Annotated in this window: 52 protein-coding genes (1 of these 52 only partly in view); 34 read left to right on the forward strand and 18 right to left on the reverse strand. The window is 59.8% G+C overall.

The window, feature by feature from the left end:
• Positions 1–36: 36 nt before the first annotated feature.
• From repA to PhaeoP97_RS20470, 6 genes are all read left to right on the forward strand, one after another.
• Positions 37–1,182 (forward strand): plasmid partitioning protein RepA, encoded by a 1,146-nt coding sequence (repA, locus tag PhaeoP97_RS19180; RefSeq protein ID WP_157729110.1) that lies wholly within the window; start codon positions 37–39, stop codon positions 1,180–1,182.
• Positions 1,172–2,095, forward strand: coding sequence for a ParB/RepB/Spo0J family partition protein (locus PhaeoP97_RS19185; protein WP_072506852.1), 924 nt, complete (start codon positions 1,172–1,174; stop codon positions 2,093–2,095). Before repA ends, PhaeoP97_RS19185 begins: the two co-directional genes overlap by 11 nt.
• A gap of 202 nt (positions 2,096–2,297) precedes the next feature.
• The gene (locus PhaeoP97_RS19190) at positions 2,298–3,431 is read left to right on the forward strand and encodes a helix-turn-helix domain-containing protein (protein ID WP_072506853.1); all 1,134 of its coding nucleotides are present in this window, start codon (positions 2,298–2,300) and stop codon (positions 3,429–3,431) included.
• Positions 3,432–3,544: 113 nt separating this feature from the next.
• A complete protein-coding gene (locus PhaeoP97_RS19195; RefSeq protein WP_072506854.1) occupies positions 3,545–5,728 on the forward strand; it encodes a ParB/RepB/Spo0J family partition protein in 2,184 nt (727 codons plus the stop codon).
• 100 nt (positions 5,729–5,828) lie between these two features.
• On the forward strand, positions 5,829–6,302 hold the full coding sequence (locus PhaeoP97_RS19200; protein WP_072506855.1) for a hypothetical protein: 474 nt from the start codon (positions 5,829–5,831) through the stop codon (positions 6,300–6,302).
• Between the two features lie 386 nt (positions 6,303–6,688).
• Positions 6,689–6,853, forward strand: coding sequence for a hypothetical protein (locus PhaeoP97_RS20470; RefSeq protein WP_165375273.1), 165 nt, complete (start codon positions 6,689–6,691; stop codon positions 6,851–6,853).
• A 284-nt stretch (positions 6,854–7,137) separates the two neighbouring features.
• Here the strand turns inward: PhaeoP97_RS20470 and PhaeoP97_RS20380 are convergent, their stop codons facing one another.
• Positions 7,138–7,605 carry a hypothetical protein gene (locus PhaeoP97_RS20380; RefSeq protein WP_157891280.1) on the reverse strand — a complete coding sequence of 156 codons (468 nt, stop codon included), beginning with the start codon at positions 7,603–7,605 and terminating at the stop codon, positions 7,138–7,140.
• A 422-nt stretch (positions 7,606–8,027) separates the two neighbouring features.
• Between PhaeoP97_RS20380 and PhaeoP97_RS19210 the strand changes: the two genes are divergently transcribed.
• Entirely contained in the window at positions 8,028–11,030 is a 3,003-nt protein-coding gene (locus PhaeoP97_RS19210; RefSeq protein ID WP_072506857.1) for a TrlF family AAA-like ATPase, read from the forward strand.
• A 469-nt stretch (positions 11,031–11,499) separates the two neighbouring features.
• On the opposite strand, the gene PhaeoP97_RS19215 is transcribed toward PhaeoP97_RS19210, so the two are convergent.
• Positions 11,500–11,820, reverse strand: coding sequence for an H-NS histone family protein (locus PhaeoP97_RS19215; RefSeq protein WP_072506858.1), 321 nt, complete (start codon positions 11,818–11,820; stop codon positions 11,500–11,502).
• Positions 11,821–12,244: 424 nt separating this feature from the next.
• Here PhaeoP97_RS19215 and PhaeoP97_RS19220 point away from each other — a divergent pair, with 424 nt between their 5' ends.
• Positions 12,245–12,649, forward strand: coding sequence for a single-stranded DNA-binding protein (locus tag PhaeoP97_RS19220; RefSeq protein ID WP_072506859.1), 405 nt, complete (start codon positions 12,245–12,247; stop codon positions 12,647–12,649).
• A 218-nt stretch (positions 12,650–12,867) separates the two neighbouring features.
• Here the strand turns inward: PhaeoP97_RS19220 and PhaeoP97_RS19225 are convergent, their stop codons facing one another.
• A complete protein-coding gene (locus PhaeoP97_RS19225) occupies positions 12,868–13,737 on the reverse strand; it encodes a metallophosphoesterase (RefSeq protein ID WP_072506860.1) in 870 nt (289 codons plus the stop codon).
• Between the two features lie 262 nt (positions 13,738–13,999).
• Between PhaeoP97_RS19225 and PhaeoP97_RS19230 the strand changes: the two genes are divergently transcribed.
• From PhaeoP97_RS19230 to PhaeoP97_RS19275, 10 genes are all read left to right on the forward strand, one after another.
• On the forward strand, positions 14,000–15,199 hold the full coding sequence (locus tag PhaeoP97_RS19230; RefSeq protein ID WP_072506861.1) for a DUF932 domain-containing protein: 1,200 nt from the start codon (positions 14,000–14,002) through the stop codon (positions 15,197–15,199).
• 127 nt (positions 15,200–15,326) lie between these two features.
• Positions 15,327–15,767, forward strand: coding sequence for a JAB domain-containing protein (locus tag PhaeoP97_RS19235; protein WP_072506862.1), 441 nt, complete (start codon positions 15,327–15,329; stop codon positions 15,765–15,767).
• Positions 15,768–15,873: 106 nt separating this feature from the next.
• Positions 15,874–16,392 (forward strand): DNA repair protein RadC, encoded by a 519-nt coding sequence (locus PhaeoP97_RS19240; RefSeq protein ID WP_072506863.1) that lies wholly within the window; start codon positions 15,874–15,876, stop codon positions 16,390–16,392.
• A 103-nt stretch (positions 16,393–16,495) separates the two neighbouring features.
• Complete coding sequence (locus PhaeoP97_RS19245; protein WP_072506864.1) at positions 16,496–16,987, forward strand: DUF6878 family protein; 492 nt, start codon at positions 16,496–16,498, stop codon at positions 16,985–16,987.
• A gap of 10 nt (positions 16,988–16,997) precedes the next feature.
• Positions 16,998–17,375, forward strand: coding sequence for a DUF6915 family protein (locus PhaeoP97_RS19250; protein ID WP_072506865.1), 378 nt, complete (start codon positions 16,998–17,000; stop codon positions 17,373–17,375).
• Between the two features lies 1 nt (position 17,376).
• Entirely contained in the window at positions 17,377–17,574 is a 198-nt protein-coding gene (locus tag PhaeoP97_RS19255; protein WP_072506866.1) for a hypothetical protein, read from the forward strand.
• A gap of 75 nt (positions 17,575–17,649) precedes the next feature.
• Positions 17,650–18,069 carry a hypothetical protein gene (locus PhaeoP97_RS19260; RefSeq protein ID WP_072506867.1) on the forward strand — a complete coding sequence of 140 codons (420 nt, stop codon included), beginning with the start codon at positions 17,650–17,652 and terminating at the stop codon, positions 18,067–18,069.
• Positions 18,062–18,706: an antitoxin of toxin-antitoxin stability system gene (locus PhaeoP97_RS19265; RefSeq protein ID WP_072506868.1), complete on the forward strand. Its 645-nt coding sequence runs from the start codon at positions 18,062–18,064 to the stop codon at positions 18,704–18,706. Before PhaeoP97_RS19260 ends, PhaeoP97_RS19265 begins: the two co-directional genes overlap by 8 nt.
• A 58-nt stretch (positions 18,707–18,764) precedes the next feature.
• Positions 18,765–19,166, forward strand: coding sequence for an MbcA/ParS/Xre antitoxin family protein (locus PhaeoP97_RS19270; RefSeq protein ID WP_072506869.1), 402 nt, complete (start codon positions 18,765–18,767; stop codon positions 19,164–19,166).
• Positions 19,163–19,864, forward strand: a complete 702-nt coding sequence (locus tag PhaeoP97_RS19275; protein ID WP_067297288.1) for an RES family NAD+ phosphorylase — start codon at positions 19,163–19,165, stop codon at positions 19,862–19,864. The genes PhaeoP97_RS19270 and PhaeoP97_RS19275 overlap by 4 nt, the downstream gene beginning before the upstream one ends.
• A gap of 524 nt (positions 19,865–20,388) precedes the next feature.
• On the opposite strand, the gene PhaeoP97_RS19280 is transcribed toward PhaeoP97_RS19275, so the two are convergent.
• On the reverse strand, positions 20,389–20,685 hold the full coding sequence (locus tag PhaeoP97_RS19280) for a hypothetical protein (RefSeq protein WP_009827198.1): 297 nt from the start codon (positions 20,683–20,685) through the stop codon (positions 20,389–20,391).
• Between the two features lie 175 nt (positions 20,686–20,860).
• Between PhaeoP97_RS19280 and PhaeoP97_RS19285 the strand changes: the two genes are divergently transcribed.
• The 6 genes from PhaeoP97_RS19285 to PhaeoP97_RS20725 all read left to right on the forward strand — a co-directional run bounded on the left by PhaeoP97_RS19285 (position 20,861) and on the right by PhaeoP97_RS20725 (position 29,032).
• Positions 20,861–25,243, forward strand: coding sequence for a bifunctional class I SAM-dependent methyltransferase/DEAD/DEAH box helicase (locus PhaeoP97_RS19285; protein WP_072506870.1), 4,383 nt, complete (start codon positions 20,861–20,863; stop codon positions 25,241–25,243).
• A 3-nt stretch (positions 25,244–25,246) separates the two neighbouring features.
• Positions 25,247–26,278 carry a DUF7146 domain-containing protein gene (locus tag PhaeoP97_RS19290; protein WP_072506871.1) on the forward strand — a complete coding sequence of 344 codons (1,032 nt, stop codon included), beginning with the start codon at positions 25,247–25,249 and terminating at the stop codon, positions 26,276–26,278.
• A 373-nt stretch (positions 26,279–26,651) separates the two neighbouring features.
• Positions 26,652–27,584: a DUF2493 domain-containing protein gene (locus PhaeoP97_RS19295; protein WP_072506872.1), complete on the forward strand. Its 933-nt coding sequence runs from the start codon at positions 26,652–26,654 to the stop codon at positions 27,582–27,584.
• A gap of 85 nt (positions 27,585–27,669) precedes the next feature.
• Positions 27,670–27,927, forward strand: a complete 258-nt coding sequence (locus PhaeoP97_RS19300; RefSeq protein WP_067296573.1) for a WGR domain-containing protein — start codon at positions 27,670–27,672, stop codon at positions 27,925–27,927.
• A 50-nt stretch (positions 27,928–27,977) separates the two neighbouring features.
• A complete protein-coding gene (locus PhaeoP97_RS19305; protein ID WP_072506918.1) occupies positions 27,978–28,208 on the forward strand; it encodes a DUF6429 family protein in 231 nt (76 codons plus the stop codon).
• Positions 28,209–28,624: 416 nt separating this feature from the next.
• Entirely contained in the window at positions 28,625–29,032 is a 408-nt protein-coding gene (locus PhaeoP97_RS20725; RefSeq protein WP_237029061.1) for a hypothetical protein, read from the forward strand.
• Between the two features lie 19 nt (positions 29,033–29,051).
• Here PhaeoP97_RS20725 and PhaeoP97_RS20730 read toward each other — a convergent pair whose 3' ends face one another.
• The 7 genes from PhaeoP97_RS20730 to PhaeoP97_RS19335 form a co-directional block, all read right to left on the reverse strand.
• On the reverse strand, positions 29,052–29,222 hold the full coding sequence (locus PhaeoP97_RS20730) for a hypothetical protein (RefSeq protein ID WP_237029062.1): 171 nt from the start codon (positions 29,220–29,222) through the stop codon (positions 29,052–29,054).
• 8 nt (positions 29,223–29,230) lie between these two features.
• Positions 29,231–29,368 (reverse strand): hypothetical protein, encoded by a 138-nt coding sequence (locus PhaeoP97_RS20735; protein WP_237029063.1) that lies wholly within the window; start codon positions 29,366–29,368, stop codon positions 29,231–29,233.
• Complete coding sequence (locus PhaeoP97_RS19315; RefSeq protein ID WP_072506873.1) at positions 29,365–30,192, reverse strand: metallophosphoesterase; 828 nt, start codon at positions 30,190–30,192, stop codon at positions 29,365–29,367. The genes PhaeoP97_RS20735 and PhaeoP97_RS19315 overlap by 4 nt, the downstream gene beginning before the upstream one ends.
• 59 nt (positions 30,193–30,251) lie before the next feature.
• Positions 30,252–31,499, reverse strand: coding sequence for an ABC transporter substrate-binding protein (locus PhaeoP97_RS19320; protein WP_072506874.1), 1,248 nt, complete (start codon positions 31,497–31,499; stop codon positions 30,252–30,254).
• A gap of 121 nt (positions 31,500–31,620) precedes the next feature.
• Positions 31,621–32,583, reverse strand: a complete 963-nt coding sequence (locus PhaeoP97_RS19325) for a carbohydrate ABC transporter permease (RefSeq protein ID WP_072506875.1) — start codon at positions 32,581–32,583, stop codon at positions 31,621–31,623.
• Positions 32,583–33,551, reverse strand: a complete 969-nt coding sequence (locus PhaeoP97_RS19330) for a carbohydrate ABC transporter permease (protein WP_072506876.1) — start codon at positions 33,549–33,551, stop codon at positions 32,583–32,585. Before PhaeoP97_RS19330 ends, PhaeoP97_RS19325 begins: the two co-directional genes overlap by 1 nt.
• A 1-nt stretch (position 33,552) precedes the next feature.
• Positions 33,553–34,707: an ABC transporter ATP-binding protein gene (locus PhaeoP97_RS19335; protein WP_072506877.1), complete on the reverse strand. Its 1,155-nt coding sequence runs from the start codon at positions 34,705–34,707 to the stop codon at positions 33,553–33,555.
• Between the two features lie 107 nt (positions 34,708–34,814).
• Here PhaeoP97_RS19335 and PhaeoP97_RS19340 point away from each other — a divergent pair, with 107 nt between their 5' ends.
• The gene (locus tag PhaeoP97_RS19340; RefSeq protein ID WP_072506878.1) at positions 34,815–35,678 is read left to right on the forward strand and encodes a LysR family transcriptional regulator; all 864 of its coding nucleotides are present in this window, start codon (positions 34,815–34,817) and stop codon (positions 35,676–35,678) included.
• A 447-nt stretch (positions 35,679–36,125) separates the two neighbouring features.
• Here the strand turns inward: PhaeoP97_RS19340 and PhaeoP97_RS19345 are convergent, their stop codons facing one another.
• Both PhaeoP97_RS19345 and PhaeoP97_RS19350 read right to left on the reverse strand, forming a co-directional pair.
• A complete protein-coding gene (locus PhaeoP97_RS19345) occupies positions 36,126–36,395 on the reverse strand; it encodes a hypothetical protein (RefSeq protein ID WP_072506879.1) in 270 nt (89 codons plus the stop codon).
• Between the two features lie 162 nt (positions 36,396–36,557).
• The gene (locus PhaeoP97_RS19350) at positions 36,558–36,737 is read right to left on the reverse strand and encodes a hypothetical protein (RefSeq protein ID WP_072506880.1); all 180 of its coding nucleotides are present in this window, start codon (positions 36,735–36,737) and stop codon (positions 36,558–36,560) included.
• A gap of 181 nt (positions 36,738–36,918) precedes the next feature.
• On the opposite strand from PhaeoP97_RS19350, the gene PhaeoP97_RS19355 reads away from it, so the two are divergent.
• Positions 36,919–37,260, forward strand: coding sequence for a hypothetical protein (locus tag PhaeoP97_RS19355; RefSeq protein ID WP_157891281.1), 342 nt, complete (start codon positions 36,919–36,921; stop codon positions 37,258–37,260).
• Here the strand turns inward: PhaeoP97_RS19355 and PhaeoP97_RS19360 are convergent.
• Both PhaeoP97_RS19360 and PhaeoP97_RS19365 read right to left on the reverse strand, forming a co-directional pair.
• Positions 37,217–37,906 carry a hypothetical protein gene (locus PhaeoP97_RS19360; RefSeq protein WP_072506882.1) on the reverse strand — a complete coding sequence of 230 codons (690 nt, stop codon included), beginning with the start codon at positions 37,904–37,906 and terminating at the stop codon, positions 37,217–37,219. The two genes, PhaeoP97_RS19355 and PhaeoP97_RS19360, sit on opposite strands and share 44 nt — an antisense overlap.
• Positions 37,899–38,690 (reverse strand): nucleotide-binding protein, encoded by a 792-nt coding sequence (locus PhaeoP97_RS19365; protein WP_072506883.1) that lies wholly within the window; start codon positions 38,688–38,690, stop codon positions 37,899–37,901. Before PhaeoP97_RS19365 ends, PhaeoP97_RS19360 begins: the two co-directional genes overlap by 8 nt.
• A 677-nt stretch (positions 38,691–39,367) precedes the next feature.
• Here PhaeoP97_RS19365 and PhaeoP97_RS20385 point away from each other — a divergent pair.
• The 8 genes from PhaeoP97_RS20385 to PhaeoP97_RS19405 all read left to right on the forward strand — a co-directional run bounded on the left by PhaeoP97_RS20385 (position 39,368) and on the right by PhaeoP97_RS19405 (position 54,642).
• The gene (locus PhaeoP97_RS20385) at positions 39,368–39,916 is read left to right on the forward strand and encodes a plasmid mobilization protein (protein ID WP_072506884.1); all 549 of its coding nucleotides are present in this window, start codon (positions 39,368–39,370) and stop codon (positions 39,914–39,916) included.
• Positions 39,909–41,783 (forward strand): relaxase/mobilization nuclease domain-containing protein, encoded by a 1,875-nt coding sequence (locus PhaeoP97_RS19375; RefSeq protein WP_072506885.1) that lies wholly within the window; start codon positions 39,909–39,911, stop codon positions 41,781–41,783. The genes PhaeoP97_RS20385 and PhaeoP97_RS19375 overlap by 8 nt, the downstream gene beginning before the upstream one ends.
• A 12-nt stretch (positions 41,784–41,795) precedes the next feature.
• Complete coding sequence (locus PhaeoP97_RS19380) at positions 41,796–43,733, forward strand: type IV secretory system conjugative DNA transfer family protein (RefSeq protein WP_072506886.1); 1,938 nt, start codon at positions 41,796–41,798, stop codon at positions 43,731–43,733.
• A 265-nt stretch (positions 43,734–43,998) separates the two neighbouring features.
• Positions 43,999–47,259, forward strand: a complete 3,261-nt coding sequence (locus PhaeoP97_RS19385; protein WP_072506919.1) for a helicase-related protein — start codon at positions 43,999–44,001, stop codon at positions 47,257–47,259.
• Entirely contained in the window at positions 47,256–47,945 is a 690-nt protein-coding gene (locus PhaeoP97_RS19390) for a DUF4391 domain-containing protein (RefSeq protein WP_072506887.1), read from the forward strand. Before PhaeoP97_RS19385 ends, PhaeoP97_RS19390 begins: the two co-directional genes overlap by 4 nt.
• 277 nt (positions 47,946–48,222) lie before the next feature.
• Positions 48,223–49,842 carry a site-specific DNA-methyltransferase gene (locus PhaeoP97_RS19395; RefSeq protein ID WP_338048699.1) on the forward strand — a complete coding sequence of 540 codons (1,620 nt, stop codon included), beginning with the start codon at positions 48,223–48,225 and terminating at the stop codon, positions 49,840–49,842.
• Positions 49,842–51,497 carry an RNA-binding domain-containing protein gene (locus PhaeoP97_RS19400; protein ID WP_072506888.1) on the forward strand — a complete coding sequence of 552 codons (1,656 nt, stop codon included), beginning with the start codon at positions 49,842–49,844 and terminating at the stop codon, positions 51,495–51,497. Before PhaeoP97_RS19395 ends, PhaeoP97_RS19400 begins: the two co-directional genes overlap by 1 nt.
• Positions 51,498–51,558: 61 nt before the next feature.
• Complete coding sequence (locus PhaeoP97_RS19405; protein WP_072506889.1) at positions 51,559–54,642, forward strand: type III restriction-modification system endonuclease; 3,084 nt, start codon at positions 51,559–51,561, stop codon at positions 54,640–54,642.
• Between the two features lie 128 nt (positions 54,643–54,770).
• Here PhaeoP97_RS19405 and virB11 read toward each other — a convergent pair whose 3' ends face one another.
• From virB11 to PhaeoP97_RS19420, 3 genes are all read right to left on the reverse strand, one after another.
• On the reverse strand, positions 54,771–55,769 hold the full coding sequence (gene virB11, locus PhaeoP97_RS19410) for a P-type DNA transfer ATPase VirB11 (protein ID WP_083570465.1): 999 nt from the start codon (positions 55,767–55,769) through the stop codon (positions 54,771–54,773).
• Between the two features lie 110 nt (positions 55,770–55,879).
• Positions 55,880–57,337 (reverse strand): TraB/TrbI/VirB10 family type IV secretion system protein, encoded by a 1,458-nt coding sequence (locus tag PhaeoP97_RS19415; RefSeq protein WP_072506890.1) that lies wholly within the window; start codon positions 57,335–57,337, stop codon positions 55,880–55,882.
• Between the two features lie 2 nt (positions 57,338–57,339).
• Positions 57,340–57,357, reverse strand: partial view of a TrbG/VirB9 family P-type conjugative transfer protein gene (locus PhaeoP97_RS19420; RefSeq protein WP_072506891.1) — the 3' portion only. It continues 714 nt past the right edge of the window; the window shows 18 of its 732 coding nt (coding positions 715–732); its start codon lies off the right edge, out of view — the gene reads right to left on this strand; the stop codon is at positions 57,340–57,342.

Below are 57,357 nucleotides of genomic sequence, written 5' to 3' on the forward strand. Positions count from 1 at the left end.
ATGAACGGGATACGGGCCTCCCAGAGATTTGAAGTCATGTCCAAGCGGCTTGGTAGTCGGTTGCGTGAACATGCGCAGGAAACCTTCCCACCGGACGCTCAGAAGGGTCTCCGACGCTTCGCCATGCGGGAAGCGGCTGAACTGCTTCGCATTAATCAGAATACCTTTCGCCATCATGTGTCAAACCTCGAAGGCTTTCCCGAAGGTGTCCTGGAGGGCGGCAACCGCCGTAGCTTCTCTGCAGAGGAGATGGTCGAGGCACAACGCGTACTTCTCGAGACTGGAAGGATCAAGCCAGAAGAACACCCGCACAGAAGACCGGGAGAGGCTTGTCAGGTCTTGACGATCTTCAACCTGAAGGGTGGTTCGGCAAAGACGTCATCTGTTGCCCATGTAGGACAACTACTGGGTCTGCGCGGCTACCGGGTCTTGCTGATCGACCTAGACAGCCAGGCAAGTCTGACAAACCTGTTCGGGGTTACTCCCGAGCTCGATCCGGATATGCCGACTTCATACGATCTTATCCGATCCGACGATCCATTGCCCGCAGCAGATATCATTCGCAAAACGAACTTCCCGACTGTGGATCTGATTCCAGCATCCATGGACATCATGGAGTACGAGTTCGAGGTCGCCTTGAGCTTCAGGCACGGCGCCACCACGTTCCATAGCCGCATCCGGGAAGCGCTTGAGCCCGTCCTCAACCGATATGATGTGGTGATATTTGACACCCCACCGCAGCTGAACTTCTCTGTGATCTCTGCACTCTTTGCATCAACTGGGGTCCTGATCCCGCTCAACGCGTCGATGCTCGATGTCATGTCGCTGGCGAGCTTTCTGGGCATGGCGAGCAACCTGATGGGCGTCGTCGAGGCACACGCCCCGGAACATGGACTGAACTTCGTGCGCGTTCTGATCACCCGCTACGAAAATACGGATGGTCCGCAGGTGCAGATCTCGTCTCTGCTTCGGACAGTCCTCGGGGATGCCGTGCTGTCTGCCGAGTTCCTGAAATCAACAGCCGTGGGTGATGCTGCGAACACCCAGCAGAGCATCTTCGAGGTCGAACCTCGCGACGTGAATCGCAGAACTTACGAGCGCGCGATCGAGTCCGTCTCGCGCGTGACCGACGAAGTCGAACGCGAAATCCTGAAAGCATGGGGGCGTAGCCATGGCGCGTAAGGTCTTCGGGGACTCACTCAAGAACGCGATGGGCAAAACGCCGCCTTCGGACGAGGATCTGGATGTGAAGCGAACGAGCCCAACTGTAGCTCGCGCACAAGCATCCGTGCTCGAAGAAGATAAACACGCCACGCGGCTGATCGACCCGACCGCCATACGGATGTCCGCGGTCATGGACCGCATCGATCCAAGCGATGGTCTGGATGAGCTTGTCTCGTCGATCCGCGAGCACGGTCAAAAGGTTCCAGTGCTGGTTCGCCGAACCCAGGACGGTGCGCTTGAGATCGTCTATGGACGCCGTCGGCTTCTCGCTTGTCGCCAACTTGGTCAGAAAGTGCGCGCCACGGTCATGGAGATGACCGACGAGGAAGCTCTCATTGCCCAAGGCGTGGAGAATAATGCGCGTCAAGACCCATCGTTCATCGAAAGGGCTCTGTTTGTCGCCGGGATCATTCGAGAACTTGGGAAAACCGACGAAACGCGCAAGAACGCTCAAACGATCGCGTATCGGGCACTTCAGATCGATGAATCGCTCGTCTCGCGGATGAACCGTATCGCTACGGGCATCCCGATGGAACTGATCCAGGCTATCGGACCTGCACACGGCGTTGGTCGACGGGTTTGGGAAAAGCTTTTCAGGCTGTGCGAGAAAGACGGCGCGAGAGCCCGAGAAGTTGCCGGCAAAATCCCTCGCAACGTACCGGGCCCCGACCGTCTCGAAGCGGCGGTTACCTTGCTGACAGCCACCAAACCGTCGACGCAGAAGACACATCCCAGTGAGCGCGTGAAGATCGGCCGAAAGGGCAACCGCATCACCATCGATGTGGACGCTGATCTTGTCCCTCGTGTTGAGGAGGCAGTCCGGAAACTGGTCATGGAGCTTCTTGACCGCGGTCAAGACGGGCCAAAGTGACGACCCCGTGTCTTGACCGCGGTCAAGACATCAAAAGCAACGAGCAGAAACGAAAGGAGGACCGGCTAGAAAAAGAAAGACCCCCCGAAAGCGATGCTTCCGAAGGGCCTCAATCAGTCTCGACACCTGATTGATACCCCCAAAACGAATCGATTTCAACACCGCTCGCGGTGAACGGGGATGCTTTTTCTTCCGAAACACCATGAGACATGCAACTGAAACAACAACCGCCCTGGCGGAACGGATATCTCTGCCCTGCCCTAACCCCTATGAGCTTCTGGGCCCAGTTCGCGTACTGAGGAAGGAGCTCGGTCTCACAGCCAATGACCTCGCCGTTCTGACCGCGCTCATTAGCTTCCTACCCCGCAAAGAACGTGAGATTCAGGACAGCCAGCGACTTACGCTCACTGTCGTGTTCCCATCGAACGCTTCTCTGTCAGAGCGCGCCAATGGACTCGATGAGAGAACACTTCGACGCAGCCTGGGACGCCTCTCAGCTGCTGAACTGATCGAACGCAAGAACTCAGCAAATGGCAAACGCTTTCCGCTGCGGTATGGAGGCGTTATCAGAGATGCCTTCGGCATCGACCTGATGCCCTTGATCCAGAGGTACGGATCGCTCTCGACGCAAGCCTTGCAACTCACCGAAGAACGCGAGCGCTTGCGCTCACTGAAGGCTGAGGCGTTGGCCCTACGTGCTTCGCTACTCCAACAGACACGCTTCGATGAAGCAAAGCTCTCTACCCTCAACATGATCAGAAATGTCCTGCGTCGAGCAACACTAACCGTTGATGCAGTCCTGAGCGTTATCTCGGAACTTAGAGCCCTCGGAGCCGATACCGACGCAAGCTACGGTGAACACCATGCCGCAGCAAAAGCTAGTTCCGAAGATAATTTACAAGCTATCGAACACCAACCTTATGCACCAGAATCCAACGATCTGCCCGCCACAAACGGACAAAATGTCCGGCACATAGAGTCTTTAAAAAAAGATATTAAAAAGATTGCTCCCTCTACGGTCAATCGCGGTGAACAAACCGCAAAAACCAAACCGACGATGAACCGAGACCCAGCACGCATGGCATGGGAAGATTTCACCCATGTTGCGGGATTTTTCCCAGAACCGCCGCGGACAGGAGAAGCCCTCACCCGCATTCTATACGACCTCGGTCGATTGCTTAGAATAAGCCAAGACGAACTGCGGCATGGGATCCAGAAAGCTGGCGCGGGAAAACTGCTTCTCGTCTTCGACTACCTGATAGCAAGAGCAGACACGATCAAACACCCTGACGCCTATTTCGAAAGGATCCTACGCACACAACTTGCTCCCACATGAACTTCTTGACCGCGGTCAAGAACAACCGCGAGAGGAAAAGGAGTGTTGGTTTGAGGGTGACGGGAAGTGAGATCGGGAGAGTGGCTTCCGGCGCCCGTTGTGGAGAAGATTTGATGACCAAAGCTGTCCAGAAAATCACCCTGTCCCCATCCCGGGATATCCCTTTCGACAAGCTGGTGCTGAGCCAGTCCAACGTGCGGCGCATCAAGGCTGGCGTGTCCGTCGAGGAACTGGCCGAAGACATCGCCCGCCGCGGTCTCTTGCAAAGCCTGAGCGTGCGGCCCGTGTTGGCTGCCGATGGGACCGAGACCGGCAAGTTCGAGATCCCGGCCGGTGGACGGCGGTTCCAAGCGCTGTCCCTGCTGGTGAAGCAAAAGCGTTTGGCAAAGACCACGCCCATTCCCTGCATCGTCCGCGATGCTGCGTCCGACATCCTGGCCGAGGACGATTCCTTGGCCGAGAACATGCAGCGCGTTGCCCTGCACCCTCTCGATCAGTTCCGTGCGTTTGTGGCGCTGCGGGACAAGGGTCAGAGCGATGCAGAGATTGCTGCGGCCTTCTTCGTGGCGCCGCAGGTCGTGAAGCAGCGCCTGAAACTCGCTTCCGTCGCCCCTACCCTGCTTGAGATCTACGCCGAGGATGGCATGACGCTGGAGCAGCTTATGGCCTTCACCGTGAACCCCGATCACGCGCGTCAGGTTCAGGTCTGGGATGTGATCCATTCATCCTGGAACAAGGAGCCATTCCAAATCCGGCGCATGCTGACCGAGACCTCGGTCCGGGCGTCTGACCGACGCGCAGTCTTTGTGGGTGTTGATGCCTATGAAGCGGCGGGCGGCACGATGCTGCATGACCTGTTCCAAGGCGATGATGGAGGTTGGCTCGAAGACCCTGCCCTGCTTGATCGGCTGGTGACGGAAAAACTCCAGGCCGAGGCAGAGACGGTTGCAGTTGAGGGCTGGAAGTGGATCGAGGTCGCACTCGACCTGCCCTACGGCTACAGCCACGGCCTGCGGTCCCTGTCCGGCGATCCGGCACCGATGACGGATGACGAAGGCGCGGCCCATGCCAAGCTGCTCGCCGAGTATCGAGCGCTCGAGGAGGAATACGAAGGGCAGGATGACATCCCCGATGAGATCGACACGCGGCTTGGCGTGTTGGAAACGGAGATGGAAAAGATCGAGACCCGGCCATTGATCTTCGATCCCTTGGAAATCGGACAGGCAGGGGCGTTCGTCACGCTCGACCGCTACGGTGCGCTGGCAGTCTATCGCGGGTATGTGCGCCCAGAGGATGAGCCCGTTGAGGAGACCGCGGTCCAGGATGGTACTGATCCGGCGGTGGCGGGGCAGGGGGATGATCGTGATCTCACCGATGGCCATGGCAGTGCCGCTCATGGCGGAACCGTCATCATGTCGGGTGGCCAGCCGATCGGAGCTGACTTGCCGGATGATGAGGATGACGGAGCGCTGAAGCCACTGCCCGAGCGGTTGGTCATGGAGTTGACGGCCCACCGGACGCTGGCGCTGCGTGAAGCGATCGGGCGCTCGCCAGATGTGGCGCTGACGCTGCTGCTCCTGAAGCTTGTTACCGACACCTTCCGCACCTCCTCTGCTTCGGGCAGCTGTCTCGAGGCATCCGTGCGTCAGGTCTATATGTCGGCGCAGGCGCCCGATCTGAAGGACAGCGTGGTGGCAAAGCTGGTCGACGAGCGTCACGCGGAATGGGAAGCCGATCTGCCGCTTGGCGATGATGCAGCACTCTGGGACTATCTGACGGTCCTCGACCAGGGCAGTCGGCTGGCCTTGCTGGCGCATTGCCTCAGCTTCGGCGTCAATGCGCTGCATGAGAAGGTGAACCCATACGGGGCAGGCATCTCCGCAGGCGGACTGACCCGTCGTATGGCGCATGCCGATCTCGTGGCGCGCGCGACAGGTCTCGATATGGTGGAGGCGGGATGGGAGCCGACGGTGGACACCTATCTTAACCGCGTGCCCAAGGCCCGCATCCTCGAGGCCGTGCGCGAGGCGAAAGGGGAGGGGACTGCCCAACTCCTCGATCACCTGAAGAAAGGCGAGATGGCCAGTGAGGCCGAGCGCTTGCTGAAGGGCAGCGGCTGGTTGCCCGAGGTCCTGCGCCGGAACGATCTCGTGGCGCTGGACGGTGAGGGCCATGCCGAAGGGCAGGGGGCGGATGTCGATGCCGAAGTGGCCGACAGCGTCAGTGAGGCTGACCTTCCTGCATTCCTGACGGATGACCTGCCTGCTGAAGGCGCGTCGATGCTGGCCGCAGAGTAACGTGTTCCAGCAGGGGGGCGGGCATTCCGCCCCCAATCACCCTATAACATAACAATATCAATAAGATGAGTGCGATTACTCGCATTCGGAATGAGGAATCATGTCTGCAACAACCATCATCGACACAGCCCCCCTCGGGGCGCTCATTCGCTACACCGACGGCAGCCCCAAGCCACCGGCACGCTTCACCAAGAAGCTGGCGGCCTGGGAGCGCTCGAACGGTGTAGGCCGTCTCGTGAAGAAGGAGCCGTCCCGGGCCTATCCGACCTGGACGGCTCCCGCGTCGTTCACGCTGCATGAGGGCAACTTCTCCTCGGACGGGGTGATCCTCGTGACCATCATGCGCAGCCATTCTGTTGACAGCGCCCTCGTCTTCGAGGTGGCCGAGGACCCGAAGCCCGGGCAGGTGCGCGTGCTTCTCGACTTCGGCGGCAACACGGAGCTGCTGCATCTGGCGGAATCCATGACTGCGGCCGAGCTTTGGATCGCCAAGGAAGGATACCGCAATGCGCGACTTGAAATCGTCGCCGATGAAGAGGGCGAAAGGGCAGGGGGCGCGGACCTGGCCGCCTGAGCCCAACTGAAACCGAGGGGCCCGCCCAAGCGCGGGCCTCTCAACCATCACAACCTTGTCCTTTCAGTTCGCGGGGCACCAAAGGATCCATCCCCAAAGAAGAAGTCTTCAACCAAGGGCGTGGCCGGGAGGCTGGCGGCGTTCCAAGCATCAGCGGGACAACCGGCTCCTGACGTTGGGGGACCATCCCCCGCTCGCCATTCCCTTCCTTGGCCCGAATCCCGGGCTCAAAATCAACCCACGAGGGGTCGGACTACGGGCAAGCCCGTGCCGCCGGATGGATTCGGGCAAGCCGAACGCACCCGGTGATGTCAGCCAGTATTCGGGCCTGCGGGGTCCTGTCGCGCGGGGGATGGTCCCCCGCCTCCAAGACAGGAGCCAAACAGATGTCCCGCAAAGATGCACACGCCTTCGCAGCCTCCCTCGCCGCCACGCTCATGGTTTCGATCGTCGTCTTCCAGGCTGGGGATGGAACCTTCGGCGCCGTCCCCGCCGATGAAATCGACGGAGACGAGGTTCAGGTGTTGGTCGAGATTGACCCGTGGGCTTAGGCCCCCCACGGTTTCACAAAAGGCACACGCGGAGGCGCAGACGCGCCTCCTGCCGCAATGCCGCCCTCGCGCGCGCCACCCGCGAGGCCTTCGCACAGCGGACCGTAGATAGTGCATCGCCAGACGGCCCGAGGCCGCGGATGCGCCAGTCGCAATGCGACCACCACAACGTCAGGATAATCGACGTGTTCGGCCCAAAGCCGACATTGGATTTACCGAATGCCGCTGCGGCGCAGCATGTTCAAAGCGGACATGCGTCCTTTGGCATTTAAGAACGGCAACGTCTAACCGAAGGCTCCGAATTGCTCGTTTATCAGTGGATCGAGGGTTTCGAACCCGAATGTGCCGCCTAACGGGTTGATGAGATACGGTTCAGCAGTCGCAGTCGTCTTCTTCAGATCGATCCGGTTGCTCCGTCCATCAGCCCATTTCATCGTGTATTGAGTGTTCGACTTCTGGTGGCGACCGAGCCCGATCACCAGAATCATGTCTTGAGCCAACCGCCGAAAGAAGACAGTAAAGTTTCGTTTGGGTTGCGTTCGATGCATGCAGTTCAATCTCCGAGCGGACGCACCAGTCCCCACCTTAACATCCCGAATAGGAAGGTCAGAGCCGGGGCCCACCTGTGCGACCGATTTAATCCACATCCAATCGGGTCTGTCGAATTTGGCTGGAAGCCAAATATCAGGAATAATGACTTCGTTATTGTAGGCTCTGGCCAGTGAAGCACGGGTATGAATTTTTGGCGACACACTTCACCTCTTTTTAACGCAGGTAGTCTCGGGAATATAACCCGATTGAATGAAGTAATACGATGGGGTAGCAAGATCCAAGCCAACAAAACTGGCAAAGGGGTGGGTTCGGGCAGAATCCATGCAATCGACGATCTTGGACGGCCCAAAGCCGCCGTCCGTCAAGGATGCGGGATTCCGCGTCGCGGCCAGTCGAAGGAGACATTCTCTGCGTCTACAAGATTACGGGTTCGACCAACGACCCTGATATAATCATTAGCGGATGCGACGAAGGAGCGGTTTCTTTCAAAAAAGTCACGCCTGTCTGAGCTCAGTAAATCGAACCGTTTCGCCCTCTTTTCTGCCTTCCAAATTTTTGGTTAATAGGTTCCAAATCCTGCCAAAACACTCCTATATTCAGTTTTGATCCAAAGAGACCCCACATGACCGCGCAAGCTCCCGCCCTGACCCTTGGATCGATCTGGAGGCGATGGGACCCGCATATCCACGCGCCCGGCACAATATTGAACGACCAATTTGGTAGCGCCAATCCCTGGGACACCTATCTGTCTGCCGTTGAAGCCAGCGATCCTAAGATTGAGGCGCTCGGTGTAACCGATTACTACCTTCTCGACACGTATCGCGCAGTGCTTCAGCATAAAGCGAAGACGCAGTTGGCAGACGTTACCACAATCTTTCCGAACATCGAGTTGCGCCTGACAACACGAGCGGCCAATGGTTTCGTCAACATCCATCTCCTCATCGACCCCACCGAAGACGATCACATCGAACAAACGGAACGCTTCCTTGAGAGGCTGGAAATAGACGCTCATGGGGACACATTCAAATGCTCTCGCGCCGATCTTATCCGACTGGGCCGTAAAACGCTCGGTGACGAGGCCTCGGAAAAGGCGCTTGTCGCCGAAGGCGCAAATCAGTTCAAAGTAGAGTTCGCACAGCTCAAGAATACCTACCGGAGATCCGATTGGGCGAAGAAAAACATTTTGATCGCAGTTGCCGGTGGGAAAGATGACGGCACATCCGGATTGCGCCAAGCCTCTGATGCAACCCTGCGCGCCGAAATCGAAAAGTTTGCCCACATCATCTTTGCAAGCAGCATTGCCCAACGTGAATTCTGGACAGGCAAACGCCCGGCTATTTCCGTCCAGGGTCTCAAGGATCGCTATGACGGCTGCAAGCCTTGCCTTCACGGCTCTGATGCCCATCGACCCGATGAGGTCGGCCAGCCAGATCAGGATCGTTACTCCTGGGTGAAGGGCGCGGCAACATTTGATGCCTTGCGCCAAGCCTGCATCGATCCCGAACACCGCGCCATTGTTGCAGATGCGCCCCCTACTGGTGCCCTCCCTTCGCAGGTGATCAGCTCGATCACCATTTCCGGTGCCGATTGGGCAAGAACACCCACCGTTCCATTGAATCCGGGGCTCGTGACCGTCATCGGTGCCCGGGGGTCAGGCAAGACCGCCCTTGCCGATATCATTGCCGCCGCCTGTGATGCCGTCCCACCTACCATCTGGTCTGACAGCGACGACGCCCTGCGAACGCCTTCTTTTCTTGCGCGCGCCAGACCGCTGATTGGGTCCGCGCACGCGAGGCTCGTCTGGGGGAGTGGCGAGAGCGTTGACCGCGCCCTTGATGGATCGGACGCTGGGCAACTGTCTGCCTATCCCCGTGCGCGCTATCTCTCCCAACAATTTGTAGAGGATCTCTGCTCTTCGACCGGGATTTCAGACGGCCTGGTCCACGAGATTGAACGCGTCGTCTACCAGGCACATGATCCAAACAGCACTGATGGCGCCACCAATTTCACCGAGCTTCGAGACCAGAATTCGCACCGTTTCCGGCAATCGCGGTATCGAGACGAAGCTGCCATTGCAGACCTCTCCGATCACATCGCCACAGAGTTGGAAAATGAGGCGAAAGTCGCCGGTTTGAGACAGCAGATCACTCAAAAGACCAAGTTGATCGCGGATCAGACCGCCGACAAAGGTAAACTCAAACTCACGGGCAAACCCGAATTCATCGCGCGGCATGAAGCGCTGGTGATGGTCGAGGCCAATCTGCGCCGGACAATCAATGCTCTGTCTGAAAAGCACCGCACCTACACCGCACTTCAGGACGAAGTGGCGAGTGTCAGAGCCACGACCGCGCCCGAGATGTTGCGACAGACCAAGGAAACGCATCTCAAAGGCAGCATGTCTGACAGCCAATGGGAAAAATTCCTCTTGGTTTATAACGGCGATGTCGATGCAACTTTGCGCGATGTGATTGCAGTTACCGAATTAGAAATTCAGCGTCTCACTGGCGATGCCGTCGTTGCTCAGGATCAGAACACTCCGCTGATCGCGTCCGATCAAGACCTTCAGGCCGTGACCCTTAACACCCTTACGGCCGAGATCGCCCGGCTCTCGACGTTCATCACTACCGACCAGCATGTCCGGAAGCAGTTGCAAACGGCTACTGCGACCATCGCGCGGGAAACGGCAGCGCTCCAAAAACTACAAACGGCACTGACCTCTGCCGAAGGCGCAGAAGCGCGCCGGAAGAAGTTGCAGGGCCAGCGCATCGATTGCTATGAGCGGATTTTTCAGGCCATCATCAATGAACAAGCCGCGTTGCAGGAGCTTTATCAGCCTCTGTTGAAGCGGCTCGCAGCTACGTCCGGCACGCTGAGTAAACTGCAATTTTCGGTCACACGCGTTGTGGATGTAGAAAAATGGGGTCGCTTCGGTGAGGAGAACCTCTTCGACAAGCGCCGCAAAGGCGCAACCAAAGGTGTCGGGTCCCTCACAGCCCTTGCCACCGAGCAGCTCGCACCCGCTTGGAGATCCGGGTCGGCTTCTGATGTGCGAGCGGCTATGGAAGCTTTCATGGCGGCCCATGCGGCACAACTTTTGTCACACGCGCCCTTTGAGAAGACCGAAAAGGCCGAATTGCGGAACTGGATGAACCAGTTTGCCCATTGGCTGTTCGCCACGGATCACATCACCGTCCGCTACGAGATTGGCTATGACGGTGTCGATATTCGCAAGCTGTCCCCGGGCACACGCGGTATCGTGCTTCTGCTCCTGTATCTGGCGCTCGATGACCAGGACGAACGCCCGCTCATAATCGACCAACCTGAAGAGAACCTGGACCCAAAATCAGTGAACGACGAGTTGGTGCCACTGTTTATCGAAGCCAAGAAACGCCGTCAGGTCATCATGGTGACTCACAACGCGAACCTTGTTGTCAATACGGACGCAGATCAGATCATAATCGCTGAGGCAGGGCCCCATGCTTTGGGTGGGTTGCCGCCCATTACATACCGTGGAGCCGGCTTGGACGACCGCGCTACCCGGGTTGAAGTTTGCAAGATTTTGGAAGGGGGCGAGCCCGCCTTTCAGGACCGCGCGCGCAGGTTGCGGGTTAGAATGGAGCGGTAGAAGATATTGGGGCGTCGCCTCTGCTGTTTAGCCTTCGTCGTTGTGACCGGAGCCCAACGTCCCCGCCCACATTCGCTACCGATAGGAAGCATTCCGTCGCGAAGGCAAGGACAATCAGAAAGTTCTAATGGATGTGTAAGTCCAAGTTTATTTCAGTTAATTGCTATCAAGGCCCTATACTTGATGGACATTCTTGGAATGCAGAAAACGTCAGCTTTCCTGAAGAACGACCACCGATCAGAACAGGCGTCAGATCAAGCCAACGGAAGTCCGCTTAGCCAGCATCTCAACATTCGTTTTGCGAAGCAGCGAAGGTCGGCTTTCCGCCGTCTGTGACGGTCGCTCGAAGGGAACAGCCACACTGACTGCCCAGAAGAGACCGCTCCTGTCCTGCGCTGGCACCAGGCTCAAATGAACGGGTCGGGCACCGCGCAGCCTCGGGTTCTTTAGCCGCAGGGTTGGTGATCGTTCAGCGGATTTCCAGATCACCAGCAGTTGTGCCAGTAGCCAGCGCGTCCACGAACCACTTCGGTTTACGCCCACGACCGGACCAGGTGACTGCTGGGTTCTCAGGGTGCCGGTATTTTGGTGCGACTGGGGCGCGCTTGGCCTTGCTGTCTGTCCCGACCAGTTCCGCCAGGGAGTAGCCCATTTCTCTGGCCACAGCTTCGACCTTGGTGCGGGCTTCCGCCTTCTGTCGATCCTCAAAGGTGGAGATTGCCTTGGCGATGTCCTTCTGCATTTTCTTCAGCTCGGGAAGCGACAACGCCTCGAGATCGTAATCAGCCATACTATGCCTTGTGTCCTGAATGTTCCGGTATCGATAGCCCGTCGGGGCATGGCCCCGCAACTCCCGCCAGGCAAGGCAAGGGGTGGCGGGAGCCGGTGATCGTCATTTTCGCCGCCAGTGGGGTGCTGGGCTTGGGTTCAGGCAGTCCCGATTGGCAGGATGACAGGGTCTGGCATGGGCTCCCCGCGCCTCTCTGGCTTCTGGTCCATCCCTTCGACTGACAATCCCCTAATCCCGTTCGCTTGCCTGCGCGCAACCCCGCGTCAGTCCGGGCCGTGTTGCCCCTTTGGGGCTGCCCGCTCCACCCCGGTCCTCTGGGGGTTTCCGGCGTCCGTTCCGTCCACCGTGCACGCGTCACCCGACGGGCTTTTTCCGGGTCTTGTCGAAGGGACGGTCCCGAAGACAGGACACACAGGAGCTAATCATGCAAAACATCGTCATCCTCGCCGGCAACATCGGTCAGACCCCCGAAACCCGCACCACCCAGGGCGGCACCAAGATCACCAACTTCAGCCTTGCCACTTCCCGCCCCCGCCTCTCGGAAGGTCGCGTCCTGCGCGACGAGAACGGCTACCGGATCATGGACACGGAATGGCACCGCATCACCTGCTTCAACGGTCTCGGCAAGACGGTCGCGGAGCATTGCGAAAAGGGCATGAAGGTCCTCGTCCATGGCCGCATCCACTATACCAAGTGGATCGACAGCATGGGGAACGACCGCTACGGCTGCGAGATCATCGCCGAGAAGGTCGACTTCCTGAGCCGCCCGAAGTCGGCCGAGAACGAAAACCCCGAGCTAGTCGACCGCGACGACGAGATCCCGTTCTGAACGGGGTCTCCCCCTAGGACCCGGCGGGGCAACCCGCCGGGTTCGCAACTTAAAGGGAATGCGGCTTTGAGCCCAGAATGACACATGTTGCGAAGTGCACGAATGGCGGCTTGCAACGACGCATCTGCTTCACCGGAGCGGATGAAAGCCGAGGCCGATTCCCTAAAGCCGTGCCCTTCTGTGCTTCGCGACGACTGCCGTTAGTAGACCTTGGATCATCAAAGCTCTTCGAACCGCTGGTCAACCTTCTTCGGAAAAAGCGCGCCATCCATCGGTTCGGCCTCACCAACGTAGCTCTCGAAGTGCACCGCACAATCAGAACCGTTGGATACGATGACACCATACTGCGCCGGGCCCTCGTAGCACTCTTGCCGCCCGTTCCTGCCGCGCAGAAAGGGTTCGACGCGGTGATGGTTTCCCGCAAGCGTTGCGCATGGCAATCCACCCCAACTACCCGCCGAGGAAATGTGGCAGTGCCCCGCGACGACTTGAAGAATGTCGGCACCACTGTCTTTCAACACGGCGAGTAGCTCGCCCGGCGCGGCAAGGCGATAAGTATCGACCGGCATTTGAAGTGCGGCTGGGTTGTGATGAAGGATGACAATGGCCTTCAGGCCGAGGCGGCGCGCGTCCGCCAATTGGCTTGCCACCCATGCCAGCTTGAGCGGCGGGAACCCTCCGCGCTCTTCTCCGGGTTCGGAGCTGTCCAGAACGAGCACACAGTGGCCCTTGATGTCACGCCGCCATTGCACATGACCATTCGAGTCGGTTTCAGCGTCTTGACTGCAAGAAAGGTAGACATTTCGGTCGTCGTGGTTTCCAAGCGTGACGCATTGCGGGACCGGAAAGCCCGCGCGCATCCGATCGAACATCTGGTAGGCATCAGGTTCGGCTTGATCGGTAATGTCCCCGGCGAATACACACAGGTCCGCATCGCCATGCCGTTCGCTGGCGTTCCTCAGGGCTGCCTCGAAGCGGGCAGTTGTATCCATCCTCGGGGCTGCGGTGCCCGGCGCAACCAGATGCAGATCATTCATCACAACGATCTTGAGAAGCCTGGCATTTTTTGCATTTTCTGAGGTTTTCATTTTCCAGGGCCTACCCTCGTTCGAGCACTTTTCGCTTGGGTAGATGGTCGATTTGCAAAGCAAAATGGGTATCTCTGCGCTAACGTGTGCAGCTCTGGCATGAAAGCTTAAGCCTACTTTGGCGCATCCACAGCCAATGACCGCTCGGTCCGCATTGCGTCCGATCATGCCAAGCTTTCGAGAGTGAGAGGAGTGCCGGTTTCCCGGTGACGGGTTGAGGGTTGGGAGAGTGGCTCCCGGCGCCTGTCACGGGAGATAGCCGATGGGCGTTGTAGAAGTTTTGGATCCGGTGCAGCCGACGCGTGCTGGTGGCTGGAAAGTCGACGTGAGCCGGGGTGAGCGGAACGGGCGGGTATCGTCCGAATGGTTCAACCGGCCGGATGACGAGCGGTATCTGTCGCTCGATGATCTGTGGGCTAATGTGAAGGGCCGGTCGGAGCGCAGCCGCAACCGCGTGGTGCAGACGGCGGATATCCGGGTCGAGGCCGCGCGCGACGGCGCCGAGCGGTTGCACCTGATGCTGCCGAAAGCGCATGAACCGGTCGCGCCCACACATTGGGCGTTCGGCCAACTCGCCAGCATCGTCGGCGCGCCGGCGTCCTACCTGCGCCAGTTGCCCGCGCCGTTGGCGGGGATCAACCTGCAATACGGTCTGACCAACCACCGTGCCGAGCAGGTGAAGACTTTCGAGACGGAAGACGGCCGCACGGAACTGCGCGCCGTGACCGGCCCGGACTATGGCCGCATCCATGACCACGAGTTGGTCGAGGCGGTGCAGCGCATCGCGGGCAATGGCACGGGCGACACGCGCTGGAAGGTGCCGGGTGTGCTGGACTGGTCGACCGGGGTCTACAACCCCGATGTCGAGATCAGCCGCGACACGACCACGCTCTATGCCTCGGACCGCGACGTCTTCCTGTTCCTGGTCGACGATCGCAACCCGATCGAGGCGGGTAAGCTGCCCGACGGCTCCCCCGATCTCTACTTCCGGGGCTTCTACTGCTGGAACTCCGAGGTGGGTGCGAAGACCCTCGGCATGGCGAGTTTTTACCTGCGGGCCGTGTGCCAGAACCGCAACCTCTGGGGCGTCGAGGATTTCCAGGAGATCAAGATCCGCCACTCGAAATACGCGGCCTCGCGCTTTGCCCATGAGGCAGCCCCGGCGCTGACGCGCTTTGCCAATTCCTCGCCGCAGGGGTTCGTGAATGGCATCAAGGCCGCGCGGCAGCAGATCGTGGCGCGCAGCGATGAAGATCGCGCGGATTTCCTGCGCAAGCGGGGCTTCTCGAAGGCGGAGTCCGGCAAGATCATCGAGAAAGTGCTGATGGAAGAGAGCCGCCCGCCCGAGAGTATCTTCGACTTCGTGCAGGGCATCACGCGGCTTGCGCGCGACAAGACCCAGCAGGATGCGCGCCTCGAAATGGAAGGGCGCGCGAAGAAGCTCCTCGATCGGGTCGGCTGACAGAGCCCCCACGCAGCGATCGTCCGACACCGGGGCGGTCGCTGTGACCTTTTTCTCAACATGCATGCCGCTGGCCATGCCCCGAAAGGGCAGGGGGCTTCGGTGTGCGGATTTCAGCGAGACACGCATGACTCCCCAGGAAGAAACCGTCATTCTCGAGGCCCGCGATATCCTCGGCCGCTACCTCAGCCAGAACCCGGTCATCGGCAGCTGGCAGGCGCTGCTAGACTACTGCGCGCTGACCGTCCGCGGCCCGGTCGAGCGATTCCATGTCCTCTATCTCGACCGCAAGAACCGCATCATCGCCGATGAGCTTTTGTCGACCCGCACAGTCGATCATGTCCCTGTCTATCCGCGCGAGGTGATCAAGCGCGCCCTGATGCTGAACGCCAGCGCCCTGATTCTGATCCACAATCACCCTTCGGGTGATCCCACGCCGTCCGAGGCCGATCTCAGCATGACCAAGGAGATCCAGAAGGGCTGCAAGTATCTCGGCCTGACGCTGCATGACCACATCATCGTGGGTGCCGGAACGGAGCTGAGCCTGCGAGCCCTCGGCAAGCTCTGATGGTGCCAGCAGACCTCCCGCCGCCCCTTCGAGGAAGAGGGCGGCGGTTTGGTCTTTGACGGATGAGGCGGGGAGAGTGGCTTCCCGTGCCGTTGGAGATATTGCCATGTTTGATCTTCACCTGCCGCTCCAACCGAGCCCGCGCCCGATGGGGCTCGTTTCAAATGGCGCAACTGTCGCTCCTGATCCCAGCCTGCCTATCGCGCTGACGCGGATGCATCGGACGCCGGCAGCCCTGATGTCGGGCACCGCTGCCCCCGTGGTCGTTGAGCGTTTTGCGACGCTGGCCGATGCCATGCAGGGGGCCTTTGAACTTGCCGAGGACAACGGCCCCGATGCAGCGCCGCAGTTTCTGGCCGTCCTTGATTGCGACCAGCGCCTGGTTCTTGCCGGGGCCGCCAGTTATGGCGCTGTGGCTTGGTGCCACCCTGTCGCCAATGCTCTTGAGGCGCGGGCCGTTGTGACCGAGGCGGTTCAACTTCGCGCCCAGGCTGGCCGTGCCATTGATTGGCACGAGCCTGAATTGGCGCAGCGGCTTCGTCACCGTGCTGATCTGCTGGATGCGCGTCTGGTCGATCCGCTGTGGCGCGCTTTTGCCGCCCGGGCGCTGCAGATCGCGGCGTGACGCCAAAGAGACAGAGGAGGGCTGGGAAGGGTTTGAGCCTTCGGGGGCCAGAAGAGTGCGCCACCCGGGGGGTCTGACCTGTCCTCACCGAACGGAGTTATCCATGACCCAGACTGAACCCGCTCTGGCCGCCCCGCTGCGGCCTTCCACCGTCGATTTCGGGGCGATCCTTGCCGCGCATGCCGAACGCACCGCCCGGACCCTCGCCCTGCGCCCCGGCAACAAGGACCGCCTGTTCGATGGCCTCATGGCCGCCGGCATCACTCATGTCACCGTGATTTTCGACGGGGCCGGTGACAGCGGCCAGATCGAAAGCATTGGCGCCTGGGCGGGCGAGACGGCTGTCGATTTTCCCGCGACTGAAATCCCCTATGCCGCGCTGACCTGGGATGACCCCGAGGTCGAAATACGGCAGCTCCCGCTGGAGGATGTCGTCGAGCAGCTCACCTACGACTTCCTCTCTGATACCCATGGCGGTTGGGAGAACAACGACGGCGCCTGGGGCGAGTTCTGCTTCGACGCCGCCGCCCGCTGCATCCATCTCGAGTTCAACGAGCGATTCACCTCGTCCGAACTTTACACGCACGATTTCTGAGGGGGCGGCGATGGCACATCCCTACCACCACGCGCTTTCCTCGGTGAAGAAATGGGGCGGCACGGTCGACAATTTTATGGCGGTGCATGCCTGGTTCGATCAAAGCAAGGAAATCACTGCGGATTTTCGCCACCGGGCCCTGCGGCACCATGCCGAGGGCATCTTCATGGCCGAGACGATCTTCGGGCCGACGCTCACCCTCTCGACCGGGCGCATCATCCCGACCCGATGGGTCGGCGAGCAGCATGTGAAGGAAGACCTCGGCTTCATCCCGAGTTTCGCCGACTGGGTGAAGGCCATCCGGCCCGAGCCTTGGATGGGCCGGGCCGAGCGTATCGAAGCGCTGGTCGATCCGCATCTTACCTCTCCCGTGGTCGAGGTCACCTGAGATGACTGATCCGGCTTATCAGCGCCTGGGCCTGCCAGTGACGGCGTCGCCCTACACCGTCCTGCGCGCGGCGGTTCGGGCGCTTCATCCCGACACCCGGGCTGTTCGCGGCTTCCGGACGGCGCGCAAGCGCTTCTACCTGCAGATGCTTTGCGCGCATGCCGCGCGACAGGCGGGGGGCGACGATCCCGCCGGCTGATCGCCCCCAACCACCCCTTCATTCCAACACAACGCCCGGCCGCCCGGCCGGGTTTTTCCCATTCAGGAGGTCCCCATGGCGGATTACTTCACCCATTTCTCATGTCTGATCGACGTCGGCAGCCCCGAAAAAGCCGCCCGCGCACTCGCGCTGTTTCATGACCTGCGTGCCGCGGATCAGGACGCCGATGATCCGGTGGTCTCGGGTTTCACCCTCGTGCATCAGGACGCCTCCGAGGGCAGCACCCTCTGGATCCATGACGACGAGCATGGCGATGTCGAGGCGGTTATCCGCTTCGTGCTGCGCCTGGCCGAAGACCTCGACCTCACCGGCCTCTGGGGGTTTCAGTACGGTCTGACCTGTTCCCGCCCGCGCCTCGACGCCTTCGGCGGCGGCGCGCATGTCATCGATCTCGGTGCCCGCAAATCCATCGGTTGTACGAGCAGCCAGGAATGGCTGGCCGCCGCGCTTAACGGGGAGGACCCCCATGCCTGAGATCATCTGCACCACCGTCTACCAGTTCCCCGAACTCTCGGATGCGGCCAAGGAAAAGGCGCGCAGCTGGTATCGCGAGCTTGGGCCTCACGACGATTGGTGGGACGCGGTCTACGAGGATTTCGAGCGCATCTGCGATATTCTCGGAATCCGCCTGAAGACCACGCCCGTGCGCCTGATGGGCGGCGGGACGCGGGCCAAACCCTGCATCTGGTTTTCCGGCTTCTGGAGCCAGGGCGACGGCGCTTGCTTCGAAGGCTATTGGTCCCACGCCAAGGGGGCGACCGCGCGCATCCGGGACTACGCGCCCACGGACGCGACGCTGCATGGTATGGCGGATCGGTTGCAGGCCATCCAGCGGCGGAACTTCTACCAGCTCGCCGCCGAGGTCAGCCATCGCGGGCGCTACTACCACGAATACACCATGTCGGTGGACGTCACCCGCGACAGCCCGACCTGGCAGCCGCCGACCGAGGACGCCGAGGAGATCGTGACCGAGGCGCTGCGCGACCTTGCCCGCTGGCTCTACCGCCAGCTTCAGAGTGAATACGACCACCTGACCTCGGACGAGGCCATCGAGGAGGGGATCATCGTGAACGAGTACACCTTCACGGAAGGAGGGCGGCGGTTCGGGTGAGAGCGCGGGAAGTTCATTTGATCTTTACAATGAGGCCATATGATCTATATTCAGGCCGATGGAGGACGCCATGTACGTCGCAGAGAAAATCCGAGAACCCGCACAGATCAACGCCGTCGCGTTGAAGGCCTATGCGCGCGTGGTCGATGCCTGGGGCCTTAACCTGAACGAAGCGGCTGGCCTTGCCGATATGACGGTGAGCACGTGGAAGCGTGCCAAGAAGCCGGATTTCACGGGGGAACTGACCAAGGATCAACTGCTGCGGCTCAGTGCGGTGATCGGCATCTACAAATCGCTCGAACTCTATTTCTCCGAGCCGCTCGCGCGAAGCTGGTTCACCCGGCCGAACACGGGGCCGCTCTTTGGGGGCAGCCGTCCGGTTGACACGGCGATCGACGGCGGCTTGCCGCAAATTCTCGCGGTTCGGACATATCTGGATGCGCTGCGTGGTGGGGCATGAAGCAGACCGAGATTTCCGATCGCGGTCTCGTTCGTCTACTGCCCGCCACCTACCACAAGCCGCCATCCCTGCGCGGTCTCGTCGATACCGATGACGAGATGGAGATCCTCGCAGAGATCGAGGGCCTGACCAGCGGCCGCCTTCTTGCCGAACGTGGCCGCAATCCCCATCTGGACCCGCGCGAGCTTGCCTGGCAGCGGCGCAGCCGCGATCTGCGCATTTACGGCGACAGTCATGTCAACGCCGCCTTCACCTATACCCGCGCCGGCGGGAACCGCTTCAACACCGAAGATCGTGGCGCCTGGTACTGCGCGTGGGAGGTGATGGTTTCTGTCAGCGAAGTGGCCTGGCACCGCACCCGTGAACTCGGCTTTACCGGGAGCTTCCATGACAGCGCTCGCTATGTGGAATTGTTGGCGGATTTCATCGGAATCTTCGATGATCTGACCGATGAGCCGGAACACCCAGCGCTGCATCCCGATCCGGCTGTCGGATATCCCGAGGGCCAAAGCCTGGCCCAACATCTTCGCCGGGCTGGATCGCGGGGCCTGATCTACCCCTCAGTTCGGGCTCCCGCGCCGGGCGGGAATTGCCTCGTCTGCTTCGAGCCCCACGCCATCCAGAACGTCCGGCCGGGCGCGTCTTGGGATCTTGTTTGGGATGGGACACCGCACTACTCGCTTACGGCCGTCGGCTGACGCTTTGCGGCGCAAGCGCTTTTTTGGCGGGGTCCGAAGACATGAAACCGGCAAACGGCAACAGGCTGGACGCCACGCACTTGAAGTCATGTGACCATCAGTTGTTCTTTGAGGCTTTGGACTGAGTCCGCCGGTCTTCTGGGCTTCCTATAGACGCGCTGAGGAAGGCGACGTCTCTGCCCCAAGAGACCACTATAGTTTTCTTCGATGAGGTTGCTTTTCCAGCGTTATGGACGCTCCAATATCACCATTTCCAAAGAATTGATGGACTAGCCCCACGTGAAGGGAGATCTGAAGACGCCGGGTCGAAAGACGGCAACGACTTGCAGTGGTTGCCGAAGGTCTCAGCGGTGTACCTCCCAGTCTGCCGCCGCGACCAGACCTTGGTCCTTCGGACAGGAGCTTGACCGAGGCTGATGTCCCGAAGGGCAAATCTGCCAATCTATAGGTTGGCAACTACGCTCGGTTTGCCAAGCCACGGTATGGCAGAAGCTCCGGAAGGCCGGAGCTAGCCGGTGCCGTGCTCACTTGTTCCCGTCGATCCACTTCGACATCAGCCCCTTGTCGCGGAAACACTCATCCGGCACGGCGCGGCGTTTGATCCGGGCGAGACGCTCGGCGAAGGCGACCTGTTTGGACGAGGGCAGGCTGTCCAGCGCAGTCGCGGGTGTGAGCTTGGCCTGCGCGTCGATCCAGGCGCTCAAGGAGCGCCGATCTTGCTGAACCTCCCACGGCAGAAGCGTCTGGTTGCGCAGGGCCAGAGCGCGCGCATAGGCGATCTGCTTTGGCGTCGCGGGCAGGACGTAAGTGGTGCTTTCCATCGGAGATCTCCCTTCTTAGCTTGGTTTCAGTATAGAACATAACAGGAACAAAAGCAAGCCGCCTGCGGAAATCATGGGGTTTGAGAGGAAGAGGAGGGCCGGGGAAGGTCAGGCCTGAGGATGCCCGAAAGAGGGTGTCCGGGCCTGATCCTATTCCTCATTCCGGAGTTCCCCGATGACCCATCTCGCCCATTTTGCGACCGAGCGCGCACTTGCGTCTGTTGCCCCCATCCCCTCCCCCGATACTTCGGCTGCGATCTTGAGCGTGGCCGAGGCGCTGCAGCCTGACCTGGCGCAAGGTTTCCAGATCGACGCGCTGCGCCTGCGCCTTGAGATGGAGCGCGCCTTTGGCGGCTCTGACGCGACCGGCGCCTGGGACTGGAAGCTGGCCTATGAAGCAGGCGAGGCAGCGCTGGTCTTGTTCCTGCGGAAGTTTGGCCGCGCGCTGTTGGCGCGGGCGGGCTCGCCCGCAGCGCTGCTGCCGATCCTTGCCAAGGTGTCCGGCCTTTTGCCGACCCATACGCGGCGGTCCGAGGAGATGGAGCGGTTCCAGCAGTTCTCGACGCCGCTGCCCATGGGGCTGGCCGCAATGGCTGCAGCACAGATCACCGCGCGCGATTTGGTGCTGGAGCCATCGGCTGGGACGGGCCTTCTGGCGATCCTCGCGGAAATCGCGGGCGGCAGCCTCGTGCTGAACGAGCTTGCCGACACCCGCGCTGATCTCCTCCGTCGCCTGTTTCCGGGCCGGCCTGTCACGGGCTTTGACGCCGCCCAGATCGACGATCATCTCGACGCGGGGCTGCGCCCGAGCGTCATCCTGATGAACCCACCCTTCTCGGCGGTGGCCAATGTCGACGCCCGCACCACCGAGGCGACAGCCCGGCATCTGCGCTCGGCGCTCGCGCGTCTGGCCCCCGGCGGGCGGTTGGTCGCCATCACCGGTGCGGGCTTCGCGCCCGATGCGCCCGCCTGGGCTGAGACCTTCGGGCGCCCGACCGAGACCGCGCATCTGGTCTTTACGGGTGCGGTGTCCGGTGCCGCCTTCGCCAAGCACGGCACCAGCTTCGAGACGCGGATTTCGGTCTTCGACAAATGCCGCGGTGGCGAGGTGGGCGGCATCACCGCCGATCTGGCGCGCCCGATATCGCCTGATGTCGCCAGCCTTCTCTCGCTGATCACTACCCATGTCCCCCCGCGCCTCGCGCTGGCGCAGGTCGCACCAGCCGGGCAGGGCCTCACTTCCCCCTTTCCGGGAAATCCTACCCGCGCCACGCGCGCTGCCATCAGCACATCGCGCATCACGTCACCAACACCAGCCACCAACGCCGCTCCACAGATCGAGGCCGCAAACCTCGCCTATACCCTGCGCGATGCAACCGAGGACGGGGCCAGCACGCGCCTGTCGGATGCCATTTATGAGACCTTCCGGCTGCAGGCGATCGACATTCCCGGCGCCACACCGCACCCGACCAAGCTGGTGCAATCGGCGGCCATGGCTTCGGTCGCTCCTCCGAAACCCAGCTACCGGCCCAAGCTTCCAGCCGCCATCCTGCGCGATGGCCTTCTGTCCGACGCGCAGCTTGAAACCGTGATCTACGCGGGCGCGGCGCATGGTGCGTATCTCGCGGGGTCTTGGACTGTCGATGAAACCGGCGACTTGGTCTCGGCCGCGCCGGACGATGCCGCTGACGCCGTCCGTTTCCGCCGCGGCTTCTTCCTTGGCGACGGCACCGGGGCGGGCAAGGGCCGCCAGTCGGCCGGGATTGTGCTCGACAATTGGTGCCAAGGCCGGCGCAAGGCGCTCTGGATATCGAAGAGCGACAAGCTTCTCGAGGACGCGCAGCGCGACTGGTCTGCCCTTGGCCAGGAGCGGCTGCTGGTCACGCCGCTGTCGCGTTTTGCACAAGGCCGCGACATCCCGCTCTCCGAGGGCATCCTCTTCACCACCTATGCCACGCTGCGCTCCGAGGAGCGGGGTGCAAAAAAGTCCCGCGTTGACCAGATCGTCGACTGGCTCGGGGCTGATTTCGACGGGGTGATCCTGTTCGATGAAAGCCATGCCATGGCCAACGCCGCAGGAAGCAAGGGCGAGCGCGGCGATGTTACGGCCTCGCAGCAGGGCAGGGCGGGTCTGCGGCTGCAGCACAAGCTGCCGAATGCCCGCGTGGTCTATGTTTCGGCCACGGGGGCAACCTCGGTGCACAACCTTGCCTATGCGCAGCGCCTCGGTCTGTGGGGCGGGGAAGACTTTCCGTTTTCGACGCGGGCGGAATTTGTGCAAGCTATCGAAGCTGGCGGCGTTGCCGCGATGGAGGTCCTGGCCCGCGATCTGCGGTCGCTTGGCCTCTACACGGCGCGCTCGCTGTCCTATGACGGCGTCGAATACGAGATGCTGGAACATGCGCTGACGCCGGAGCAGCGCGGCATCTATGATGCATATGCGCTCGCCTTCGGAGTCATACATCGGAACCTGTCCGCGGCGCTGGAAGCGGCCAACATTACTGGCGAATCCGGCGGTACGCTGAACCGCCAGGCCAAGTCCGCCGCCCGCTCGGCTTTCGAGTCCGCCAAGCAACGGTTCTTCGGCCATCTGCTGACCTCGATGAAAACTCCCACGCTGATCGCCGCCATCGACGCCGATCTCGCCGCAGGCCACGCGGCCGTCATCCAGATTGTCTCGACGGGCGAGGCGCTGATGGAGCGCCGCCTGTCGGACATCCCCACGGACGAGTGGAACGATGTGCGGGTGGACATCACGCCAAGAGAGGCTTGCCTGGATTATCTGCAGCATTCCTTTCCGGTGCAGCTCTACGAGCCCTTCACCGATAGCGAAGGCAACCTCTCCTCGCGGCCTGTCACGCGCGACGGCCAGCCGGTGGAATGCCGCGAGGCGGTGCGCCGCCGCGATGCGCTGATCGAGCATCTGGCAAGCCTGCCGCCTGTGCCCGGCGCGCTGGACCAGATCGTCCAGCGCTTCGGCACCGACCTGGTGGCCGAGGTCACGGGCCGCTCGCGCCGTATCGTGCGGAAGGGCGAGGGCGCTGCAGCCCGCCTCGTCGTGGAAAGCCGGGCGGGGTCTGCCAACCTCGCGGAAACCGCCGCCTTCATGGATGACCAGAAGCGCATCCTGATCTTCTCGGATGCGGGCGGCACGGGGCGCAGCTATCACGCCGATCTCGGGGCGAAGAACCAGCGCCTGCGGGTCCACTACCTCCTGGAACCGGGCTGGAAGGCCGATGCGGCCATTCAGGGACTGGGCCGCACCAACCGCACCAACCAGGCGCAACCACCGCTGTTCCGGCCCGTCGCGACCGATGTAAAGGCAGAAAAGCGGTTCCTCTCGACCATCGCGCGTCGCCTCGACACGCTTGGTGCGATAACGCGCGGCCAGCGCCAGACCGGCGGGCAGGGTCTGTTCCGGCCGGAGGACAATCTGGAGTCCCCCTATGCCCGCGATGCCCTGCGCCAGCTTTACCGCCGCATCTATCGCGGCGATGTGGCGGGTTGCTCGCTGATGGCGTTTGAGGATGCGACCGGCCTCAGCCTGACTGATGACAACGGTCTGAAGGATGACCTGCCGCCGATCACGACCTTCCTCAATCGCCTGCTGGCGCTGACGATCGACATGCAGGCCGTGCTCTTCTCGGCCTTCGAGGAACTCCTCGATCAGCGGATCGAAGGGGCCATCGCCGCTGGGGTCTATGACCTTGGTCTCGAGACGCTACGTGCCGAGAGCTTCCGCGTCACGGATGCGCGGGTGATCTACACGCATCCCGGCTCCGGCGCGGAAACCCAGCTCCTCACCATCGCGGAGAAGCGGCGCAACACGCCGACCTCCCTTGTCGATGCACTCGACTGGCTCGACGACCCGAAGGCGCGGCTTCTGGTCAACAGCCGCTCGGGCCGGGCGGCGGTGCAGGTGCCAGCCACCAGCCTTATGCTGGATGACGGCACCATCGAACCGCGGCTGAGGCTGATCCGGCCAACGGAGGCCAGCACGGTTCCGGCCCGGATGATGGAGGACACCCACTGGCTCGAAGCCGACCGCGCAGTCTTCGCCGCCGCCTGGACCGCGGAACTGGCCGAGGTGCCGGAGTTCTCGGAAACCACCCTGCATATCGTGGCGGGCCTCTTGCTGCCGATCTGGAAGCAGCTCCCCCAGGATGAAACCCGCATCTACCGGCTGCAAACCGACGATGGGCAGCGCATCATCGGTCGCCGCGTCTCGCCGTCTTGGGTCGCGACCACGCTGGCCGCTGACGCGCCGCAGCTGACAGCCGCACAGGTTCATGCCCTCGTTCTGGAGGGCAAGACCGTGGTGCGGCTGGCCGAGGGGATGGAGTTGCACAGGTCCCGCGTCATGGGGGTGAACCGGATAGAACTGTCGGGCTTTTTGGGTGCCGCCAAGGACCGGCTCAAGGCAGATGGGTTCTTCTCGGAGATCATCGCCTGGAAGCTGCGGCTCTTCTGCCCAGCAGACTCCAGCGGCATCGCAGTACTTGATCGTCTGCTTGCACGTTGTCCCGTGACAGGACTACATGCGCGTGGAGGGTGCTGAGCCATGTATTCCGAGACCGAAGATGTGATCCGCGCTCTCGCGGAGAATGCTGAAGGCGTGTGTCGCCATTACCTTCCCGCCGGACGGCGGGAAGGGTCCTACTGGATCGTCGGCGATTTGCAGAACAATCCCGGCCGGTCGCTCTTCGTGCGGCTGAACGGGCCTGCGTCGGGGCCGGGCGCGGCCGGCAAGTTTACCGATGGCGCCACGGGCGAGCATGGCGATCTTCTGGACATCATCCGCGAGCGGACTGGGATCTCCCGCTTTCCCGATCTTCTCACTGAGGCCCGAGCGCATCTTGGCCGTCCGCAGCCGGTCCTCCCGGATGCGCCAGTGCCGAAGAAGGCCAAAGCCCCCGGTGGCACGCCAGCGGCGCCGGCGCGATTGTTTGCAGCCTCGGTGCCGGTCGCAGGCACGCTTGCCGACACCTACCTTCGGGCCCGGGGCCTGACCCAAGGCGGCACGATGAGCGCGCTGCGCTTCCACCCGAAGTGCTGGCATCGAGATGAGGGCCAGACCCGGAGCATCCCCAGACCGGCGCTGATCGCCGCGGTCACCGATGGGGCAGGGGCTTTGCAGGGTGTGCATCGCACCTGGCTGGCTCTTGACGGTCAGGGGAAAGCGGATGTCGAGACGCAGCGGCGTGCCATGGGTCACCTCCTCGGCAATGCCGTCAGGCTGACCCCGCATGAAGACATCCTCGTGGTCGGCGAAGGCATCGAGACCATGCTGTCCCTGTCCGAGGCGGCCTCCGGCCTTCCCGTCTGGGCGGCTCTCTCGTCGGGTCACCTCGGGGCGGTCCAGTTGCCGGAGGGGCTGCAGCGCCTCTACATCGCGATCGACCGCGATCCGGCCGGGCAACGCGCGGCAGAGAGGTTGATCGCCAGAGCCACAGAGGTCGGGATTGGGTGCCATGTGCTCGAGCCACAACTCGGGGATTTCAACGATGATCTCCGGGCGACCGGCAAAGAGGCGCTGCGCCAGCATCTGGCAGGGCAGATCGGGCTTGAGGATCGGCAGCGCCTGTCAGGCTGAGCAGCATCGCGCAGGGGGCGGTCAGGGGCAGAGGGGGGGTAGGGGTCCTGCAGTCCTGTCGCGGGTGTGGATCATCACCTTTGCCTCTTCCCGGGTAAATCTCATCCACCCGACACCCGAGCGGCCTTCAAGAGATGGGCAGGCGGCCGTCAAAGGGGACGCCCCATCAAGGGCGGCAGGCAAGCTATTTCCGCCGCGGGGGACGAGCCCCCGCTTTGCATCGCGAAACAAATAGCTTGCCTGCCGCCCTCCTCCACATGCGTTCCGGCCCCGAAAGGCGGGGTGAAGGGGCGTCCCCCATGACGGCTTTCGCAGCCCACGAAGGCCGCGCGGGTTGTCGCGCGGATGAGACAGGCCCGGAGGCAAGAAACTGATGACGATCCACACTCACGACGACACGTATGAACCCGCCCACACCGCATCCCAGACCGCCCATGCGCTCGACGAGTTGCAGCTTTATGGCTACCGCCCCTTTGATGAGCCCGATCCGCGCCCAATGCCCGATGGGCAGCGCCTTGCGGTCGCCGTCGCAGACATTTTCGATGCCCTCGTCGCGACCCTGGAAGACACCCGCATGGAACCCGACCTCGAAGAGGTGCTCTGGGGCCAGGTCAACCTCTTTCACCGCGCCACGGCGAGGATTGAGCGGTCGCTCGACGAGAACGAGCAGGTGCAGCGCCGCCTCCAGCGGGAGCAGGACGGCTCCGAGGTGAAATCCACCGAACTTGAGCGCCTAACGGCCGAAGGCCTGACGCTGATCGAACGGCGCAACTGCATGGATATGATGCGCGATCACGCCGCCACCGAGTTTGTCCATCACACAGGCTCGGCCTGGCGGCCCCGCACTGGCTCGATGGTGAACCGCCAGCACATGACAGCAGCGCTCATCGACAGCCGCGACTTCCTTGCCGCCAAGCGCCGCGCAGAAACCGAGGTGATGTTGCCCGCAGGCCCCAAGGTCGCCCTCACCGGCGGGACCGACTTCAACGATCACCGCCTGATCTGGGGCAAGCTCGATCAGGTCCGCACCAAGTATCCCGATATGGTGCTCTTGCACGGTGGTAGCCCGAAGGGCGCAGAGCTCATCGCCGCCAAATGGGCCGAAGCCCAGGGCGTTACACAGGTGGCCTTCAAGCCCGACTGGAGCAAGCATGCCAAAGCCGCCCCCTTCAAGCGCAATGACGCGATGCTGGACGTGCTTCCCGTGGGTGTTCTGGTGTTCCCCGGCACGGGTATCCAGGAGAACCTTGCCGACAAGGCTAAAAAGCAGGGCATCCCGGTCATGAAGTTCGAGAAGGGGGCATGAGCCCCCTTTTCCTCTCGCGGGGAAATCGAGGTGGAAGAGCAGGCTTCCACCTGATATTTTGGAAGAAAGCCTGCTGGATCACGATATGTCTCACTCTGTCGCTCAACTTGAGGTGTTCCCGACCGACCTGCAGATGCGGCGGATCGATCCAGCCTGCAACATGCGGCGGTTTTACCGCATGAGCATTCAGCCCGATCTCTTTGGGGGCGCCAGCTTGGTGCGCGAATGGGGCCGCATTGGCGCGCGCGGGCAGATGATGATTGAGCAGCATCCAGATGAAGGGCGCGCCGTAACCGCGCTGATGAAACTTGCGGCGATAAAGAAGCGGCGGGGTTATGCATGATGCGCGGCCGCGGTTCGAAAAGCGGGCAGACACAGGAAAACGAGGGGGAGATGGCACTCGACACTGACAAGATCGATGATGCGGCTCTCGCGATCCTTAGCCTGACGCTGCATTACGGCGATCAGGTCTGGAAGGGAATCGATTGGGCCATCACCAACCGGCTTTTCGAGAAAGGCCTGATTTTTGATCCCAAAAACAAGGCGAAACCGCTGAGCCTGACCCCAGAAGGGGTCGCGCATGCGCGGGAAATTCTCGCGCGGGAGTTCAGCAAGGCCGAGTGACGGGCGGCTTTGCGGGACCTTACAGTCGTTCGCTGCATCTGCGCGCAATTTGCTCGCTTCCGCATCCGCATCTGCAGCATCAGCAACGCGCAGGGCGGATTCCGGTCATTGGCTGCGGTTTGCGTGGAGGTCTGGAATGCGGACATTGCTGCCTTTCGCTGCAGGTGCGCCAATGTCCGGTATCTGACCGGTTCACATTTGCTCGATGACGGCGAAAGGGACAAAACGCCAATCATCCGAGATGAAATCATAGTATGTAACTCAAAAGCGCTTGGCTTATGAGACATTGAATGGGTGCAAACGGTCGGCCAGCACGTTGTATTCCGGTACTCCGGTGTGTGGCGTTTAGTCTCGCGCAGCCCATAGGGCCGCTTCACAAAAAAGAACCGCTCTGAACGATCAGCAAAATCGTGCAAATGAAACGTGACCTGATCGTCGCTGAGCGCCACCACACCGTAGGCCGGAGCTTCGCAATTTTCCGTAATATGATCGACGGCCCCGTTCAGCTCCAAGGCGACCTGATGGTTCATGCCGCGCATGCAGGAATAGCTGATGCCGCGCCAATTGCCAAAAATCGCACGATGCACATGACCAAAGAACAGATGCCGGATGCGCGCCTTGTGGGGGGCGACGACATCATAGAATGTCTCCGAGTCCTGCAACATAATCCGGTCCATGGAAGCGATGCCTGTTTTGAACGGCGGATGGTGCATGAACAGGACGATTGGGCAGTCGGTTTGATCCAGTTCATGATCCAACCAAGCTTGGCGCGCGGGGCAAAAAGCGCCCGCGTGAGTTTCTGTGTCCTTCGTGTCCAGCAATAAAAACCGCCCGAACGGAGTGTCAAAACCGCTTTGGACAAAACCGTTTTCGTTGCGGGGTGTTTCTGGGAAAGCCTCGCCAAAAAGCTGTTGTATCGTCGTGATTGCCCACCATCAGATGCACGGGCATGGTGAGCTCTTCGATTTCGCGCAGAAACCGCGCATAGGCCGCTGCGTCGCCCCAGTGGATCATGTCACCTGTCAGGGCGACAAAAAACCAGCGTCGCCATGTTCGGCATTGATGGAGGCCACAGCGGCACGCAGCCGCGCGGCGGGAACTGGTCCATAAAGCATCCCATCGCCAATGACATGCGTGTCGGTGAGATGGATGAACTTCATTCTGCGGCAACCGGTTTTGCCCAGTCTTCCCACGCGGTACCTGCGCTGAACACGGGCCCATCCCACGTAAAGGGAATGTCATGGATGATTGTGCCACTGTCACTTGCAAGGATCACTGCATAGGACGGGGCCATGGGAGCACCTTGTAACAGCTCCTGCTCGGTCAGATCAGGCAGGGACTGATTGCCGGTGGAGCGAACGCTGGCAAACGGAACGCCGCACCACATCCCGTGCAAGGGTGCATGGACATGGCCAAAATGGAGATACTCGATGCGGTCGCAATAGGTGCTGAATAGCTCCGCCAGCGGTGCGCGGTCTTCGGGGACAAGAGCGATCTTGTCTTCGGCAGGCAGCCCAAGCGGCATGGCATTGTGATGCATGAACACGCGCGCGCGCGTGCAGTCTTTCAACTCACTTTCCAGCCAATCGCGCCGCGCGGCGCAGAAGTGGCCAGCGTGGGTGCGCGGAGCGGTTGTGTCGAGGTAGATAAGACGCGTGCCGTCGACTGTTTCTGCGTGGTTGATGAACCCGGATGGGTCTTTGGGATGGTCCGGAAAAGCGCCGAGAAACGCGGTGCGGTCATCGTGGTTTCCAATCAACAGGCGCACTGGGCAAGGCACATCGGTCAGCGCATCGACAAGGGTCGCGTAGGCCGCAGGCTCGCCCCAGTGGGTCAAATCGCCTGTGATGATAATCCGAGCGGCATCGCCGTGTTGGGCTCGCACATGGTCGAGCGCTTGGGCAAAACGTCTGTGGGGGTTCAAACCGCCCATACGTTCGCCGGGGACTGTCAGGTGAATGTCGGAAATGTGCACAAGTTTCATGGACCTGAGCCTTTCTAAAAATAGGTCCGGCCGCCCCCGAAAGGGCGACCGGTATTGGTTTAGCCGTTTGGCAGAAGGTCGGCGATTTCTTCGACCAGTTCTTCTTGCAGCTCTTTCATATCGGTTGCGTCGCCGGTAACGATGCGTTCGATCCCGTCATAGATCACCTGCGTGATCGCCAAGCCGTTGTCGCCGGGATAGGCCAGCCAGTCGCGCAGCAGCGGAAGCTGGTCCACAGCGGTCTGCTTGTTGGGGTTCTGCTCGTAGAAATCAGCCAGAATGATTTCGTTGGCCGCCTTGTTGGGGGGCATGTAGCCAGTTGTCATGGCCACCTGGGCCGCGCCTTCACCGGAGGTGATGAACTTCAACCATGTCCAAGCTGCTTCACGCACGGCAGGGTCATCGGAGGTCGAGGTCAGCATCGCGGCGTTGCCGCCAGCGGGCAGTCCCATCGGCGCGCCGTCAAGGCCCGGGAACGGGCCGGTCACGAGTTCAAAATCACCTTGGCTGCGCTCAACCGCGCCGAGGGCCGACGTCGACCAGAACATCATGCCCACATCCCCGGCGGAGAAAGACGACAAAGCAGCCTTCCATTCGAGGTTCTGCATTTCACACTCGGTAAAGATTTCCTGCATCTGTTCGAGCGCGATCAGCGCTTCGGGGCTGTCCATGGTCACTTGGCCATTCTCGACGATGGCTTTGTCCTGGCTCCACAACAGGGCCTGCACGAACCAGTTGCCGGTGATGTTCCAGCCCCAGAAGATCGGGTTGTCGATGCCGTTGGCCTTCATGGTCTTGCAGGCTGCAATCACCTCGTCCCATGTCGTCGGCAGCTCTTCGATGCCGCCTTCGCGCAAGATATCCATGTTGTAATAGCCAACTGGTAGCGAGATCGAGAACGGCAGGCCGTAGACTTGGTCGTCGAAAGTCGACAAAGACAGCATCGCTTCGTGGTAGCCTTCTGTTTCGAAATCGGCCTCAGCGGCAATGAACGGGGCCAGTGACTGTGCGATGCCTTTGTTGACCAGTGGCGCTTGGCGGTTCAGGCCCTGCATGGAAACGTCCGGCAGGTTACCAGCAACGGCTTCGCGCAGGACGGTGTTGGTAGCGTCCTCGTAGGACTCATATGTGGCGCGGAACTTAACCTCGATATCGGGATGTGCCGCTTGGAAGGCAGGCATCATCGCTTCATAGGTGACATCAAAGAGGTGGCTATAAGGATAGGCGAACTCGATTGTCACCTTGTCCTCGGCGTAAACGGCGGTGGCAGACAGGGCCAAAGCCATTGCAGTTAGGGTATGTTTCATTACATTTACTCCAGTTGTCGGGGCTGACGGTTTGGCGATTGGCAGACCCCAATGATGTTCCCCGTGTGGGGAGGCGATTATCCCCTTGCGGCGTTATGGGTAGGGCGGGCCAAGGCGCGCCCTACTTCATTCCAGACAGTGTGATCCCCTCGATAAAGCGGCGTTGGGCCAGTAAAAACGCGACGATCAGCGGTGTGACGATGACGGTGGCCGTGGCCATCATCGGGCCAAAGAACGACCCGTCCCCGTCGCCCTTGAATTCGCGCAGACCCAGCGGCGGGGTGAACAGATCGCGGTTTCCGGTCACGACGATGCGCGGCCAGAAATAATCGTTCCAATGTGCGACCACAGAAAAGATCGCGAAGGCCAAGAGCGCGGGGACCGCCGTGGGCAACATGACCCGCCAAACGATGGCCAACTCGGACATCCCGTCCATCCTCGCCGCGTCGATCAGATCGTCGGGCACGGTCATAAAGAACTGTCGCATCAGGAAAATCCCAAAGACCGAGATCGTCCAAGGCACGACAAGAGCCGCGTAGGTATTGGTCAGCCCCAGCTTCGCTAGCCCGATATAAAGCGGCAGGGCAATGGCATGGACGGGGATCAACAGGCAAAACAGGACCAGCCCGAAGACCGCATCACGCCCCCAAAATTTCAGCTTTGCCAGCGCATAGGCGGCAGGCAGGGCCACAACAACCTGGATTAGAAAAATCGATACAGTGACGATGACGCCATTAAGCAGATAGCGGACCAGCGGCGCTTCGGTGAAAGCCTTGGAATAGTTGAACACCACAGGGCGCATGGAACAGGACGCTTCGGTCTCGGCCAGCAAGGCCGCCTGCACGTTGGCGTCGTCTTGGCCCGCAAACCGCGCGCGGGCGGCTTCGATATCGGCGCGGTCTGGCTGGCGCAGGGCGACGCAGCGCGGGTCGATCATCATTTCCTGACGGCCAAAGAACCCGCCTTCGCCCCGGTCGATTTCGCCCGGACTTTTGAACGAATAGCTGACCATCATATAGAACGGCGCCAGCACGATGATCGTGCCAAGAATCAGCACCATATGTTTCCACCAATCACGTGTCATCAATAGTGCACCTTGCGTTCGACCAACCAGCGCTGGATCAGGGTCAGAAACATGACGAACAGCAGGAACAACATGGTGATGGCCGAGCCGATCCCGATCAGGTTCTGCTGAATGCCTTTTTCGAAGATCGCAAACATCATCACATAAGCGGACTTGTTCGGCCCACCGCCCTGCGGCCAGAAGGCCTCGATGGTGTCAAAGACTTGAAAGGCGCGGATGCAGGAAATGGTCACGACGAAGACCGTGGTTGGCCCAAGGGCGGGCCATGTGACCAGTCGAAACCGCTCCCAAGCGGAGCGGGCCCCATCCATTTCGGCCGCGTGGTAGAGCTCGCGGTGCACCGACGTCAGACCAGCCAAAAACAGCACCATGTTGAAGCCAAACCCCTGCCAGATGCCGATGAAACAGACCACCCAGATCGCGTAATCGCGATCACCCAACCACAGTGGAAACCCCTCGGCGCAACCATTGGCAAAGAAGGGCAACGCCTCAAACCACGTCCCGCAGGTCAATTCCAGCGTACGGTTCACCATGCCAATGGTCGGGTGCAGCATGAATTCCCAGGCGATGGCCATGGCCAGCAACGTGGCCATCACAGGCAGGAAATAGATCGTCTTGTAGACCTCCCCGATCCGACCCAGCGAATGGACCAGCAAGGCCGCCCCAAGGCCGAGACCCACGGAAATGGGCACCACGGTGACCACATAGGTAAAGGTAGCGATAAACATCTTTTCGTAAGACGAACGGGTGAACAGGCGCTCGTAGTTTTGTACTCCGACCCAATCGAAGCCGGGATTGCCCAATGAATAGTTGGTGAAAGACAGGACACACGCCACGATGATCGGCACCAGCAGGATTAAAGCCATCAGCGTCAAGGCAGGCGCGACCAACCCCCAGCCCGCGCGCGCGCGCCTGTTGTCAGGTTTGGCTTTGACAATGCTTGCGACGCTGGGGTCCACGACAGCCATGTTAGGCCACCTCAGGTGTGCGGTTGGCGGCAAGTTCGGCGCGGCGCAATCGCACGCCCTCAGCGTCGAATATCATGGCCGCGTTTAAATCAAAGGTCAGGCCGACCTGAGCCCCCAGACCCAAACTCTGCCGCTGCGTCGGCATGGCCCGCAAGGTCACACGCGACCCATTGCTGTCCAAGGCAATTTGGGCAAAGATCTCGGACCCAAGGTTTTCGAAATGCACGACCCGTCCGGTCAGACGTGGCGAGGACTGAGTCAATCGCAGGGCTTCGGGGCGTAGACCCAATTGCATGACTTTTGGGCTGTCGATGGAGAAACGAGAGGTCAAAACCTGATCAAAAACGGTCAGCTCCGTGCCGTTGCGCTCGACCGGCAAGATATTGATCTTGGGCGAGCCGATGAATTCGGCCACCCGAATGTCGTCAGGGTCTTCATAGATCTCATCGGGGGCCGCACATTGCAGGATCTCACCGTCCATCATCACCGCAATACGGTCGGACATGGTCATGGCTTCGACCTGATCATGGGTGACGTAAATGAAGGTGGCCTTCAGGCGGCGGTGCAGCTCGGCGATTTCAGCGCGGGTCTGTACACGCAGCTTGGCATCAAGGTTTGACAGCGGTTCATCCAACAAGAATGCGGCCGGATCGCGCACCAAGGCGCGGCCCAGTGCTACGCGCTGCCGCTGTCCGCCCGACAATTGTCCAGGCTTGCGGTCCAGAAGTGCTGCGATTTCCAGCATCTCAGCCGCTTGCCGAACCGCTTGGGCAATATCGTCTTTTTGGGTCCGCGCACCGGGCAAGAAACCGCCCAGCACCGGCAACCGCTGCAATGCTGTCATTTGGCGCATTTGCAAAGGCACGGCGATGTTTTCGGCCACGGTCAAATGCGGATAAAGCGCGTAGGATTGAAATACCATCGACAGATTACGATCCGCCGCACGGAGCTGTGTTACATCTTTTCTGCCGATCGAGATGTTGCCGCTCGTTGGCGTCTCCAGCCCAGCGATGATCCGCAACAGTGTCGATTTTCCGCAACCAGATGGCCCCACCAGTGAAATGAACTCACCATCCTTCACATCTAGGGTCACCCCTTTCAAAACGGAAGTCTCTCCGAAGTCCTTGGTGACAGATGCGATTTGCAGATCTGACATGTGATTCCCCCGTGTTGCAGCCAAGCAATAAGCGGTGAGCACAACTGTTTTGTGTCGTCATATTAGTGAAACCGATGGGTTCTATGTGGAGAGCAAAAGGAAAGTTCATGCGCCCCAACCACCATCAATTCGAAGCCTTTGCCTATGTCGTCCGTGAGGGGAGCTTTTCTGCCGCCGCAACTCGGCTGGGCGTCACCCAATCCACGATCACGCAACATGTTGCGAACCTCGAAAAAGGCGTCGGAACGCTGCTTTTGCTGCGCGGCCGCGACGGGGTCGAATTGACCCCGACAGGACAGGATTTTTACGATCTGGCCGACCGCATGGTCGCCCTCAGCGCAGAGGTCACCGAGCGGCTCGAAGGGTTCAATGCCATGAAAGAAGGCCGTCTCAAGATCATCGGAAATGCGCCGCAACCCGCGCTAAAGATCATCGCAAGGTTTCAGCGCCGGTTTCCCGATATCCGCGTCGATTTCGGCCTTCACGATTGGACGACTGCCAAATCGATGATTAGCAACCGCCTTGCGGATGTGGGTTTGATCACGGATGCGCCCGAGCATGAGCATTGGGAGAGAATCCACATCGAAAGCGCGAAGTATGTGATTTATTGCCGCTGCGATCACCCTTTCGCAAAGCGCAGCAAGATTTCACTGTCTGAGCTCGAACAAGAGACAGTCATTATCCCGGAAAATGGGTCACTCACGCGTCGCTTGCTGGACCAAGCCTGCGATCGCTACACCATCTCGCTAAATCGCTTGGCCACAATGACGACCTTCCCATTGATGTGCGAAGCGGTGTTGCAGGGAATTGGTGTCGCGTTGTTCTTGCAAAACAGCAGCCTCATCAAAGACAATCTTTTCGAAATTGACATCGAAGAAATGCCTGAAGCCCGAAACACGTCCCTTATCGCCACCAAAGACCGTGCGCGGTTGAAGCTGGTTTCAGAATTCATAAACGCCGCAATTGAATGAGAAACCCCTGAGCGTTCGGCTTCACTAAGGATACCAAAAGCAGCCGCTCGTGTGTCGTGCAGCATTGGTAAAAGAGGGCTCAGAGCCGCCGTTAGCCGCAACAGGCGCGAACTACCGCTTTGGGCCGAACACGATGCTGCACCTGCGAAATAGGCTTCCATGCTGCGATGTGCGTGACTGTAATGGTGAAGGTTTCGACATGGGCAAGCCCCGTAAGCGGGGCCGGGCTGCTGAGGCTCCGCCCTGAATTCTGACCTTGCTGTATTCCTGTGCCAATACGTCTTGGCCTGTCTCATCCTGAGCCATCCCAAGACGTTTGCCACATGGTCGCCTTCACGATCCGCTTTCAGCCCTGACGGGTCTGCATCCCTCTTGCAAGGCGGACGCTGCCGCCGGGCGAAGCCGAGGGGCTTTAGTCTTCGCCACCTGGCATAAGATTCAGAAGGGCTATGCGTCTGGCTTCTGGTCGAACAGAATAACGTGCGCGCCTTCTTCACTGTCAGGGTTGCCTACCAGCACGAACGGCATATCCGACCCGTTCTTCTCGTAGAGACGGCGGTATTTCATCTGGCCGCTGAGCGGATCGCGCACTTGGTCGTAGCGAAAGCTGTGCTGAACGCCGTCTTCGATCCAGGCCTTGACGCCATCGGGGGTCACCAGTGCAAGCGGCGCGCCGTCCAGCAAGATTGTCTCGCCAACGTTGAAAATCTCTTTCATCTCATGGGTCTCCTATCGGTCTTCTTTGGTAGCGTTGCAAACCGTCGTCGCCTTTGCAACGATCTCCGCCCCGCGTGTTCTCTCTCTCTCGGTGTCATTGCCCTCGGATCACAATCGTGTCCTGCTCCGGTCGCTTGCGAGCATTTTGGGTCTGGAGGCTGTCTATCCTGCGTCCCCATAGGCCTCGTACCTCAGGTTCGCACTGTCCGACGGATCAAAGTCATCGGACCATCTTGTACGGCGCATGCCGCAGATCCACTGGAACACGACGCCAACCTCGACCTCTTCACCGTTTACCGTCGCCCAAATGACTTCGACGGGGTAACCCGCATAATTCTTCATGCTCTTCTCCTGACCTCCATTTGGTCGGAGCCGCAGTTATCAGGTAGCAGGTATATGCCGGTACCTATATATGCTTGGCCAACACAAAACGGAGTTTACAAACTTGCTTTACAGGCCTCTACATATTGCGCTCTTTCTGGGCGCGGCTTCATCGGCTGTCGCTGCCGAGTGGGAGATCGGCTTGTCGCGAGGTCTGGAGACCTATGCTGCGACTGCAAACGACGGGACTTTGCTCTTAGTTTGCGATCCAGACCGTGTCTACAACCCAAACGTGAGCCATGCCTATTTTTTATCGCGTCACAGCGATGACAAAGCGCCACAACGCATTGTCTTTCTTGCGGCGACCGGAGAGCAGGCTGCCTTTTCTGTGCAGGACGGGATCGCAACGCAACGCGATGCTGATCCTGCCGAATGGGCACAGCTCATCGACATGATCGAGGCGGGCGGTCAAATCGCTGTCGTGACTGCACGCGATGCCTTTACGCTGGATCAGGACGCACTGCCCGGGCTTCGATGCCGCTGATCTTTCGAGCGAGTTCTTCGATTTCGGATCTCAGTACCGCCTTGCCGAAGGCAGACAACAGTTGCGTCACCCCATAGACGTTGAGCGGGTCATCAATGCTCATCTGCAGCACTGCCGCATGGGCGGCGTCGAGCCTGATCATCGATTTCATAAAGGGGGCACCAGTGCCTTTGGGCTCGGTCAGGCGTGGTCGTGCAGCGGAGGCAACCTCATGCCAGGTCGCGGTGTCGCGCAGTTTCTGCATGCGGGCGCGAACCTCTTTTACCAAGGCACGCTGAACGTAGTCCAGGCCAAGGCCAGATCGTTCTGCCAGCGCATCAATCCGTGCCTTATCCTTAGCCCCGATGCGCACGTAATAGGTTCGAGACTGCGTTTCGGTGCTATTGCTGCAAGCATCATCCGCCAGCGGCTGGGTGGATACCCCTGGGTCGATGCGCGCGGTTTCAGCCGAGGCTGCCTGTTGCCCTTTCCGGGGTTCTTTCTCGTCCACCGAATTTACCGCTGGGCCTTCTGTCGCGACCGCTGCCGCCGTACTCTGATTGAATGCGGCATATTTCGTGGCGCTCGTGGCGAACTGCCGCGACCGCGCCAACCTGTCTTCGTTCGAGACAGCGGTCCCGGACCGGTTTGGAATCTTCCTAGCCATTGGCAGCGTCCACCATGGCCTCGATGTCGCAAAGGATCTCACTGCATAAGGCGAGGGCGGAGGAAAGATGCCCCGCCTGCAACCGATGACGAAGATCCTGTTCATAAATGTCCCGCACGTATCCCAGCGGTCCGGTCAGCGGCATGCGCTGGATCGCAGTGAGATGGGGCACCGGCGTGGGCAGAAGTGGCATGGTGGAAATCACCTCGAAGACCTCAAGGTCCTGCCGGTGAACCCTGCTTCTTGCCGCATCACGCTCAAAGTCATCGCCTGCGGTCACAAAATCGATCGCGCGTTTGTCCGCGTTCATCAATACCGCCGAAAACAGCGGGGCGGGGTCATCCGGTCCGAGCGTCTCGATCATGCGCATAACCCATGTCAGGGTTTTCAGGGCCGCCACGAAATCCGATTGTACCGGCACGGCCGGCACCAGGATCATGTCGCAGGCCAGCGCCAGTGTTTCGGTGTCGGGGTGTTCGCCGGGGCGGGTGTCGATCAGAACCAGATCAATACCTTCAGCCTCAAAGCTGTCCAGCGCGTGGTAAAGGCCTTCAACGGTCTCGGGGGCATCGGCCACGGTCAAGCCTGTGGGCCATGGAAGGCGTGGCAGATCACCGAAGTCGGCGCGCGCGCTTTTTGATTCCCATTCGAGGATTTGCTTGTCAGCATCCGCATCCATGACATGCACACGGCGGCCGCGTGCGAGCATGGCGGACGCAAGCATCTGTATGAGAGTTGTCTTTCCCGATCCGCCCTTCGCGGAGATGGCCGTCACAACAAGCATTCAATGTCTCCATAACGTATATTTTGGGCCGTTATGGCGATGCCTCGGGATGGCGTCCAGACCTTGCGCGATACAGGCGTTCAACCTTTGGGTCCGACAGATGTGCAGCTGCTGTGGCGATGTACTGTTTTGGCGATCATCTGTGTACGCGTTCGGTCAATCGGTCAGCAGGTCACTCACGCCGACCCTCATTGCAGCGTCCATTCTTTTCGCCATCGCGTCGTTGTGGCAATTTCCCAATGCTGCCATCAGCCTTCGAGGTGTCGGGTCACCTGACCATCGACTATCCGTATCAGCGCCGAGGTAATAAGCACGGTGCTGCGCAGGCGTTCCAATCCCACAAGGTCTTCTTCTCCTTCCGGGAGAACCCCTTTGAGCATTCAACGCCAATGAAGGGATATCGTGTCGGCTGCGCCGACGTCATTCCCGCGCCTGTTCAGGATCCGGGCCAGTGTCCCGGATCGCGGCGCGGGGGAGGCGGTGTCCCTTCGGTCTGTTCGTTGTCGCGTGGGGTTTACAGCAGGCATGGCCAAGGCCCTGCCTGCTGATCACCGAAGGTGCGACAACGGACCGAAAGGACGTTGACAGGAACGGTATTGTGTATGACAAAACTTGTGCGGCGACTCATTAGAGTTTTCGTGTTTACAAAAACTATCTAATGATAAATCTTGCCACCCATGTCCAAACGCCTCTCCACCATAGCCCGACAGGAGGTTCTCCGGCTTGCCGCGCAAGGGCTTGGCGATGGGGAGATCGCCGTGCGTGTTGGCTGCTCCCGGCCCACTGTCGCCCGCGTGCGGGCGCGCGGTGTGGTGACGGATCGAACCACAAAGGGCCGCGTGCTGCAGGTTCGGGTGTCCGCCCGTGAGGCCGAAGCATTCGAGGCGCTTGTGGCTGAGACGGGCATGAGCACGTCGGGTTTGCTCCGGCACATGATCCGTCTGTCATCCGGCATTGTCGCGTTTCGCCGGGACGAAGTCATGGCGCTCAAGGCATCGGCCAATCAGCTCAATGCCTTGGCGCGCAATCTTGTGCAGATGCTGAAGCTTGCCCATGCGGGCAAGCTGCGGTGGAACGCGCGCGACGCGGCACTGGTCGGTCGGCTTGCGGATCGGGCCGAAGAGGTTGCCCGGGCTGTGCAGGCTTTGCGCGCGGCCTCGCTGCGCGGGTCCTTCGTCCGGGTGTCCGATCTTCGGGACGTTGGGGAGGGGCAGCGCGATGGCTGAAACACGCACCCTCCAGCAGGCGGTATTGGGCGAGATACTGCCTCATGTGGGGCGGCGGTCTGCAGCCATGGCAGGCGAAGCGCGCGTATCGCCGGGCCGTCGGCGTGGTACGTCCGGCGGGGCAGTTGCGGTAATGTCCTGGAACGCGTTGCGGGTGCCGCAAAGCGTGGTGAAGCGGGTCGGCACGGGCGGGTGTCATTCGCCCAAAGAGTTACGCCGACAGATGAAATACATTCTGCGCGACGAGGCGCGGGTCGCAGCCTGGTCGAACCAGATCGGCATCGATCGTGTCTTTGGCGAGCGCGGCATGGAAAATGTCATTGCCGATTGGAGTGCTTCCTGGTGCGGGGCGCCGAAACGGGGTCACACCGATCACATCATCCTGTCCTTTCCCAAGGGAACCGAGGCGGAATTGGCGGAAGCCATCTCGCGCGAATGGGCGCAGGAGGTGTTCGGCGGGGATTACCGGGATCGATATCGGTATGTGGCGGCCCTCCATTGCAACACAGACCATGTGCATGCCCATGTTCTTGTCGACAAGGTCGGGATGGAGGACGGCAAGTTCCTCTCGATCAGCCGCCATTCCGAGATCAGCTATGACATGATGCGCGAGCTGCATGCGCAGATCGCGGGCGAGCACGGGCTGGTGCTGAACGCCTCTTCCCGTCTGTCGCGCGGCATCATGGAAAACGCCCCGCGGGACACTGATTTGCAGGCGGCCCGCAAGGAGGGACGGGAGCCAGTGGTTGCCCCGCTGGATCCTGAAAGCCGCGCTCTGCGAGAGGCCGAGATACGCAGACACGCCGAGGGGTATCGGCAGCTGGCGCAACTTGCGGGGATGGGCCTGGAGGCCGACACCCCTCCGGATGGATGGATGGGGCGCATCGCGGAGGGCGCAGAGCTTGCCGCCACCAACTTGATGAAAGGAATGCCGGTGAAAGAAGGGTTTGCCGAAGGGGTTGATATCCCCGCTGCCGGAGCGGATGTGATCGGTCGTCTGATCGCCGCCCGCGAGACATTGCAAGCGGAAGCCGACACCGCCTGGAGCGCCATTCAGGACATGGCGCCCGGTGCCGAAAAGGTCGAACTGGAACAGCTCTTTGCCGGGCAGGCCCGCGAAATGGGCACGCTTCTGGGCCGGGACTTTCTTGCGGATCATTCTTCATCGGTGTCGCCCGAGCGCGATCCCTACAGTGTGCAGGGGATTGCGGGACTGGCTGCACGGGCAGGAGACGAGGGCCATCCGCTCTCGGCTGAGGCCGATGCTGCACTGGGTCATTTCCGAGCGGAATTGGCGCGGGTTCTGGCACCCATGGAGGCACGACTCGAGGAGGCTGGCAGCAGCGTCGAAGAAGTCGCTGCCCGTTTCACCGCACCCCATTGCAGCAAGGCGCAACTCGAAGCATCACGCCCAGTGGACGCCCAGGAGCGCTCGGACTGGCTTGGGCTCGAACGCGACCTGCAGGCGCGCGCGCGTGATGTTTTTGCGGGGCTGCACATGGATCGTGATCTTTTGGCGGATCTGGCGCGTCAAGACATTCTTGACGCAGGGCAGGGCAGCCGCCTTGCCGACATCGCCACGCTGGACAAGCTGATCTCCGACGTGCGGCAAGACCTGCGCGACGGGGATATGGATCAGCTGGCAGCGGGCCGGATCGATCCGCTCATGGACCGCATCGAAGACCCTGGTCTGCGACAAGCCGTGTTCTCGGAGCTAAAGGCCATCGCCGCAGTGGATGCGGATGATGACATTGCCGGCCGCGACAGCGAACCCGCCGCCACCTATCGGACCCGGATCGAGGCTTTCGAGCGCGCCGAGGAGCGAGGGCGCGACCGGGACGATACCAGTGGCGATTACGGCCTTTAGAGGATTCAAAACATGCTGCATGCAATGGAAAGCCGTTGGCGGTATCCGATCGCCATCCTGCTCGGTCTCGGTGTTGGCACCTGGATCGGTGCCGCGATCGCCACGCTCTATCTGATGGCGCGATTTGGTGAAGACCTGGGTGGGTTCGATATTTTCGAACTTTGGCTGCTCAATCTGTCTGATCCACGGATCAAGGCAAACCCTGCGGTGGAACATACTGCGTGGCTCATCACGGCACTTCCTGCCCTGCTTCTGGCGGCGACAGGAGCGACATCCGTTCATCGCGGGTCGCTCACCGATTATGATGATGCGCATTTCCAGTCGCGTCCCGAGCTCCGCCGCAACCGTATGTCGGCGTCTCTTTCCCAGAACGGCTTTCTGTTCGGCAAGCTCGGGTCACCTGCGTCCCCTGCGCCTTTCGTGTCTGCCACGCCAGATCGCTTCCCACACGCTATGATGATCGCGCCAACGGGCCGGGGCAAAGGGGTAGGCTTCGTTTTGCCGAACCTTTTGCACTTCCAGGGCAGTGCCGTGATCCTCGACGTTAAGGGCGAGAATTTCGAGAAGACATCCATCCACCGCAAAAAGGCGCTGAACAATCAGGTCTGGTACTTTTCGCCCTATGACTACGTTCAGCCCGAGGGCAAGAACGGGCCCGTCCTGACCCGCACGCACCGGTTCAATCCTCTCCAGCGCATTGCCGATCTGCCCAGCCCCGAGCAGCAATACACCGCCGTCAACACCATGGCGGACTTGTTCCTCATCGTCGAAAGCGTGAACGCGCAGAGCTTTTTCCAGGCCGGACGCAGCCTGTTCGTGGCGTCTTGCCTCTATGCCATCGAGACCGGCAAGCCGACGATCGGTGAGGCGCTGCGGATCATGACTGGCGGCGGCAATAAAAAGGAATTCTACAAACGGGCCGCCATGCAGACCGCGAACCCGGTGGTGGCAGAGATTTTCCTGAGCATGGCCGACGAAGTGGACAAGATTCTCGATTCCTATGTCAGTGTGATCCGCGGTGCCGGATTGGAGCTCTGGCTCGATCCGGCGGTGGACCGAGCGACACAGGCAAGCGATTTCGACTTCGGGACGTTCCGACGAAAGCCACAGTCGCTCTATATTGTCGTGCAGCCGGAGCACCTGAAAACACTGGCCCCCCTGATCCGGCTCCTGTTCGCCGATGCCATCGCATGTCTGCAGCGCGCGCATCCCGGACCGGACGAGCCACATCCCGTCATGTTCCTGATGGATGAATTCGACCAACTGGGCAAACAACCCCTGGTCTTGCAGAGCATCAAGACGATCCGTTCCTATGGCGGGCGGCTCTTTATCATCTCGCAGTCGATCCCCGGTCTTGAGGGCATCTACGGCGAAACCGACCGCCGCGCGCTGCAGGCCGGTGCGGGTGTACAGATCTACATGACCCCGCAAGATGATCGCACTGCCGACGTGCTGTCCGCAGCCCTCGGCAAACGCACGATCGTGGGCAAGACCAGATCACAGGCAACCGTGCGCAAGCTCTCGGAAAGCGCAAATATCAGCCGTCGCTCGGAAGAACGGGCGCTGGTATCCCCCGCTGAATTGCTGCGTTTCCCGCTCGACAAAGTCCTTGTCCTGCCCGAGGGGCAATATCCCATCAAGGCGGATCACATCCGCTACTATGCGGACCGGCATTTTGAGGAGATCGACAAAGCACGGCAAGGGCATGCCTTGCCCTATCCTCCTGCTGCAGCGCCAGTCTCGAACAGGCCGAAGAAAATCACCCTCGAGCAACCAGAACCCGCAGCACCCGCGGCGATCTCCATGGGCGACAAGGAATTCGAGACTGCGGTCCAGACCTATACAGGCGCGCTACAGGGATACGCAGAAGCCGCCAGGGCAAAGCCAAAGAAAACACGATCTGGTCGTAGGCAACGGAGCTCAGGCTTGGCCGGAACTAGTACAGCCTGACCACTTCTAAATCATTAAACAAATAGAAACCAAGGCTTAAGAAGCGCTTACGATCCTAGTCTGGGCTTAGGTAGTGGATTAAGGTGATGGGGTGGCCGATGGCCGAATGCTTGGAGAAGGGCTGACGCTTGGCTTCGCCCAAGGCTCCGAGTTATTCTTTTTGGCAGTGTAAACAGCTTTGCGCATTTATTTTCAAAGCGTTGCACATTCTGCCGCGAGAGTTAGTGTGACATCATTTCCGAACATATGACCTATGGGGGAACTTTTGCGGATTGTCGACAACACAACCACGCTGCTGGGAGATGATCTGAAAAGCGAGCTGTCCGGCGCGTCGAAATTTCGGGTCGCCGCCGCGTGCTTCTCTATTTACGCATTCGATGCCCTGAAAACGGAATTGAGTGAACTAAAAGAGTTCGAGTTCATTTTTACCACACCGACGTTTACCCCAAACGGTGCGATCGACCGCATCAAGAAGGAGAAGCGTGAGTTTTTCATTCCCAAAGGGCGAGCGGCAGAAACGCTTTCAGGCAGCGAGTTTGAGATTCAGCTTCGGAACAAGATGACTCAACGGGCGGTCGCGCGGGAATGTGCCGACTGGATCCGCAAAAAGGCGCGCTTCAAGTCGAACGTCACATCAGCACCGATGCAGCAGTTCGGACATGTGCAGCGGTCCGAGACCGGTGCGGCCTATATGCCGCTGTCAGGGTTTACCGCTGTTGACCTCGGGTATCAGCGCGGGGATGCGGTCTCAAGCTACACACAGGTCATGGATGAGCCCCAGTTTGCGCAGACCTACCTGAACCTCTTTGACCAGATCTGGAATGATGAGGAAAAGCTGCGAGATGTCACGGCCGAAGTCCTTGAGCACATCGAGTCCGTGTACCAGGAGAATCCTGCCGAACGGGTCTACTTCATGATTCTGTTCAACCTGTTCAGCGACTTCCTGAGCGAGATCGATGAGGACGTTCTGCCTAAGGATCGAACCGGTTATCTTGAAAGTCTTGTTTGGCAGAAGCTCTTCAATTTCCAGCGAGATGCCGCCGTCGGCGTTATCAACAAGCTGGAAACTTATAACGGGTGCATTCTGGCCGACAGTGTGGGGCTGGGCAAAACCTTCACGGCTCTGGCGGTGGTGAAGTATTACGAACTGCGCAACAAGGACGTTCTGGTCCTGTGCCCGAAAAAGCTAGCAGACAACTGGCGCAACTATAATGCAAACCTGACCACCAACATTTTCGCCAAGGACCGGTTTCGATACGACGTGTTGTGCCATACGGACCTTTCACGAACGTCTGGCGAGTCATTCGGGATGCGGCTCGATCGTGTGAACTGGGGCAATTACGATCTGGTCGTCATCGATGAATCCCACAACTTCCGGAACAACGATGTCTACAAGGACCGCGAAACCCGTTACCAACGTCTGATGAACCAGGTGATCAAGGCCGGGGTCAAGACCAAGGTCCTGATGTTGTCGGCGACGCCGGTTAACAATCGTTTCACAGATCTGAGAAACCAACTGGCGCTTGCCTATGAAGGGCATTCAGATGCCCTGAGCAAGAACCTGAAAACCAAGACCAGCGTGGAAGAGATATTTCGTCGCGCGCAGACTGCGTTTAACGTCTGGTCCAACTTACCCCCGGATCAAAGGACGCCAGCCTCCATCCTAAGGGCACTGGATTTCGATTTCTTCGAGCTGCTCGATGCGGTGACGATCGCGCGATCCCGCAAGCATATCGAAACCTTCTACGACACGGCGGACATCGGCAAGTTTCCAACGCGACTGAAGCCGTTGTCACATCATCTGCCGATCACGCACCGTGACGACGTCATCGGCTTCAATGAGATATTCGCCCAGCTGAGCGACCTGAAAATGGCCGTCTATGCACCGGTCAACTATATCCAGCCCAGTCGTTTGAAAAAATATGAAGACCTCTATGACACCAAGACGGAGGGCGGCAAAGGCACGCTGAAACAGGCTGACCGCGAGAAGAGCCTGCAAGCCTTGATGACGACCAACCTGCTCAAGCGGTTGGAAAGCTCTGTCCATGCATTCCGCAAGACCCTTGGCGCGCTGTCCGGCAATATCGGCCGGACGCTGGATGCCATTGCCCAGTTCGAGGCTTCCGGCGGTGCAGCGACGGTCGAGGATTTGGACATCGACCTGGAAGCTGTTGCGGACGAGGATGACGACTTCGCCGATTTCTCTGTAGGTAAGAAGATCAAGATTGATCTGGCAGATATGGACGTCACGGCCTGGAAGCAGGAGTTGTCGGTCGACAAGATCATCATCGATGGCCTGATTGCCGAGATGGAGAAGGTCACGCCCGAAGACGACGCGAAGCTTCAGCATCTAATTGCCGAGATCGCCGGAAAGATGGCCAACCCTCTGAACCCCGGCAACAGCAAGGTGGTCGTTTTCACCGCCTATGCCGATACCGCGAACTACCTGTTCGATCAGCTCGCGCCACATTTCGCCGATGCACAGAACATTCACAGCGGCATTGTCACCGGATCGGGCAATCCGCGAACCACGCTCAAGAAATACTATGACTTCCAATCCGTCCTGACGCTCTTTGCCCCCCGCGCCAAGGAGAAGGACAAGATCATGCCCGATGATCCGGCTGAGCTGGACATCCTGATCGGCACCGACTGCATATCCGAGGGACAGAACCTTCAGGATTGCGACTACCTGATCAACTATGACATCCACTGGAATCCTGTTCGCATCGTCCAGCGGTTCGGCCGGATCGACCGCATCGGCTCGCCCAACACCCAGATCCAGCTGTCCAACTACTGGCCCGACATCAGCCTGGACGAATACATCAACCTCAAGGAACGCGTCGAGAACCGGATGCATATCGTCGACATGGCGGGCACCGGCGAGGATAACGTGCTCACCTCCAAAAGCTCGGACGTCGCCTACCGCAAGGACCAACTTCAGCGCCTTCAGAACGAGGTGATCGAGCTTGAGGACGTGAAGACCGGCATTTCCATCACCGACCTGGGCCTGAACGACTTCCGGATGGACCTGCTCAACTACCTCAAGACCCATGATGACCTGCCGCGCATGCCGCATGGGTTGCACACGGTCATCCCGTCGGACCCCAAGCGCGGCCTGCACCCCGGCGTGATCTTCACGCTGCGCAACATCCATGACAGCGTGAACGTGGGCCAGCAGAACCGCCTGCATCCTTATTACCTGATCTATATCGGTCAGGACGGCCAGATCATCGCGGACCAGACACAGGTCAAACGCCTGCTTGATCTGATCCGGTCGGGCTGCAAGGGCGTCACACAGCCCATTCGCGACTTGTGCACAGCCTTCAACGCGGAAACGCAGGACGGGCGCAAGATGGGCACCTACTCAAACCTGCTCAACGACGCCATCCGCTCGATGATCGAGGTCAAGGAGGAACGTGACATCGACAGCCTGTTCTCGGGCGGGCATACCACGGCGCTGACCCAGACCATCGCGGGGCTGGAGGATTTCGAACTCATCGCCTTCATCGTGGTGCGCGACCCATGACGCTGTATCAATACCCGCCCCAAACTGCCTTGAAACGTGTGATCCCCAAGACCCGCATCTATGACGGGGCCGCCGCCAGCACGGCCCTGCGCGAGCGTTTCGTGCGCGAGGTGGATCAGATCACATGGGCGCACAAGCTCGCCCCCGAAACGCTGAACCTGCCCGCCACGCCTGCGGTGCCGGAAATTCAGGTGTTCCGTATTACGCTCAAGGGCGACGCGCTGCATGACGACATCCTGCGCGCCATGGATCGCGCCATTCCCTTCCCGCTGCTGTTCGAGCTGGTGGCGGGGGACCGCATCCAACCCGCCGCCGCCTATAAACGCCCGTCCGAGGCGGAGCGCGGCAAATGGGTGCTGTCCGATCCCTTGCGGGGGGAGTGGACCGCGCATGACGCCCCCCGCGCGCCCTTGCCGGTGGCGGTCAACCTGGGTGTGCTCTATGAGCGGATGCTGTCCGCGCTTATGCCGGTTGCGCCGGTGCCGGGCGAGGATGTGGAGAGCCGCCTTGCGCGACTGACGGCAATCAGGGCAAAAGAGCGTGAGATTGCGCAGCTTCAGTCGAAGTTGAAACGCGAAAGCCAGTTTAATATCAAAGTGACGCTGCACGGCCAATTGGCCGAGGCACAGGCGGCCATTGACCATATGAAAGACCCGGGAAAAACGGGCGGGGGAAACCATGAGTGACGAGATTGAAAAGCTGAAAATGCACAGCCCCGACCTGACCGCGCAGAATGTGGAGCGGATCGCTGCGCTGTTTCCGGGTTGTGTGACGGAAAGCACCGGCCCGGACGGGACGCTGCGCCGCGCGGTGGATTTTGACCTGCTGCGGCAGGAACTGTCGGACAGCATCGTGGAGGGCCCGCAAGAGCGGTATCATCTGGACTGGCCGGGCAAGCGGCAGGCGCTGGTCACGGCCAATGCGCCGATTGCCAAAACCCTGCGGCCTGTGCGGGCGGAGTCGGTGGAGTTCGACACCACCCGGAATTTGTTCATCGAGGGCGATAATCTAGAGGCGCTGAAACTGCTGCAAGAGACCTATTTGGGCAAGGTCAAGATGATCTATATCGACCCGCCCTATAATACGGGGAATGATTTTGTCTATGACGATGACTTTGCCGAAGGCACGGCAGAGTTTCTGGCCAAGTCAAATCAGGTGGATGAGGCAGGCAATCGGCTGGTGGCAAACCAGACTGCCAATGGTCGGTTTCATTCGGACTGGCTTTCAATGATTTATGCTCGATTGAAGCTTGCAAGAAACCTCTTGTCTGATGATGGAATGATCTTTGTTAGTATTGATGACAACGAACAAGGCAACCTGCGCGGACTCTGCGATGAAGTTTTTGGGCACGAAAATTTCGTTGAGTGCTTTGTATGGAAGAAAAGCTATGGAGGGGGGCCGAAAGAAAAATATGCTGTGACGCAGCACGAATACATACTCATGTATGCGCGTAGTATGGCAGATCTATCGCCTTTTGCGTTGCCTTATGATCCTAAGAAGGTTGAACGATATTATAGTGGTCGTGATGAGCACTTTGAGAAACGGGGGCCGTATCGTCTAAAGCCACTCGAAGCAACCAAGAGCATGGATGCAAGGCCAAATTTGGTCTACGAAATTCCGCTTGCTGATGGTGAAATCGTTCGGCCACAGCGACAATGGCTCTGGGGCCGTGATCGTGTATTGGAAGCATTAGAAAACAACCATGTGATTGTTGTGCGCAACAAGGATCGAGTGACGCTAAACTATAAGCAATATCTACGTGATGAGGATGGCGTCGAAAGGGGGGAGAAGCCATTCAGTGTAATTGATGGCATTTATACCCAGCATGGAACAGCTGATCTTTCAGCTCATTTCCCTGAGGCAGTTGTCGTTCAGTTCCCTAAACCAGTTGCCCTGATAAAGCAGTTTATCCAAATAGCACTTTCCAGTGACCCAAATGCAATTATTCTCGATTTCTTTGCAGGAAGTGCGACAACGGCTGAGGCTGTCTTCTCATTGCCAATTGAAGTGCAGAAGAACGTTCAGTTTATCCTTGTGCAAATACCAGAGGACGTTCCAGAAGGAGCACCGGCGCGCAAGGCAGGATTTCAACGGATTACAGATATCTCCAAAGAACGCATCCGCCGCGCGGGGGCAAAAATCCTCGAAGGGGAGTGTCACCCCGACTGGAACCGCGATGTGGGCTTTCGCGTGCTGAAAATCGACAGCTCGAACATGGCCGATGTCTATTACACCCCCGACGCCACCACTCAGGCCGACCTGCTGACCCGCGTGGACAACATCAAACCCGACCGCAGCCCCGAAGACCTGCTGTTTCAGGTGCTGCTGGACTGGGGCGTTGACCTGACCCTGCCCATCACCCGCGAGAGCGTCGCGGGCAAGACCGTCTTCACCGTCGCCGGCACCGCCCTGATCGCCTGTTTCGACAACGGCGTGGATGAAACCCTCGTCAAAACCCTCGCCACCCGCCATCCCCTGCGCGTGGTGTTCAAGGACACAGGCTTCAAGGACGACGCGACAAAGATCAACGTCAAACAGATCTTCAAATCCCTGTCGCCCGACACAGACGTCAAAGCCATCTGATGACCCCCGCCGAGCTGCGCCTCAAACTGACTGACCTGATCGCCACCTGGGAAAACGAGGTGGTCGAGTTCAAGGAGGCGTCCAATTCCTATTCCACAGGGGATATCGGGAAATACTTTTCGGCCCTCTCGAATGAGGCAAACCTGAAGGACGTCGACGCGGGCTGGCTTGTGTTCGGGGTGAATAACAAGAGCAGGACTGTCGTGGGGACGGATTACCGGCCGACCCCCGAGCATCTGCAAAGCCTCAAGCAGCAGATTGCCGATGGTGCAGACCCGACAACCACGTTCCGGCAAATTCATGAGGTGGATGTGGACGGCAAGCGGGTTGTCATGTTGGAGATCCCGCCCGCCCCAAGGGGTATTCCGATTGCGTGGCAGGGTCAGACCTATGCGCGGGCAGGTGAAAGCCTGAGCGCACTTGGCTTTGCGAAACAGGATGAAATCCGCAACCAGACCCTGCACGGCGATTGGAGCGCGCAGGTGGTGGACGGTGCCACGCTGGACGATCTGGACCCGCAAGCGGTGGAACGCGCGCGCAGTGACTTTGCCCTGAAGCATCAAAATCGGATTGACGCGGATGAGGTGCGCAGCTGGCCGGTGGCGACCCTGCTGGACCGCGCGAAGGTGACCCAACGCGGGCAGGTGACCCGCACGGCGCTGTTGCTGTTGGGGCGTGCAGAAAGCGCCTATCTGCTGTCCCCACATCCCGCCCAGATGACGTGGAAGCTGGTCGGACCGGAAACGGCCTATGAACATTTCGGCCCGCCATTCCTGCTGGCGACCTCGCAGCTGTATCAACGTATCCGCAATATCCAGTTGCGCCTGTTGCCCGATGACGAGCTGCTGCCGCATGAGGTGTCGAAATACGATCAGAAGGTCGTGCTGGAGGCGCTGCACAACTGCATCGCCCATCAGGATTACCGCCAGAACCAGCGGATCATCGTGACCGAGCGGCCGGATCGCTTGGTGTTGGAGAACGCAGGCCGGTTCTTTGAGGGCGCGCCAGAGGATTATGTGCGCGGTGACAAGACGCCAAGGGGATATCGCAACCCCTATCTGGTGCAGGCCATGGTCGAGCTGAACATGATCGACCAGATGGGTTACGGCATTCAGCGGATGTATGAAACGCAGCGGCGGCGTTACCTGCCGATGCCAGATTACGAGGTGGCCGGGGACGCTGTGGTGATGACGGTCTATGGTGGGGTTGTTGATACGGCCTATACGCGGGTGCTGATGGAAAACGGCGGTTTGAAGCTGACCGACGTGCTGGCGCTGGACCGGGTGCAGAAAAGGTTGGAGGTGCCGGATGCGGCGATCCAGGCTCTGAAGCGCAAGGGGCTGGTTGAGGGGCGTAAACCTCGGTTCCGCGTCTCGGCTGCTGTCGCGGCTGCATCGTCCAAGAAGGCCGAATACATCAAGACCCGTGCGTTTGACGATCAGCATTACGCGGACATGGTGGTTGAGTTTTTACGAAAGTTCGGCAGCGCTTCACGAAAGGACGTTGATGACCTGCTCTGGGACAAGTTAAGCGACGCCTTGGATGACACGCAGAAGAGAAACAAAATCGGAAACCTTCTCAGCGGCTTACGGCGCAAAGACGTGATTTTTAACGCTGGCTCCAAACCTGCCCCACAATGGAAGCTGTGCGAATGAAACAAGAACATCCTACGAAAGAAATTACGAAAGAAGCGCTGGATTTAAGAAAGCGACAGTCATGAAAATCAAGTTCAAGTCGCAACCCTATCAGACCGATGCCGTCGATGCGGTGGTCGATTGCTTTGAGGGCCAGCCCCGGCAGGATGTTCTGAAATACACCATCGACCCCGGCGCCGACCGGCAGGCCAAGATGGAGGTGGAGGGTTTTGGCAACGCCGCTGTCAAGCTGCCCGAGGACGTCTTGTTGGAGAACATCCGCAAGGTGCAGCGCGGCGCGATGCTGCCCCCGTCGGACAGCCTGACGCATCACACCGATGACAAGGGCAAGACCAAGCCCGCCAGCTACAAGCCCGGCGCGCAGATCAACCTCGACGTCGAGATGGAGACAGGCACGGGCAAGACCTATGTCTACATCAAGACCATGTTCGAGATGCACAAACGCTATGGCTGGTCCAAGTTCATCATCATGGTGCCCAGCGTGGCGATCCGCGAAGGGGTGGCCAAGTCGATCCAGATGACGGCTGAGCATTTCCAGCAAGAATACGGCAAGAAGGTCCGGGCGTTCGTCTATAATTCAAAGCGGCTGCACGAGCTGGAGAGCTTTTCGTCGGACGCGGGCATCAACGTGATGGTGATCAACGTTCAGGCCTTTAACGCGTCAGGGGCGGATAACCGGCGGATCTATGACGAGCTGGACGATTTCCAGTCGCGCAAGCCCATCGACGTGATCGCCAAGAACCGCCCCATCCTGATCCTGGACGAGCCGCAGAAAATGGAAGGGCCGGCGACGCAAAAAAGCTTACCGCTGTTCAACCCGCTGTTCATCCTGCGCTATTCGGCGACGCACAGAACCGTCCACAACAAGGTGCATCGTCTGGATGCGGTGGATGCCTTCAACAGGAAGCTGGTCAAGAAAATCAAGGTGCGCGGTGTGGAAACCAAAGGCCCGAGCGGGACGAACCCCTATCTGTTCCTGCACCGGATCGAGACCTCAAGCGCCGCGCCGGTCGCCTGGGTGGATATCGAGGTCAAGATGCAGAGCGGGATCAAACGTGTCGCCCGCAAACTGGAACAGGGGCGCAACCTGTTCGATCTGTCCAAGGGGCTGGAGGTCTACAAGGATTTCGTTGTCAGCAATATCGACGCCCGCGATGACACGGTGCATTTCACCAATGGTGATGTACTGCACGCGGGTGAGGCGTCGGGCGATGTGACGGAACGCGACATCCGGCGCATTCAGATCCGCGAAACGATCTCGGCCCATCTGGAACGCGAACAGGCGCTGTTCGCGCGTGGGATCAAGGTGCTGTCGCTGTTTTTCATCGACGAGGTGGAGAAGTATCGTGACTACGACCAGGCTGACGAGCAGGGCGAATATGCCAGGGTGTTCGAGGAAGAATACGCGCAGGCGGTTGACGAGCTACTTGCTGAGTTGCCGCTGGAGAATGTGGAGTATCGCGACTATCTGACCGGGATCGAGGTGGGCAAGACCCATCGCGGTTATTTCTCGATCGACAAGAAGGGGCGGATGACAGACCCCAAGGCTGCCGCCCGTGGCGAGTTGGCGGGCCAATCGACAGAACCCAGTGATTACGATCTGATCCTGAAGGACAAGGAGCGGCTGTTGTCCTTTGAGGAACCCACGCGTTTCATCTTTTCCCACTCAGCCCTGCGAGAAGGTTGGGACAACCCCAATGTCTTCGTGATGTGCATGCTCAAGCACAATGAAAGCCAGAACACCATCTCACGGCGTCAGGAAGTCGGGCGCGGTCTGCGGATCGCGGTCAATCTCAATGGCGAGAGGATGGATCATCCGGTGACCGTGCATGACATCAACGTGCTGACCGTAGTCGCATCGGAGAGCTACAAGGGGTTTGTGACAGCCCTGCAGAAAGAGATCGTCGAGAACCTGTCGGCTCGGCCCAAGCAGGCGGATGCCGAGTATTTTGATGGCAAGACGTTGAAAACCGGCGATCTGGAGTTGGTCTTGGACAAATCGCTTGCCAAAAAGTTGGAGCGCTTCCTGATCAAGAGCGACTATGTCGATGAAGATGGCCACATCACCGCCGCCTATCACGAGGCCCGTAAGTCGGAGGCACTGGCAGAGCTTCCCGAGGAGCTGGAAGCCCATCGCAATGCCGTCTTCGCGCTGATTGACACCGTTTTCAATGGCAGGGCCATCGACGACATGTTCAGCGACGGGCGCACCCCAAAGAGAAACCGGCTGAATGAAAATTTCCAGCGCAAGGAGTTTCAAGAGCTTTGGCGCCGGATAAACCGAAAGGCCGTCTATCAGGTCGAGTTCGACAGCGTCGCACTGGTCCAAAGCTGTATTAACCGGTTGGAAAGCGAACTGCAGGTTGCGCCGCTGCAATATCTGGTGACGGAGGGTGCCTTGTCCGATGACGTGACCGATGAAAACCTTCGGGATGGCAGTGCCTTCGTGCAGGGGAAAATTCGGTCTGAGAGCGGCAAGAGTGCACATTCACGCGTGTCATACGATGTCATCGGATCAATTGCTCAGAATACTGATTTGACACGCAAGACCGTGGGCGAAATCCTGGCCGGGATCCAACCGGCAAAATTTGGTGAGTTTGCCAAGAACCCTGAACAATTCATCGCTGATGCCTCGCACTTGATCCAAGAGCAAAAAGCAACCGCGATCATCGAAAAGCTGACCTACGATGCGGTCGAAGAGCGCTATGATTCCGAGCTGTTCACGGCGGGCGAAACGGGCAACGACTTCAAGAAGGCGACTGAGAAGCTGAAGAACCACGTTTATGATTATGCGATCGTGGATTCAAAGGTAGAGCGCGACTTTGTCAGGGATCTCGATACAAGCGCAGAGGTTGTCGTTTACTCCAAACTACCACGCGGCTTCCTGATCCCGACACCCGTTGGTGACTACAACCCGGATTGGGCGATCGCGTTCAAAGAAGGTGGTATCAAGCATCTCTACTTTGTCGCAGAGACCAAGTCTGACCTCCCCTCGATGAAGATGCGTGAACTGGAACAGACCAAGATCAAATGTGCCCGAAAGTTCTTTGACGAAATCGGTCGACGGATCAATGACAACAGCGTCAAATATGATGTGGTCACCAGCTACTCTGAACTTATGACGCTGGTGAAAGATGTGGGGTGAAGAAACCGCGGTATCTCCCTCGAGTTTCCTGTTGACGCCAAACAGACCATTTTCCGCTTGCAGATCAGGGTGCCCCGTTAAGCATCATCGCTGTGTGCAGGCCCTCTGTGGCGGACTAGCAGATCCTCTCAAGGATTTGAGCTGCCCGGCAGCCACACCTGTTCGACCCCGCGTCTTCCGTCCTTCCGACCAAGCTGCACCACGACATCGATGCTGGACGCGGCATAGCGCCTTACCTCCTCAAAGCTCATATTGATGCCCACCGACATGACCATGAGGGCAAGGCGGTCGAGCGCCTTCTGCGCGGTATCGGCGTGAATTGTGGTGAAAGAGCCTGAATGGCCGGTGTTGATCGCGTCGAGGAAGGTCTTGCACTCATCGCCGCGCAACTCGCCAAGAATGATCCGGTCAGGACGCATGCGCAAAGAGGTCTCCAGCAATTTGGCCGCGGTGCGCTCACTTGAGGGGACACGGTCAGCCTTGAGCATCGCGCGATTGGGCTGCGGAGGAAAGAGCTCGAATGCGTCCTCGATGGTCACGATACGCTCCGTCTTGGTCACCAGCGCGAGAAGCGCCCGGGCAAAAGTCGTTTTGCCCGTGGACGTCCCGCCGCTGATCATGATGTTCAACCGCTCATCGATGCAGAGTTTCATGGCGGCTCGAATATCCCCCGCCTCGGTCAGTGCGATGACCTGTTCGGCTTTTGCCTGTCGTTCGGCACCCAAATCCACCAGTCCACCGTGCAACAGACCGATGTCGCCCAAGGTGAGTTGGTCTTCACTGTAGCGGCGCAAAGTGATCGAGGGCCCGCCATCCACGACGGGCGGATAGACGACCTGTGCCCGGATCGGCTTGCCGTTCATCTCGATCTTGCCGGAGACGAGCGGCTTTTTCTCGCTGATCTGTCCGTGGGTGGCGCTGGCAATGGATGTTGCAAGGTCCCGAGCTTGGGAAGGGGAGTAAAACACACCTTCGAGGCCGACCATATGCTCAGCCCCCCGGGTTTCCACCCAGACCTTTCCATCGGGATTGACCGCTATTTCGACCACGCAGGGATCGGCGAGCGGTGCAGCCAGAGGTTTTAGATAGGTCGAAAGAAAACTGGCTTTTTCTGCCGCCTGGTTCATGGGTGGCCGCCTGTGCGTTTCAGGTTTGTGTTGCTTTGAGACACGCGGCCTCTCCCTTCGGTCGAACGCGTGTTTCGACACCTGATTGTTTTGTCGAACCCGAAACGCACTTAATAGAACTCAAGATCACGGTCGACGATCACACTGATCGCAGCGCCCGGCTGGACCGAGATAACCGGAGGCAGGGTGGCAAATTCGCCGATCACCGCATCGGTGGCCTGCGCAAAACTGCCCGCGACATCCTCGGCAATTTCTGATCTGGTCTCGGAGCTGGCCTCGGATGCGGCGATTGCCGGTCCTGCGCCGATGATCGAGAGCAATGCGGCTGTGCCAAAGCGCAGCCCAAAGCGGGAGTTCACGGAGCCCGTCACGCCCGAGCGGCCCTGATCGTCCGCGCCAAATGCGGCGAGCTGAACCGATTGCCCCTCGGGTGTGACGATGCGTGACCAGCCAACCAGAATGCGGGCCTGGCCCAAAGAGACATTCGAATTGTAGGTCCCGAAGAGGCGGGAGCCTTCGGGAATGAGAACGCGGGACTGATCGAAACTCCAGACCGGGTAGTTCACGATGGCGGTAATCTGTCCGGGCAATGTGGATTCGATGGCGGTTTCCAGTGACGCTTGAATGAGCGTGCCCTGCAGCACCGTATTGGAAGGATTGGCGATAACCTCCGCTGTCGCGACTTGAACGGGCTGGGCACCGTCCAACACGAAGGCGCGCGCCGCCGCATCTCCGACCGCAGGTCCCCTCTCAGGGTCAGATGCCGGACTGCCCGTCTGGCCGCCCGCATCAAAGATCACCCCTTCGGACCGAATTTGTGTGTCGCGCAGCGCCGCCGCCTCGGCACGCCGACGGTCCAGTTCAGCCCGCCGCGCGGCTTCCTCGGCGGCGAGCTGATCCCTCTCGGTTTGCGCGCGTAGAGCGTCACTCATACCGTCATCGATCTGCTGTTGCAGGGCGTCGTTCTGGCGCTGCAGTCCGAGCATTTGCTCCATCAACTGCTCCATCCGGCCATCGGCAACACGCGCGCGTGCGGCAACCTCATCAGCGATACGCTTTTGCGCTTCAAGATCGGCTTCTGCCAACCGGGTGTCCATCTCGCTTTGCATCTGGGCGATGAGCGCCGTGTTCTGTTCCTGGACCGAGCGCAGCGCTTCGGCCAGCTCGGCGGAATTGTCGGGGGCAGGGGCCTCGGCCAGTCTTGCCAACTGGGCTTGTAGGGCGACCACGTCGCTCGCAAGCTTGGCGTTCTGTTCCTCGAGAGCTTGGCGCTGCGCCGCGAGTTCATCCTCGATTGGTCCGGGATCGAACCTCGGCTCTGATCTTTGTTCGGTCGGTTCAGCGTCGGCTGTCATGCGGCCAAACCCGTCACCGTCAACTTGATCCTGAAAGTCGTCGGCTTTCGATGTTTCAACGGCAGAAGTGATGCCGCTGCCTTGCACAAGCGGGTAGGCAATGATGGCGGTCCCTGCCACAAGCAATGCACCCAAACCAAGCCTGAGCCCGAGAGATGCGCGCCGCTTGGGTGCGAAGCTGTATTCCTTTTCCCCGGTTTTCTCGTCGCTCATGATCAGAACTCCCGTCCACG

Source organism: Phaeobacter porticola, from assembly GCF_001888185.1.
Taxonomy (GTDB): Bacteria; Pseudomonadota; Alphaproteobacteria; order Rhodobacterales; family Rhodobacteraceae; genus Phaeobacter; species Phaeobacter porticola.

Bases quoted from the DNA above. Each gene is read 5' to 3' on its own strand.
- PhaeoP97_RS19405 (WP_072506889.1), top strand. From the start codon at position 51,559: ATGAAAATCAAGTTCAAGTCGCAACCCTATCAGACCGATGCCGTCGAT.
- PhaeoP97_RS19285 (WP_072506870.1), top strand. From the start codon at position 20,861: ATGACCCATCTCGCCCATTTTGCGACCGAGCGCGCACTTGCGTCTGTT.
- PhaeoP97_RS19260 (WP_072506867.1), top strand. From the start codon at position 17,650: ATGGCGGATTACTTCACCCATTTCTCATGTCTGATCGACGTCGGCAGC.
- PhaeoP97_RS19300 (WP_067296573.1), top strand. From the start codon at position 27,670: ATGTCTCACTCTGTCGCTCAACTTGAGGTGTTCCCGACCGACCTGCAG.
- PhaeoP97_RS19340 (WP_072506878.1), top strand. From the start codon at position 34,815: ATGCGCCCCAACCACCATCAATTCGAAGCCTTTGCCTATGTCGTCCGT.
- PhaeoP97_RS19220 (WP_072506859.1), top strand. From the start codon at position 12,245: ATGCAAAACATCGTCATCCTCGCCGGCAACATCGGTCAGACCCCCGAA.
- PhaeoP97_RS20735 (WP_237029063.1), bottom strand. From the start codon at position 29,368: ATGAAGTTCATCCATCTCACCGACACGCATGTCATTGGCGATGGGATG.
- PhaeoP97_RS19235 (WP_072506862.1), top strand. From the start codon at position 15,327: ATGACTCCCCAGGAAGAAACCGTCATTCTCGAGGCCCGCGATATCCTC.
- PhaeoP97_RS19380 (WP_072506886.1), top strand. From the start codon at position 41,796: ATGCTGCATGCAATGGAAAGCCGTTGGCGGTATCCGATCGCCATCCTG.
- PhaeoP97_RS19275 (WP_067297288.1), top strand. From the start codon at position 19,163: ATGAAGCAGACCGAGATTTCCGATCGCGGTCTCGTTCGTCTACTGCCC.
- PhaeoP97_RS19320 (WP_072506874.1), bottom strand. From the start codon at position 31,499: ATGAAACATACCCTAACTGCAATGGCTTTGGCCCTGTCTGCCACCGCC.
- virB11 (WP_083570465.1), bottom strand. From the start codon at position 55,769: ATGAACCAGGCGGCAGAAAAAGCCAGTTTTCTTTCGACCTATCTAAAA.
- PhaeoP97_RS19265 (WP_072506868.1), top strand. From the start codon at position 18,062: ATGCCTGAGATCATCTGCACCACCGTCTACCAGTTCCCCGAACTCTCG.
- PhaeoP97_RS19200 (WP_072506855.1), top strand. From the start codon at position 5,829: ATGTCTGCAACAACCATCATCGACACAGCCCCCCTCGGGGCGCTCATT.
- PhaeoP97_RS19335 (WP_072506877.1), bottom strand. From the start codon at position 34,707: ATGTCAGATCTGCAAATCGCATCTGTCACCAAGGACTTCGGAGAGACT.
- PhaeoP97_RS19400 (WP_072506888.1), top strand. From the start codon at position 49,842: ATGACCCCCGCCGAGCTGCGCCTCAAACTGACTGACCTGATCGCCACC.
- PhaeoP97_RS19330 (WP_072506876.1), bottom strand. From the start codon at position 33,551: ATGGCTGTCGTGGACCCCAGCGTCGCAAGCATTGTCAAAGCCAAACCT.
- PhaeoP97_RS19225 (WP_072506860.1), bottom strand. From the start codon at position 13,737: ATGAAAACCTCAGAAAATGCAAAAAATGCCAGGCTTCTCAAGATCGTT.
- PhaeoP97_RS19240 (WP_072506863.1), top strand. From the start codon at position 15,874: ATGTTTGATCTTCACCTGCCGCTCCAACCGAGCCCGCGCCCGATGGGG.
- PhaeoP97_RS20730 (WP_237029062.1), bottom strand. From the start codon at position 29,222: ATGATCCACTGGGGCGACGCAGCGGCCTATGCGCGGTTTCTGCGCGAA.
- PhaeoP97_RS19195 (WP_072506854.1), top strand. From the start codon at position 3,545: ATGACCAAAGCTGTCCAGAAAATCACCCTGTCCCCATCCCGGGATATC.
- PhaeoP97_RS19255 (WP_072506866.1), top strand. From the start codon at position 17,377: ATGACTGATCCGGCTTATCAGCGCCTGGGCCTGCCAGTGACGGCGTCG.
- PhaeoP97_RS19185 (WP_072506852.1), top strand. From the start codon at position 1,172: ATGGCGCGTAAGGTCTTCGGGGACTCACTCAAGAACGCGATGGGCAAA.
- PhaeoP97_RS19345 (WP_072506879.1), bottom strand. From the start codon at position 36,395: ATGAAAGAGATTTTCAACGTTGGCGAGACAATCTTGCTGGACGGCGCG.
- PhaeoP97_RS19325 (WP_072506875.1), bottom strand. From the start codon at position 32,583: ATGACACGTGATTGGTGGAAACATATGGTGCTGATTCTTGGCACGATC.
- repA (WP_157729110.1), top strand. From the start codon at position 37: ATGTCCAAGCGGCTTGGTAGTCGGTTGCGTGAACATGCGCAGGAAACC.
- PhaeoP97_RS20725 (WP_237029061.1), top strand. From the start codon at position 28,625: ATGAAACGTGACCTGATCGTCGCTGAGCGCCACCACACCGTAGGCCGG.
- PhaeoP97_RS19360 (WP_072506882.1), bottom strand. From the start codon at position 37,906: ATGGCTAGGAAGATTCCAAACCGGTCCGGGACCGCTGTCTCGAACGAA.
- PhaeoP97_RS20470 (WP_165375273.1), top strand. From the start codon at position 6,689: ATGTCCCGCAAAGATGCACACGCCTTCGCAGCCTCCCTCGCCGCCACG.
- PhaeoP97_RS19365 (WP_072506883.1), bottom strand. From the start codon at position 38,690: ATGCTTGTTGTGACGGCCATCTCCGCGAAGGGCGGATCGGGAAAGACA.
- PhaeoP97_RS19215 (WP_072506858.1), bottom strand. From the start codon at position 11,820: ATGGCTGATTACGATCTCGAGGCGTTGTCGCTTCCCGAGCTGAAGAAA.
- PhaeoP97_RS19230 (WP_072506861.1), top strand. From the start codon at position 14,000: ATGGGCGTTGTAGAAGTTTTGGATCCGGTGCAGCCGACGCGTGCTGGT.
- PhaeoP97_RS19390 (WP_072506887.1), top strand. From the start codon at position 47,256: ATGACGCTGTATCAATACCCGCCCCAAACTGCCTTGAAACGTGTGATC.
- PhaeoP97_RS20385 (WP_072506884.1), top strand. From the start codon at position 39,368: ATGTCCAAACGCCTCTCCACCATAGCCCGACAGGAGGTTCTCCGGCTT.
- PhaeoP97_RS19290 (WP_072506871.1), top strand. From the start codon at position 25,247: ATGTATTCCGAGACCGAAGATGTGATCCGCGCTCTCGCGGAGAATGCT.
- PhaeoP97_RS19295 (WP_072506872.1), top strand. From the start codon at position 26,652: ATGACGATCCACACTCACGACGACACGTATGAACCCGCCCACACCGCA.
- PhaeoP97_RS19210 (WP_072506857.1), top strand. From the start codon at position 8,028: ATGACCGCGCAAGCTCCCGCCCTGACCCTTGGATCGATCTGGAGGCGA.
- PhaeoP97_RS19190 (WP_072506853.1), top strand. From the start codon at position 2,298: ATGAGACATGCAACTGAAACAACAACCGCCCTGGCGGAACGGATATCT.
- PhaeoP97_RS19415 (WP_072506890.1), bottom strand. From the start codon at position 57,337: ATGAGCGACGAGAAAACCGGGGAAAAGGAATACAGCTTCGCACCCAAG.
- PhaeoP97_RS19280 (WP_009827198.1), bottom strand. From the start codon at position 20,685: ATGGAAAGCACCACTTACGTCCTGCCCGCGACGCCAAAGCAGATCGCC.
- PhaeoP97_RS19375 (WP_072506885.1), top strand. From the start codon at position 39,909: ATGGCTGAAACACGCACCCTCCAGCAGGCGGTATTGGGCGAGATACTG.
- PhaeoP97_RS19305 (WP_072506918.1), top strand. From the start codon at position 27,978: ATGGCACTCGACACTGACAAGATCGATGATGCGGCTCTCGCGATCCTT.
- PhaeoP97_RS19270 (WP_072506869.1), top strand. From the start codon at position 18,765: ATGGAGGACGCCATGTACGTCGCAGAGAAAATCCGAGAACCCGCACAG.
- PhaeoP97_RS19315 (WP_072506873.1), bottom strand. From the start codon at position 30,192: ATGAAACTTGTGCACATTTCCGACATTCACCTGACAGTCCCCGGCGAA.
- PhaeoP97_RS19250 (WP_072506865.1), top strand. From the start codon at position 16,998: ATGGCACATCCCTACCACCACGCGCTTTCCTCGGTGAAGAAATGGGGC.
- PhaeoP97_RS19245 (WP_072506864.1), top strand. From the start codon at position 16,496: ATGACCCAGACTGAACCCGCTCTGGCCGCCCCGCTGCGGCCTTCCACC.
- PhaeoP97_RS19350 (WP_072506880.1), bottom strand. From the start codon at position 36,737: ATGAAGAATTATGCGGGTTACCCCGTCGAAGTCATTTGGGCGACGGTA.